The organism is Aeromonas sp. Y311-2 (genome assembly GCF_027706025.1).
GTDB lineage: Bacteria > Pseudomonadota > Gammaproteobacteria > Enterobacterales > Aeromonadaceae > Aeromonas > Aeromonas veronii.
This window is the reverse complement of sequence record NZ_JAPDCL010000005.1, coordinates 146737-187440: the sequence shown is the minus strand read 5'-3', so window position 1 is coordinate 187440 and position 40704 is coordinate 146737. Positions and strand designations below refer to the sequence as shown.

At 58.7% G+C, this 40704-nt stretch carries 36 protein-coding genes and 2 tRNA genes (1 of these 38 only partly in view); 12 read left to right on the top strand and 26 right to left on the bottom strand.

Features of this window, described 5'->3' with window-relative positions:
- Positions 1-76 (top strand) — tRNA-Met (locus OKC42_RS07310).
- An 8-nt stretch (positions 77-84) separates the two neighbouring features.
- Positions 85-168 (top strand) — tRNA-Leu (locus tag OKC42_RS07305).
- Positions 169-386: 218 nt separating this feature from the next.
- Here OKC42_RS07305 and OKC42_RS07300 read toward each other — a convergent pair.
- Positions 387-2219, bottom strand: a complete 1833-nt coding sequence (locus OKC42_RS07300) for an SLC13 family permease (protein ID WP_194495434.1) — start codon at positions 2217-2219, stop codon at positions 387-389.
- 263 nt (positions 2220-2482) lie between these two features.
- Between OKC42_RS07300 and pnuC the strand changes: the two genes are divergently transcribed.
- The 7 genes from pnuC to nifJ all read left to right on the top strand — a co-directional run bounded on the left by pnuC (position 2483) and on the right by nifJ (position 11155).
- Positions 2483-3199 (top strand): nicotinamide riboside transporter PnuC, encoded by a 717-nt coding sequence (gene pnuC, locus OKC42_RS07295; RefSeq protein WP_005353925.1) that lies wholly within the window; start codon positions 2483-2485, stop codon positions 3197-3199.
- Positions 3200-3202: 3 nt separating this feature from the next.
- The gene (locus tag OKC42_RS07290) at positions 3203-3928 is read left to right on the top strand and encodes a nucleoside phosphorylase (protein WP_123172547.1); all 726 of its coding nucleotides are present in this window, start codon (positions 3203-3205) and stop codon (positions 3926-3928) included.
- 105 nt (positions 3929-4033) lie between these two features.
- Complete coding sequence (locus OKC42_RS07285; protein ID WP_258721208.1) at positions 4034-4705, top strand: Crp/Fnr family transcriptional regulator; 672 nt, start codon at positions 4034-4036, stop codon at positions 4703-4705.
- A gap of 42 nt (positions 4706-4747) precedes the next feature.
- Positions 4748-5071, top strand: a complete 324-nt coding sequence (gene yqfB / locus OKC42_RS07280) for a N(4)-acetylcytidine aminohydrolase (RefSeq protein ID WP_201907167.1) — start codon at positions 4748-4750, stop codon at positions 5069-5071.
- 67 nt (positions 5072-5138) lie between these two features.
- Positions 5139-5540, top strand: coding sequence for a DUF1622 domain-containing protein (locus OKC42_RS07275; RefSeq protein WP_162508010.1), 402 nt, complete (start codon positions 5139-5141; stop codon positions 5538-5540).
- Between the two features lie 200 nt (positions 5541-5740).
- Positions 5741-7381: an alpha-glucosidase gene (locus OKC42_RS07270; RefSeq protein WP_270819353.1), complete on the top strand. Its 1641-nt coding sequence runs from the start codon at positions 5741-5743 to the stop codon at positions 7379-7381.
- Positions 7382-7609: 228 nt separating this feature from the next.
- The gene (gene nifJ, locus OKC42_RS07265; protein WP_270819351.1) at positions 7610-11155 is read left to right on the top strand and encodes a pyruvate:ferredoxin (flavodoxin) oxidoreductase; all 3546 of its coding nucleotides are present in this window, start codon (positions 7610-7612) and stop codon (positions 11153-11155) included.
- Between the two features lie 111 nt (positions 11156-11266).
- Here the strand turns inward: nifJ and OKC42_RS07260 are convergent, their stop codons facing one another.
- Complete coding sequence (locus tag OKC42_RS07260) at positions 11267-12643, bottom strand: MDR family MFS transporter (RefSeq protein WP_270819349.1); 1377 nt, start codon at positions 12641-12643, stop codon at positions 11267-11269.
- A gap of 173 nt (positions 12644-12816) precedes the next feature.
- Between OKC42_RS07260 and OKC42_RS07255 the strand changes: the two genes are divergently transcribed.
- On the top strand, positions 12817-13419 hold the full coding sequence (locus tag OKC42_RS07255; protein WP_270819348.1) for an HAD family hydrolase: 603 nt from the start codon (positions 12817-12819) through the stop codon (positions 13417-13419).
- An 84-nt stretch (positions 13420-13503) separates the two neighbouring features.
- On the opposite strand, the gene OKC42_RS07250 is transcribed toward OKC42_RS07255, so the two are convergent.
- From OKC42_RS07250 to tapM, 19 genes are all read right to left on the bottom strand, one after another.
- Positions 13504-13758 (bottom strand): hypothetical protein, encoded by a 255-nt coding sequence (locus OKC42_RS07250; protein ID WP_129503486.1) that lies wholly within the window; start codon positions 13756-13758, stop codon positions 13504-13506.
- 234 nt (positions 13759-13992) lie between these two features.
- The gene (locus OKC42_RS07245) at positions 13993-14790 is read right to left on the bottom strand and encodes a DUF1338 domain-containing protein (RefSeq protein WP_129503485.1); all 798 of its coding nucleotides are present in this window, start codon (positions 14788-14790) and stop codon (positions 13993-13995) included.
- A 59-nt stretch (positions 14791-14849) separates the two neighbouring features.
- Positions 14850-16319: a succinylglutamate-semialdehyde dehydrogenase gene (gene astD, locus OKC42_RS07240; protein ID WP_270819346.1), complete on the bottom strand. Its 1470-nt coding sequence runs from the start codon at positions 16317-16319 to the stop codon at positions 14850-14852.
- A gap of 72 nt (positions 16320-16391) precedes the next feature.
- A complete protein-coding gene (gene astA / locus OKC42_RS07235) occupies positions 16392-17411 on the bottom strand; it encodes an arginine N-succinyltransferase (protein ID WP_005334994.1) in 1020 nt (339 codons plus the stop codon).
- A gap of 76 nt (positions 17412-17487) precedes the next feature.
- Positions 17488-18705, bottom strand: coding sequence for an aspartate aminotransferase family protein (locus OKC42_RS07230; RefSeq protein ID WP_199427302.1), 1218 nt, complete (start codon positions 18703-18705; stop codon positions 17488-17490).
- 276 nt (positions 18706-18981) lie between these two features.
- The gene (locus OKC42_RS07225; RefSeq protein WP_058055648.1) at positions 18982-19563 is read right to left on the bottom strand and encodes an aminodeoxychorismate synthase component II; all 582 of its coding nucleotides are present in this window, start codon (positions 19561-19563) and stop codon (positions 18982-18984) included.
- Positions 19564-19584: 21 nt separating this feature from the next.
- Complete coding sequence (locus tag OKC42_RS07220) at positions 19585-19800, bottom strand: hypothetical protein (protein WP_005334997.1); 216 nt, start codon at positions 19798-19800, stop codon at positions 19585-19587.
- Positions 19801-19918: 118 nt separating this feature from the next.
- Positions 19919-20923, bottom strand: coding sequence for a tryptophan--tRNA ligase (gene trpS, locus OKC42_RS07215; RefSeq protein ID WP_005334999.1), 1005 nt, complete (start codon positions 20921-20923; stop codon positions 19919-19921).
- Positions 20924-20965: 42 nt separating this feature from the next.
- Entirely contained in the window at positions 20966-21634 is a 669-nt protein-coding gene (locus tag OKC42_RS07210; RefSeq protein ID WP_167573456.1) for a phosphoglycolate phosphatase, read from the bottom strand.
- Entirely contained in the window at positions 21621-22295 is a 675-nt protein-coding gene (gene rpe / locus OKC42_RS07205) for a ribulose-phosphate 3-epimerase (RefSeq protein WP_005335006.1), read from the bottom strand. The genes OKC42_RS07210 and rpe overlap by 14 nt, the downstream gene beginning before the upstream one ends.
- A gap of 190 nt (positions 22296-22485) precedes the next feature.
- Positions 22486-23358, bottom strand: coding sequence for a Dam family site-specific DNA-(adenine-N6)-methyltransferase (locus tag OKC42_RS07200; protein WP_005335008.1), 873 nt, complete (start codon positions 23356-23358; stop codon positions 22486-22488).
- A 70-nt stretch (positions 23359-23428) separates the two neighbouring features.
- Positions 23429-25009 carry an SPOR domain-containing protein gene (locus OKC42_RS07195; protein ID WP_270819345.1) on the bottom strand — a complete coding sequence of 527 codons (1581 nt, stop codon included), beginning with the start codon at positions 25007-25009 and terminating at the stop codon, positions 23429-23431.
- Positions 24999-26081 carry a 3-dehydroquinate synthase gene (aroB, locus tag OKC42_RS07190; RefSeq protein WP_270819344.1) on the bottom strand — a complete coding sequence of 361 codons (1083 nt, stop codon included), beginning with the start codon at positions 26079-26081 and terminating at the stop codon, positions 24999-25001. Before aroB ends, OKC42_RS07195 begins: the two co-directional genes overlap by 11 nt.
- 14 nt (positions 26082-26095) lie before the next feature.
- The gene (gene aroK, locus OKC42_RS07185) at positions 26096-26614 is read right to left on the bottom strand and encodes a shikimate kinase AroK (RefSeq protein WP_005335014.1); all 519 of its coding nucleotides are present in this window, start codon (positions 26612-26614) and stop codon (positions 26096-26098) included.
- Between the two features lie 191 nt (positions 26615-26805).
- A complete protein-coding gene (pilQ, locus tag OKC42_RS07180; RefSeq protein ID WP_270819343.1) occupies positions 26806-29040 on the bottom strand; it encodes a type IV pilus secretin PilQ family protein in 2235 nt (744 codons plus the stop codon).
- A 16-nt stretch (positions 29041-29056) separates the two neighbouring features.
- A complete protein-coding gene (locus OKC42_RS07175; protein ID WP_270819342.1) occupies positions 29057-29590 on the bottom strand; it encodes a pilus assembly protein PilP in 534 nt (177 codons plus the stop codon).
- Complete coding sequence (tapO, locus tag OKC42_RS07170) at positions 29587-30186, bottom strand: PilO family type IV pilus biogenesis protein TapO (RefSeq protein WP_167556910.1); 600 nt, start codon at positions 30184-30186, stop codon at positions 29587-29589. Before tapO ends, OKC42_RS07175 begins: the two co-directional genes overlap by 4 nt.
- Complete coding sequence (tapN, locus tag OKC42_RS07165) at positions 30183-30761, bottom strand: PilN family type IV pilus biogenesis protein TapN (RefSeq protein ID WP_236353844.1); 579 nt, start codon at positions 30759-30761, stop codon at positions 30183-30185. The genes tapO and tapN overlap by 4 nt, the downstream gene beginning before the upstream one ends.
- Complete coding sequence (tapM, locus tag OKC42_RS07160; RefSeq protein ID WP_270819338.1) at positions 30749-31810, bottom strand: PilM family type IVa pilus assembly protein TapM; 1062 nt, start codon at positions 31808-31810, stop codon at positions 30749-30751. The genes tapN and tapM overlap by 13 nt, the downstream gene beginning before the upstream one ends.
- A 300-nt stretch (positions 31811-32110) precedes the next feature.
- Here tapM and OKC42_RS07155 point away from each other — a divergent pair, with 300 nt between their 5' ends.
- Complete coding sequence (locus OKC42_RS07155) at positions 32111-34582, top strand: penicillin-binding protein 1A (RefSeq protein ID WP_227095108.1); 2472 nt, start codon at positions 32111-32113, stop codon at positions 34580-34582.
- Positions 34583-34633: 51 nt separating this feature from the next.
- Here the strand turns inward: OKC42_RS07155 and oxyR are convergent, their stop codons facing one another.
- The 4 genes from oxyR to OKC42_RS07135 form a co-directional block, all read right to left on the bottom strand.
- Complete coding sequence (gene oxyR, locus OKC42_RS07150; protein WP_139428906.1) at positions 34634-35530, bottom strand: DNA-binding transcriptional regulator OxyR; 897 nt, start codon at positions 35528-35530, stop codon at positions 34634-34636.
- A 156-nt stretch (positions 35531-35686) separates the two neighbouring features.
- Entirely contained in the window at positions 35687-37324 is a 1638-nt protein-coding gene (locus OKC42_RS07145) for a methyl-accepting chemotaxis protein (protein ID WP_021229786.1), read from the bottom strand.
- A gap of 176 nt (positions 37325-37500) precedes the next feature.
- Positions 37501-38145 (bottom strand): DsbA family protein, encoded by a 645-nt coding sequence (locus tag OKC42_RS07140; protein WP_227095110.1) that lies wholly within the window; start codon positions 38143-38145, stop codon positions 37501-37503.
- Positions 38146-38219: 74 nt separating this feature from the next.
- On the bottom strand, positions 38220-39080 hold the full coding sequence (locus tag OKC42_RS07135; protein WP_227096657.1) for a Vmh family MBL fold metallo-hydrolase: 861 nt from the start codon (positions 39078-39080) through the stop codon (positions 38220-38222).
- 126 nt (positions 39081-39206) lie between these two features.
- On the opposite strand from OKC42_RS07135, the gene OKC42_RS07130 reads away from it, so the two are divergent.
- Positions 39207-40106, top strand: a complete 900-nt coding sequence (locus tag OKC42_RS07130; protein WP_005362277.1) for a LysR family transcriptional regulator — start codon at positions 39207-39209, stop codon at positions 40104-40106.
- A 66-nt stretch (positions 40107-40172) separates the two neighbouring features.
- Here OKC42_RS07130 and OKC42_RS07125 read toward each other — a convergent pair whose 3' ends face one another.
- A protein-coding gene (locus OKC42_RS07125; protein ID WP_042054576.1) for a BPSS1780 family membrane protein crosses the window boundary here: on the bottom strand, positions 40173-40704 show its 3' portion. It continues 248 nt past the right edge of the window; only the last 532 of its 780 coding nucleotides appear in the window; its start codon lies beyond the right edge, outside the window — the gene reads right to left on this strand; it ends in the stop codon at positions 40173-40175.

Sequence of the window (40704 nt, the reverse complement as noted above, 5' to 3'; positions counted from 1 at the left end):
GCTATGTAGCTCAGTTGGTTAGAGCATCGCACTCATAATGCGGGGGTCACAGGTTCGAATCCCGTCATAGCCACCATTAATATTGCGGAAGTGGCGAAATTGGTAGACGCACCAGATTTAGGTTCTGGCGCCCTAGGCGTGAGAGTTCGAGTCTCTCCTTCCGCACCATTAATAGCAGTACCAAACAGACCAGCTCACGCTGGTTTTTTTGTATCTGAAATTTGCCTCTCCCCTGTTTTTCTCTCGCGCCTCTATTAACCCAGCGCCACGTTAGTTCACGTTCACGTCCCTCTTCATTTATTCCGAGCACGCCTTGCCACTCTTGTCTCCCGGCCACCAAAAAGCGGCCCGCAGGCCGCTGGTGCACACATTCATCATCCCGGTTATCAGAACGGGAAGAACCAGGGGATCGCTACCACGCTGACCGCCATCACCAACAGGGTGAATGGCACCCCGATACGGATAAAATCGGCAAACTTGTAGTTGCCCGGCCCCAATACCAGGGTATTCACCGGTGACGAGACCGGCGTCATAAAAGCGGCCGAGGCGGCGATGGCAATGGTCATGGCAAACGGATAGGGCGATACCCCCATCTGCTGGGCCGTGCCCAGCGCAATGGGCGCCATCAGCACTGCGGTGGCGGTGTTGGAGATAAAGAGCCCGATCACGGCGCAGAGGGCAAACAGGCTGGCCAGCATGACCCGCGGCCCCATCTCCCCCACCGCATTGATCAGGCCACCGACGATCAGATCCACCCCGCCGGTTTTTTGCAGCGCCAGCGCGAAGGGGAGCATGCCGACGATGAGGATCAGGGTCGGCCAGTGGATCGACTTGTAGGCACTCTCCATATCGATGCAGCGAAACTTGCCCATCAGCAGACAGGCGATCAGCGCGGCAATCACGTTGGGCACCGGATCGGTCACCATCAGCAGGATCATCACTCCAAGACAGAAGAGGGCATGAATGGCCTGACTGCGGGCGGGGGCCATCTCGTCCACCTCGGCGGGCAGCCCCATCAGCAGAAAGTCGCGGCTATGGGTCTGCAACTGTCTGATGTGGCTCCAATTCCCTACCACCAGCAGGGTATCCCCCATCTGCAGCGGCTCGTCTACCAGCTTGCCTGCCAGTGCCTCACCGTCGCGGCGCAGCCCCACCACGCTCAGGCCATAGCTGGAGCGGAAGGTCACCTCACGCACGCTTTTACCCAGCAGCTTGGACTCGGGGATCAGCGACACCTCGGCCATCCCCACCTCCCGCGCCTGATCGGAGAAGTATTCCCCGCGCAGGATCATGGGTTCGAGCCGCGCCTCGGTGCAAAACGCCCGCACATCCACCTCGGGATCTGACATGTCGATCAGCAGCACATCCTTGGCCTGAAATTCACTGATCCCCGACACCGGCACCATCACCCGGCGAAACTTGCGCCAGCGCTCCACCCCGATGACGTGGGCACCATAACGGGCGCGTAGTTGCAGCTCGTCCAGGGTGTGACCAATCAGCGGGGAGTCAGGCCGCAGCGCCAGACGACGGGCCCGACCGGCCAATCGGTAATCTCGGATGAGATCGCGCAGGGTGCGGCGCCCGGTCGGCTTGCCCTTGCCCTCTTCCCCCTCGCCCACCAGGGAGCCGCGCACCAGCAGCATGTAGAGGATGCCCAGCCCCAGGATCAGCAGGCCCATGGGGGTGAAATCGAAGAAGCCGAAGCCGTGAATGCCGTGGCGCATCAGCTCGCTGTTGACCACCATGTTGGGGGGCGTGGCCACCAGCGTCATCATGCCGCTGATCAGCCCGGCAAAACCGAGGGGCATCATCAGGCGACCGGCCGGGATCCCCATCCGGTTCGCCACGCTCAGTACCACCGGGATAAAGATGGCCACCACTCCGGTGCTGCTCATCACAGCCCCCAGACTCGCCACCGCGACCATCAGCAACACCAGCAGCTTGGTCTCGCTGCTGCCCGCCACCTTCACCAGCGCATCCCCCACCTGATAAGCGATACCGGTGCGCACCAACCCCTCCCCGACAACAAACAGGGCGGCTATCAGAATGACGTTGGGATCGCTAAAGCCCGCCAGTGCCTCCGGCAGGGTGAGGGTGCCGCTCAGCACAAACAAGATGACCACGCCCAGGGCGACCACGTCCATGCGCACCTTGTTGGTCATAAAGAGATAGATGGCGCCAGCCAGCAGACAGAGCACCCAGACAAGCTCGGAATTCAATACAACCTCCTTTTATCACGTGATTCTCCTCCCGGAGAGTGGACTCTATCAGACCACAGCCACGGCGCTATCATCTTGCTACATATCAATAAAGTCCGACCCGCTGGGGCCCCATAACCCATCACTGCTGGAATAACCGGGCACCAGCAGCGATTTCTTTGATATGGGCCAAGCCCGGGGCGGACAAAAGTCCTGCCCCTCCTCCCCCTCACCCCTTAGAATGGCGCCCTCGCATACTAACCCTCATGCCCAAGGATCAGAAAATGAGCATATTCGAGCTGTTCAGCATCAATAACACGCTAGTGACCATACCGCTGGGTGGCGGCTATGCCATGTCATGGATTGAAGCCATCGGCACCCTGTTCGGGCTGGCCTGCATCTGGTTCGCCAGTCAGGAGAAAACCATCAACTACCTGTTTGGCCTGATCAACGTCAGCCTGTTTGCCATCATCTTCTTCCAGATCCAGCTCTACGGACTGTTGATGCTGCAGCTGTTCTTCTTCTGCGCCAACGTCTACGGCTGGTACGCCTGGACCCGCCCCGCCAACGATCAGGGGGATACCCTGCAGATCCGCTGGCTCAGCAGATCCAAACTGATGGTGACCGCCGCCGTGAGCGTGCTGGCCATCGCTCTGCTGACCCGCTATATCGACCCGGTCTTCGCCACCCTGGCGCGCACCTCGGTCTCCCTGCTCAACCTGTTTGGTGCCAACCTTGCCATCCCCGAGCCCTCTCCCGATGCCTTCCCGTTCTGGGATGCCAGCATGACGGTGCTCTCGGTGGTCGCCCAGATCCTGATGACCCGCAAATACGTGGAGAACTGGATCCTCTGGGTCGTCATCAACATCATCAGCATCGGTGTCTATGCCGCGCAGGGCGTCTACGCCATGTCGCTCGAATACCTGATCCTGCTGTTTATCGCCGCCAACGGCACTCGCCTCTGGGTGATTGCCGCCAAGCGCCAGCCACAAGGTCTGTAAGCCATGAGTCTGTTACCCCATCTCCAGTGCCGCCCCGACCAGATTGCCGAGCGGGTGGTACTGTGCGGCGACCCGGCCCGGGTCGATCGCATCGCCAGCCAGCTTGAAGAGTGTGAGGTGCTGGGGCAAAACCGGGAGTTTCGCCTCATCAACGGCCGCTATCAGGGGCTGCCCATCACAGTTTGCAGCACCGGCATTGGCGGTGCCTCGGCCATCATAGCGCTGGAGGAGCTGGTGCAAGCCGGCGCCCGCTCGCTTATTCGGGTCGGCTCCGCCGGTGCCCTGCAGCACGACATCGGGCTCGGCGACCTTATCGTGGTGGAAGGGGCGGTTCGCAATGAGGGGGCCTCACAGGCCTATCTGCCCGCCGAGTACCCCGCCTGCGCCGACATCTGGCTGCAAGCGGCCCTGCTCAACCATGTGGCCACTAGCAGCCAGCCTCATTGGCACGGGCTGGTACGCTCCCACGACAGCTTCTATCGAGATGACGAGCAGGAGGTGTGCCGCTACTGGCATGCCCGTGGCGTACTGGGCGCTGACATGGAGACCGCCTCCCTGCTGACCGTGGGTCGCCTGCGCAAGGTACGGGTCGCCGCCGTGCTCTGCAACGTAGTGCTGTTCGAGCAGGATGTGCAGCAAGGGGTAGCGGATTACGCCAGCGCCGAACAGGCGATGATGGCCGGTGAGCAGCACGCCATCGCGGCTGCCCTCTACGCCCTGGTGCAATAAACCGTAAACCGTTAACTGCGGCACATCCGCTACCGTGCGGGCTGGTATCCGGCCCGCACTCTTGCTAGCCTCATGGCCCTCGTCATCCGGTGCGACAGGCAAGTCATGCAGCAACAGCCCTACCCCCTCGGCCGTTTTCACGCCGAACTCCAGCAGCTTGAACCCCGCTTTGCCGCGGCGCTCGACGCCTGCACCCTGTTTCTGCGCCGTTACCTGCCGGGCGAATTGATCATGCGGCAGGGGGAGCAGAGCGAGCAGCTCTATCTGGTCGAACATGGTCGGGTCTCCCTCAATAGCGCCGTCCACTCGGGCCGCATCTTCCAGCTCGGCGAGATTGAGTGTCACAGCCAGATCTTCGGCGAGATGGAGTTCTTCAGCGCCACCCCGGTGCAGTGGAACGTGGTGGCCGAGACCGAGCTGGATGCCAGGGTCATCTGCGCCGACAAGCTGGCCCAGCGGCTGCTGGCAGAACCCGAGTTGACCCTCTTTTTCGCCGCCGCACTCGCCAGCGACTATCTCGATACGCTGGAGATCACCACCAGCCGACTGCTCCACCCCATCGCCTACAACATCGCCTATGAGCTATGGCGTGAGCGCCAGCGCACTCCGATGCTGGGATCGCGCAAGCGGGCCCACGAGGCGGCCCGCTTCGGCACAACAGAGCGGGTCTACCGCCGCGCCCTCAAGGAGCTGGTCGAACAGGGCATAGTTGCCGACGGCAGCGATGGCCCTGTTATCGCCGATCTGGCCAGGCTGCGCGCCTATCTCGATCTTTGATTTCCATTCACCTCATTTCGATTCACCCAGTCAGGAGTCACCATGTCTGCTCATTCCTATCCCGAATTCACCTTCTTCAGCCGCTTCGTTGCCGACATCCAGGCGGGCCGCAAGACCATCACCATCCGCGACGAGAGCGAGGCCAACTGGCAACCCGGCCAGCGGCTGGCCCTCTTTACCAACCCGGAGCACCAGCCCTTTGGCACCATTGAGGTGCTCTCGGTCAAGGCGGTCGCCTTCGATGAGCTCAATAACGAGCATGCCCGTCAGGAGAACATGACCCTCCCCGAGCTCAAACAGGTGATCCGCGATATCTACCCCGATCTGCCGCCGCTCTATGTGATTGAATTCAAACTGATTGCCTGAGCCGGATTTGGCCTTTGCCGAGCGATGTGTTAATAGTGTCCTCTTTTGAATCAGGGAGGTGACCCGAGTGTTTGAGATAGCGAGCCTGAAAGAGGGGATGATGCACGGGGTCGAGCTGTTCCAGCTGCTGCTGGAGATCATCTCCATCGCCTGTGTGGTGATAGGGCTTGGCAAAACCCTCTGGCTGGCGGCACGGATGGAGGATCACGAACCGGGCTTTCCGCGCATTCGCCTCTGTTTTGGCAGCTGGCTCATTCTGGCGCTGGAGTTCCAGCTCGCCGCTGACATCCTGGCCACCACGGTCGCGCCGAGCAAGGAGGAGCTGATCCGCCTAGCCATCATCGCGGTGATCCGCACCTTCCTGAACTACTTCCTCGGCAAGGAGCTGGAGGCACAAGCGGAACGCCAACAAGAGAAGGCAGAGCGCCAGCAGGAGCAGCGCAGCGAGCAGGCCAAGGCTGCTCAATAACCTGTATTCCTGCAGAGTATCAGCGCTAAGTGCCGTGCCATCCCGACCACAGCCGTGGCCCGGGATAGCACCTTTGTGACCCTTCCCGCACTTTTGGAAATCAGCCAACTATGGAACCCTTTTCAAGGTTTCCTCAGCCCTGTTGACTGCCCGTTCATCTGCGTAAGATAGAAAATCTCTTCCCCCAACCGGCCACGCTGATGAATACGCACTCCCTTCACACGCCCGATATCGACCTCGATAGCTGCGTCATCTACCAGATCTACCCCATGAGCTTTCAGGACAGCGATGGCGACGGCATGGGCGACATCAACGGCATTCGTCAGCGCCTCGACTATCTGGCCACCCTCGGGGTCGATATGCTCTGGCTCACCCCCATCTATCGCTCCCCCAAACGGGACAACGGCTACGATGTGGCGGACTACCGCACCATCGACCCCGCCTTCGGCACCCTGACCGAGATGGAGCAACTGATAGCCGAAGCGGCCGCTCACGGCATCGGCATCATGATGGATATCGTCGCCAACCACACCTCCACCGAGCACGAGTGGTTTATGCAGGCGCTGGCCGGGGATCCCCGTTATCAGGGTTATTACGTATTTCGGGATCAAGCCTTTGTCGATGCTCACCCCATTACCTCGATTTTTGGCGGCAGCGGCTGGCAGTACGTGCCGGAGCTTGATCGCTACTACCTGCACAACTTCGATCCCAGTCAGGCCGATCTGGACTGGGACAACCCGGCGGTGCGGACCGAAATGGCGGCGGTGATCAACTTCTGGCTGGGCAAAGGGATCAAGGGATTTCGCTTCGATGTGATAGACATGGTGAGTAAGGAGTGGGACCGACTGGCCATGAGCAATGGCCCGCGCCTGCACGACTATATCCGCGAGCTCAATGCTGCGAGCTTCGGCGGCAAGGGGATCATTACGGTGGGGGAGACCTGGGGGGCCGATCTCGCCCATATGCAGAACTATTCGAACCACGATGGCAGCGAGTTCAGCATGGTGTTCAACTTCGAGCATCTGGGGCTCGGCAGTGACAAGTGGACCTCCCGCTTTGCTCCCCTCGCCTTCAAGCGAGCCATGACCCGCCACCAGCAAGGGCTACATGGGCAGGGCTGGAACAGCCTGTTTCTGAATAACCACGACCTGCCCCGCGCCGTCTCCCACTTTGGCGATGACAGGCCAGAATGGCGTGAAACCAGCGCCAAGCAGTGGGCCATGGTGCTGCATATGATGCAGGGCACTCCCTTTATCTATCAGGGGGAGGAGCTCGCCATGACCAACCGCCACTGGCAGCCGGGCGAGCTGCGCGATGTGGAGGCGCTCAACTACCGCGCCAGCCAGTCAGGGCTGGATCCTGCCGAGCTGAGTCGGCGGCTCGATGCCATCGGCCGCGACAACGCCCGTACCCCGATGCAGTGGGACGCCAGCCCCCACGCTGGTTTCAGCGCCACCACACCCTGGATTGCCCTCAACGCCAATCACATCGAGATTAATGCCGCCGAGCAGCTGGCCCGCCCCGACTCGCCGTTTCACTGCTATCGCCAGCTTATCGCCCTGCGCAAGGCCCACCCTGTCGTTCGCCACGGCAATTTCGAGCTGCTGGATGGGGATGATCCCGAGCGCATCAGCTATCGCCGCCACTGGCAGGATCCGGCCAGCGGAGAGCAGCACACCCTGCTGCTGCTCGCCAATCTCACGGCGAACCCCTTGCCGATGCCCCACTTCGACAAGGTGACAGACGAGATGCGGTTGCTGCTGGCCAATTACCCAAGCGAACCGATGCAGCTCTTCGCCCCTTATCAGTGCGCCATCTGGCTGCAAGTGGAGCAGGGTTAACCCAGTATTGACGGGCCATGTTAATGGCCCGTCAGCCACCTCCCGTTTGCTGTCAGCAGAAAATCACGCACCCACGCGGTGGGATTAAATTAACCACTATTACTGACTTATTAATTGATTATTTATCCCGTTTGATACGCTCTTATTGCCCCTCTTACTATGCCAGCGACCTATCCATTGCCGATGTAACTATCGGCCTTCAAACTGGCATAGCAAAGTGGAAAACAGATGATCACCACAGACGGGAATAACGCAGTCGCCTCGGTGGCGTACCGCACCAGCGAAGTCATCGCCATCTACCCCATCACCCCCAGCTCGGCCATGGCTGAGCAGTCGTCGGCCTGGTCGAGCGAGCGGGGCAAGAACCTCTGGGGGGATGTGCCCCGGGTTGTCGAGATGCAGTCGGAAGGGGGCGCCATTGCCGCCGTCCACGGCGCCCTGCAGACCGGCGCGCTGGCGACCTCGTTTACCTCGTCGCAGGGTTTGCTGCTGATGATCCCCAACCTCTACAAGCTGGCGGGTCAGCTCATCCCCTTTGTGCTGCATGTGGCGGCGCGTACCGTGGCGACCCACGCGCTATCGATCTTTGGCGATCACTCGGACGTGATGGCGGTGCGCCAGACCGGCTGCGCCATGCTCTGTGCCAGCAATGTGCAGGAGGCGCAGGATTTCGCCCTGATCTCCCAGATAGCGAGCCTCAACAGCCGCCTCCCCTTTATCCACTTCTTCGATGGCTTTCGTACCTCTCACGAGATCGCCAAGATAGCGCCGCTCGCTGACGACACCTTGCGTGCCCTGCTGCCCGCAGATGCCATCCGTGCTCATCGTGACCGGGCGCTCACCCCCGACAAACCGGTCATTCGCGGCACCGCTGCCAACCCGGACACCTACTTCCAGTGCCGGGAGGCGAGCAATCCCTGGTATGACGCCGCCTATGGCCATGTGAGCGAAGCGATGCAGGCCTTTGGCGAGCAGACCGGCCGCTACTACCGGCCGTTTGAATATGTCGGCCACCCGCAGGCGGAGCGGATAGTGGTGCTGATGGGCTCGGCCATCGGCACCTGTGAAGAGGTGATCGAACGCCTGTTTGCCCAAGGGGAGAAGGTGGGGCTGGTGAAGGTGCGGCTGTTCCGTCCCTTCTCAGCCGGGCACCTGTTGGCCGCGATTCCCGAGAGTGCCCGCACCATCGCCGTGCTGGATCGCACCAAGGAGCCGGGCGCACAGGCCGAGCCCCTCTATCTCGACGTGATGACGGCGCTTGCCGAAGCGGTCAGCCGGGGCGAGCGGGCAAGCCTGCCGCGGGTGATCGGCGGTCGCTATGGCCTCTCCTCCAAAGAGTTCGGCCCCGCCTGCGCGCTGGCAGTGTTTGCCGAACTGGCGCAGGAGAACCCGCGTCCGCGCTTTACCGTCGGCATCTTCGATGACATCACAGGTCTCTCACTGCCGCTGCCCGCGCTGAATTCGCAAAGCCCCATCCACGGCCAGCAGCACAAGCTGGAGGCGCTCTTTTACGGCCTTGGCAGCGATGGCACCGTCTCGGCGGCCAAGAACAGCATCAAGATCCTCGGCAACCACACCGACCTCTATCCGCAGGGCTATTTCGTCTACGACTCCAAGAAGGCGGGCGGCCTCACCGTCTCTCACCTGCGGGTGGGCGAGCGGCCGCTGCAGTCGGCCTATCTGGTGGAAGAGGCGGACTTTATCGGCTGCCATCAGTGGCAGTTTGTCGACAAGTACCGGATGGCGGAACGCTTGAAAGCGGGCGGCATCTTCCTGCTCAACTCCCCCTACAGCGAAGCGGAGATCTGGCAACGGCTACCCAGCGAGGTACAGCACGCCCTGCGCGAGAAAGAGGCGCGCTTCTACATCATCAACGCCGCCAAAATTGCCCGCGACTGCCAGCTCGGCAACCGCATCAATACCGTGATGCAGATGGCCTTCTTCCAGCTCAGCGCCATCATTCCCCCCGCAGAGGCGACCAGCCTGCTGAAGCAGGCCATCGCCACCAGCTATGGCAGCAAGGGGCAGACACTGGTCGAGCGCAACTGGATGGCACTGGAGGCAACCTGCGCCGCCCTGACCCGGGTGCCGCTTGGCGAGCTGGATCCCGCCAGCCACCCCCGCCCGCCGGTGGTTTCGGCCAAGGCCCCCGATTTTGTCCAGACCGTCACCGCCGCCATGCTGGCGGGGCTGGGTGACAGCCTGCCGGTCTCCGCCTTCCCGCCGGATGGCACCTGGCCGGTCGGCACCACCCGCTGGGAGAAGCGCAACATCGCCAAGGAGATCCCCATCTGGGAGGCGGAGCTCTGTACCCAGTGCAACTACTGCGTCGCCGCCTGTCCCCACTCGGCCATTCGCGCCAAGGTGGTAGAACCGGATGCGCTGGCCGCGGCCCCCGCCACTCTCGATGCGCTGGATGTGAAATCCCGTGACATGCGCGGCCAGCAGTACGTGCTGCAGGTGGCGCCGGAGGATTGCACCGGCTGCAATCTCTGCGTCGAGGTGTGCCCGGCCAAGGATCGCAGCAACCCGGATCGCAAGGCGATCAATATGGCTTCACGGCTCGATCACCTCGACGAGCAGAAGGCCAACTACGACTTCTTCCTCGACCTGCCAGAGCGCAGCGCCGCGCAGCTGGAGCGCATCGACATTCGCACCTCCCAGCTCATCTCGCCGCTGTTTGAATACTCGGGCGCCTGCTCCGGCTGTGGCGAGACTCCCTATATCAAGTTGCTGACCCAGCTCTATGGCGATCGGCTGCTGATTGCCAACGCCACCGGCTGCTCGTCCATTTATGGCGGCAACCTGCCTACCACCCCCTACACCACCAACGCCGACGGGCGCGGGCCGGCATGGGCCAACTCGCTGTTTGAAGACAACGCCGAGTTCGGACTGGGCTTCCGCCTCACCGTCGATCAGCACAGGGAGCGGGTGCGCCGTCTGCTGGCGAGCCTGGGCGACACCATCCCGGCAGCGCTGCGCGAGGCGCTCGGCGATGCCACCCTGCCGGTTTCCGAGCAGCGGGCCCATATCCAGCAGTTACGAGTGCTGCTGCAGGAGAGCCAGATCCCGGCAGCCCAAGAGCTGGCTCGCGATGCGGACTATCTGGTGGAAAAATCGGTCTGGCTCATCGGCGGCGATGGATGGGCCTACGACATCGGCTTTGGCGGGCTCGACCATGTGCTGAGTCTGGGGGAGAACATCAATGTGCTGGTGCTCGACACCCAGTGCTACTCCAACACCGGCGGCCAGCAGTCGAAGGCAACCCCGCTTGGTGCCATTACCAAGTTTGGCGAGCAGGGCAAACGCAAGGGGCGCAAGGATCTCGGGGCCAGCGTGATGATGTATGGTCACGTCTATGTGGCGCAGATCTCCCTCGGCGCCCAGATGAACCAGACAGTGAAGGCGATTCAGGAGGCGGAAGCCTATCCGGGGCCGTCGCTCATCATCGCCTACAGCCCATGCGAGGAGCATGGCTACGACATGGCCGAGAGCCATGAGCAGATGAAGCAGCTGACCGCAACCGGCTTCTGGCCGCTCTACCGCTTCGATCCGCGCCGCGCTGACGAGGGCAAACTGCCGCTGGCGCTCGACTCGCGGGCCCCCAATGCCTCGCTGGCCGAGACCTTGCGCCACGAGCCCCGCTTCCAGCGGCTGGAGCGCCAGCTGCCGGAGGTGGCCAGTCTGCTCTATGAAGAGGCGGAGCAGGAGGCCAATCGCCGCTTCGCCTGGCTGAGCCAGCTGGCGGGCAAGGAGAGTCCGGCGCAGGAGTAACTCGCGCATGGCTTGATGGCAACAGCCACGCTATTCGCCAAATAATGATCAGGGCTCCCCGCGGGGAGCCCTGATGCTAGCTATGGTGAGCCAATATCGGCGCAGGCCAAATCAGGCGCTGATGGAGGCCAGCTCGTGGCGTTTAAGAGCGAGCAGTGTGATGAGCAGCGCCAGCGTGGCGATCAATGCCATGCCGATATAGGTCGCGCTGAAGCCCGGGGCCAGCAGATCGGGGGCGAGCCGGCTCAGATCGCCACCGCTGCCGGCTGGCAGGCGGAAGTGGAACAGCATGGAGCAGATAGCCACGCCGACGGCACCGCCAAGCTCCCGCCCGAAGTTGAACAGCGACATACCGATGCCGCGATCTTCCCGTGGCAGGGCATTCTGTACCACCACCGAGAGGGCGGGCAGCACCAGACCGAGACCAATACCGGCAAACCCGAGGGCCAGCTTGACCCAGGCATCGAAGTGGATCTGCCAGAGCGCCACCGCCGCGAGGCCAAAGCCCACCGCGACAAAGCTCTTGTAGTGACCGGTACGGCCTATCAACTTGCCGCCGACAAAGGCGCCGGCGGTGATGCAAATCATGAAGATGACCATGATGGCGCCGCTCTCGCTGGCGCTCATCCCCTTCTGCCACTGCATCTGCAACGGCAGATAGACCAGCACGGCAAACATCAGCAACTGGGAGAGCATCACCAGCAGCACGCTCACCAGATAGCCGGGCAGCCGTGCCAGATGGGCAGGCAGAATGGGGTCGTGGGCACGCCGCTCAATCAGAATCAGCAGCAGCAATGCAACGCCCAGCGCCGCCGAAAGCCAGACGGCGGGCAGCGCCGCTTCCGGCGAGAGCAGCAACAGGGTGAGCGTGGTGACGGTAATCAGCAGACCCGCTCCCTTCCAGTCGAAGCGACTGTGGCGACGCACGTTGAGCTGTTTGAGGTTACGGTTGATGAGAAAGACTGCCAGCGCCCCGAGCGGCAGATTGATCCAAAAGATCCAGCGCCAGCTGAGTTGCTCGGTGAAATAGCCACCAAGCAAGGGGCCGGCGATGCTGGAGACCGCATAGACCGCCGAGATGTAGCCCTGATACTTGCCCACCTCCCGCGGTGGAATGGTGTCGGCAATCACGGTAAACGCGAGGGCAATCAGGCCGCCGCCTCCCAGCCCTTGCAGCACCCGGGCTGCCAGCAAGGTCGGCAGATCCTGGGAGAGCGCACAGGCCACCGAGCCCGCCAGAAACAGGCCGATACCGATATTGAGCATCCGCACCCGGCCAAAGAGATCGCTCAGCTTGCCGTAGAGGGGCAGCACGGCGGTGGCCGCCAGCAGATAGGCGGTGACCACCCAGGTGAGGGCGGCACCGGCGTGCAGCTCGGCGCCAATCATGGGCAGCGGGGTGGTGACTATGCTCTTTTCCAGTGAACCGAGCGCGATCACCAGCGCCACACTGGAGAAGATGGTTTTAGGGGATATTTTCGAGGTCATAAGCGGACTCGCAGATCTGATATGCCAAAGTATCCGGCAATGAACGGATTATTGTCTCACAAATCAGCAAGAGATAGAAAAAACGGCGGCCACAATCTGCCCAACCATGAGGCCGATCCCACAAAATGCCGACCGTTTCTGCTAGCCTGCTCTATTTGATTCGAGGAGCCCCCATGAGCAAGCGTGAGCAGTACGGGTTTGATCACTACGATGCCCTGATTTTCGATATGGATGGCACTTTGGTAGATTCCATGCCCCTTCATCTGGATGCTTGGGAGCTCACCTGCGCCGAGTTCGGCATCCCCTTCGAGCGGGAACAGCTCTATCAGTACGGCGGCATTCCCACCCGCAAGATCATCGCCATGCTGGCCGAGCAGCAGGGGCTGACGGTGGATATCGAGGCTTTTACCCGTCGCAAGATTGCCCTCTATATGGAACATATCGACAAGGTCAGCGTCTTTCCCAAGATGTGGGAGCTGGTCAGGCACTATCACGGCAAGGTCAAGATGGGGATTGGCACCGGCTCACCGCGCAATCAGGCGGACTCCATCCTCAAAAGCACCGGACTCGACGCCTATATCTCGGTGGTGGTCAGCGCCGATGATGTCACCAACCACAAACCGCACCCTGATACCTTCTTGCAGGTGGCCGAACTGCTCGGTGCCAATCCGGCCAACTGTCTGGTATTTGAAGATACCCGGATCGGGCTTGAGGCTGGCAAGGCGGCGGGGATGGATACCGTGCTGGTTATCGAAGGTGATCTGCACCAGCGCTAAACGGCTCAGGGCAAGCAGGCAAACCGATAAGATGGTGCCATCACAGTGGCACCATTTTTTATTCAGGTGAGCATAGCGGCAGCGTCAGTGCCCGGACAGAGTTGCGATCGCAGCCGGAATAGCGGCCACCGTCAAACAAAGGGCGTTGGCCTCGTCCTGTAGTGCCTGATGAGTGCGAAGCAACTCAAGGGCTTCGGCCGGAGTATCTGCAAAGGTGGGGGCGGCGATGGCGGCAAATCCCTGTTCGACTAGTTGACGACGCTCATCGCTATAGCTGGGTGCATTGGCATCTAGATAGGTAAGCGCCTGACCCTGCTTGAAAAAGTGATAGTTAGGCATCGATTGGCCCCGCAAAAATAAAGCGCCATTCTACTCCTTTTTGCTCCGCCGCCAGCGTCAATCTGTGTCGTCTCAAGTGATCTAGTTCACATTTTTATCAACAAATTTTCACCTATTAGGCGCCGTCCAAATCCCCTCTTCACGCGGCGTCAGACAACACCCGATACCGTCACTCGGCGCCAAACAAAACGCCTCCACAGAGGAGGCGTTGCGACTGAAACAGGGTGGCTCCCGTTACATGGCATTCGTCGATTCGAAGATCTTGTCCGCCGAGGCCTCGACGAAGCCCGGATAGAGCACGCCATCGGCCTGCGGATAGCGCAGGGCAAACTCGTAGAAGCAGCTCGGGATGGTACGCACCCCATCGCTGAACGGCACCTCGGCTTTGTCCGCCATGGTGGAGGATTGCTCCAGCATCACCTGCGGATCCCCCTTCACCTCGCCACCCACACTGTTGAGGACAAAACCCGCAGCCTTGAGCGCAGCATTGACCTGATGGATGGTGTCGAAATCCTTCAACTTGTTGATATTGACCGTGAAGTGGTTGGCACGATAGCCCCATGCTGCCATCCATGCCGCGTACTCGCTCTCCGCCAGCAGAGTCTGATAATCGGCATAGGAGACCTGCCAGGGGGCACCGGTGTAGAGAAATGCCGGGGTATCGGTCAGATGATCGGGCACCTGACCCGCCAGCTTGTGGATGATGGCCTGGGCAGCCGGAGAGAGCTCTTCGACCTTCAGCTCGCTGATAAACACCTTGGGAGCGTCCGGATCCTGATGCTCGAAGTGCTTGGCATAGAGCTTCTTGGCCTTGAAAACGTACTCGCCCTTCTGCTCATAACCGAGCGCCAGGAAGTGGGCAGCCAGCTTCTCCAGCCCCAGCTTGGGCAGGTTGTAGGTACGAAACGCCACGTGATCGTTGACGATGGGCTCGCCGCCACCCAGCAGGGTGTGCACCTTGAGGGCGCTCGGGGTCACCTTGATGTAGTTGTCCCACAGATGGCTGAATAGGGTGTCGATATCCTTTTGCATCTCTCTTTCCTTTGATTGCGGGTACAGATGGGGGCACCGCTGGATGCCCCGTGTCGTTATTAGAAGCGCAGGCCGGGCGACAGTTGATCCGGCATGGCTGCTTTGCTGTCTTCAACAGAGGCAACTGGGTAAGCACAGTAGTCAGCAGCGTAGTAGGCGCTTGCTCTGTGGTTGCCGGAGGCGCCGATGCCACCAAACGGCGCGGCACTGGATGCACCGGTAATGGGCTTGTTCCAGTTGACGATGCCGGCACGGATCCGCTTGAAGAAGTGATTCCAGTCCGCCTCCTTGTCACCCAGCAGACCGGCCGAGAGACCATAACGGGTAGCATTGCCCTGATCGATGGCGGCATCGAAATCGTCATAGCGAATGAGCTGCAGCAGCGGACCGAAGTACTCTTCATCCGGCAGCGAGCTGACCGCAGTCACGTCGATAATACCCGGGGAGACAAAGCCTGTGCCCGCTTCCAGGTGCTTGAGGGTAAGCAGGCTCTCGCCACCGAGGCGCTGCAGGTTGGCTTGCGCCTCGACCATGCCCTGTGCTGCCTTCTCGCTTATCATCGAACCCATGAAAGGCTGCTCGGCTGCATCATAGAGGCCGACCTTGATCTGGCCGACCACCTCGATCAGTCGCTTGACCAGCACATCGCCCCGCTCGCCGCGCTCGACAAACAGGCGGCGGGAGCAGGTGCAGCGCTGACCGGAAGTGATGAACGCCGACTGGACGATGGCATGGACGGCGCCGTCGATGTCGCTCACGTCTTTCACGATCAGCGGGTTGTTGCCGCCCATCTCCAGCGCCAAAATTTTTCCCGGCTGACCGGCAAACTGCTGATGGAGGAAATGACCGGTGCGGGAAGAACCAGTAAAGAAGAGGCCGTCGATATCGGGGTTGCCCGCCAGCGCCTTGCCGGTCTCGACCTCCCCTTGCACCAGATTGAGCACTCCCTTGGGCAATCCGGCCTCCTGCCACACCTTGACCATGGTCTCGGCCACCATGGGGGTCAGCTCGGAGGGTTTGAACACCACAGCGTTACCCGCGATCAGTGCAGGTACGATATGGCCGTTGGGCAGATGGCCCGGGAAGTTGTAAGGGCCGAACACCGCCACCACACCGTGGGGCTTGTGACGGACAAACGCCTTGGCGCCCGGCATGGCATTTTCAACGGTGCCGGTGCGCTCGTCGTGCGCACGAATGGAGATGGCAATCTTGCCCTGCATGGCGGCTACTTCGGTGCGGGTCTCCCACAGCGGTTTGCCTGTTTCGCGGGCGATGGTCAAGGCCAGTGCCTCTTTCTGCTCGCCGAGCAGGTCGGCATAACGACGCACTATGGCCAGACGGTCCTCAAGGCTCATGTCCGCCCAGTGGTAAAAGGCGGCACGGGCGGCCTTGACGGCGGCATCCACTTGCGCCGCGCTGGCGGCAGCCCCCTGCCAGATCACCTCGTTCTTGGCCGGATCGGTTGACTCGAACGGCTTGCCTTCACCGGCAAGCCACTGACCGTCGATAAATTGCACTAACTGGCTCATCCATTCACTCCCTGTCGCTGGCAGGCAGCCTCGGCTGCCTGTCTGATAATCGGTTTGCTTGTCCTGTTTACCTCAGTCGAGGTCAACCACCCGCACCATGTCGCCATCCTGCACCTTGAGTGCCGCCGCCATCTTGGGCGGAATGATGGCTTCATGCTTGTCGAGATCGACCCGGATATTGCCGTAGCAGGCGCGGTAATGTTCGAAACGGCTGTTGCAGATAAGGTGGGTCTTGCCACCGATAGGCTCACCCACCAGCACCCGCAGTTTCTTGCTGCGGCGCACGCTGCGGATATTCTTCACGTCGCACTCGACGGTGGGGCCCGCATCGAAAATATCGACGTAGCCACGGTTCACGAAGCCCTCGTCCTGCAGCATCTTGATGGCCGGGCGGGTCTTCTCGTGGGTCTGGCCGATAACGGCCCGCGCCTCTTTGCTCAGCAAATTGACGTAGATGGGGTACTTGGGCATCAGTTCGGCGATAAAACGCTTCTTGCCGATGCCGGTCAGATAGTCGACGGTAGGAAAATCCATCGAGAAGAAGTGGGTTTGCAGCCACTCGTAGAAGGGGCTGTGACCGTTGGCGTCGGAAACACCGCGCATCTCGGCGAAGACGGTCTCGTCAAACAGCTCGGGGTGCTCGGCCATAAACAGAAAGCGGTGCTTGGAGAGCAGGCGGCCGTTGAGCCCCTCGCGGGCACATTCGCGCAAGAACAGGGTGCAGAGCTCGGAGTTGCCGGTGTAGTCGTTGGAGAGGGTCAGGGTTTCAACGACGTTGTAGATGCCGAGCTTGGGGGAAGAGTGCACCACCTTGCCGATGTGGTAGTTGTAAAACGGCTGGGAGAGGCCAACCGCGGCATCGATGGCACAGGTGCCGACCATCTCGCCGGTCTCCAGATCCTCGGCCACGAAGAAGTAGAGGCAGTCCCCCTTGCCGGCAGGCTTGTCGGAAAAAGTCTGGGTAGAGGCGTCAATCTTGCGCTGCAGCAGCTCATCGTTGACGGGCAACGAGGTCATGCCGGTGCCGGACTCGATGGCGCAGGTCTTGAGCCCGGCAAAATCTTTTTGCTCGATGGGACGGATAACCAACATAAATGACAACTCCCTTTCATTGACGACAGGTGGGGTCCCGGCTCCTGCCGGGAGAGCTCCCCACCTCAATTTGGAATCAGGCGTTAACCACCTGGGCAACCGCCTTCTCGAAGCGGGCCAACCCTTCCTTGATGTCCGCTTCCGGGATCACCAGTGAAGGGGCAAAACGAACCACGTTGGTACCGGCCACCAGTGCCATCAGCCCCTGATCGATGGAGGCCAGCAGGAAGTCGCGGGAGCGACCCTTGTAGGCTTCGCTCAGGGCAGCTCCCAGCAGCAGACCCTTGCCGCGGATCTCGCTAAAGCAGTGGTATTTGGCATTGATGGCCTCAAGTCCATCACGGAACAGCTGCTCGCGCTGCTTGATGCCCGCCAGCACCTCCGGGGTATTGATCACATCGATCACCGCCTCGGCGACCGCACAGGCCAGCGGGTTGCCGCCGTAAGTAGAGCCGTGAGTGCCCACTTTCAAGTAAGAGGCGATTTCGTTGGTGGTCAGCATGGCGCCGATGGGGAAACCGCCCCCCAGCGCCTTGGCGCTGGTGAGGATGTCCGGCGTGACGCCAAGCCCCATATAGGCATAGAGATCACCGGTCCGGCCGACGCCGGACTGTACTTCGTCATACACCAGCAGGGCATTGTGTTTGTCGCACAGCTCGCGCACCCCTTTGGCAAACTCGTCGGTAGGACGAATGATGCCCCCCTCCCCCTGCAGCGGCTCCATCACCACGGCGCAGGTGTTGTCGGAGATCACCTCGGCCAGCGCCGCCAGATCGTTGTAGGGAACATGGGTAATGTCACCGGGCTTGGGACCGAAGCCATCTGAGTAGGCTGCCTGACCGCCGACGCTGACGGTAAAGAAGGTACGACCGTGGAAGCCCTGATTAAAGGCGATGATCTGGGTCTTCTGCTCGCCAAACTTCTCGATGGCGTAGCGGCGAGCCAACTTGAGAGCGGCTTCGTTCGCTTCGGCGCCGGAGTTGCAGAAGTAGACCTTGTCGGCGAAGGTGGCGGCAACCAGCTTCTTGGCCAGACGCAGGGCCGGCTCGTTGGTCATGACGTTGGAGAGGTGCCACAGCTTCTCGCCCTGGGTTTTCAGGGCCTCGACCAGCTTGGGATGACAGTGACCCAAACCGTTGACGGCGATGCCACCGGCGAAGTCGACATACTCGCGCCCTTCCTGATCCCAGACACGTGACCCTTCACCACGCACCGGGATGATCTTGGCGGGCGCATAGTTGGGAACCATCACTTCATCAAACACTTCACGTGTCACTGCCAACAACTCTGACATATAGCTCTCCTTCGATTCGGCGACAGAATAATCCACCGCCCAAAAGTTAAATCCGTGTAAACGTGACGGGATTATCACAGAAATAAAGTAAAAAGTCTGTAACAAGACGGCCTATAAGGAACAATGTTCGATTGCTCTTGAGATTTTAGGCAACCGCATTGCATAACGACTCAGGGGGGCTTGGCAAGAGATAATTTGGGCAGGAGAGGGGGTGAATAAAGTGTCAGGGAAATTTTTTTTGCCTTCTCTCGAACTTGAGAAGGCGATCACAACTTTTTATGAACGCGCCAGAAAGTTGGCCAGCAACTGATGGCCCTGCTCGCTCAAAATACTCTCCGGATGGAACTGAACACCCTCGATGGGGAGCGTCTTGTGGCGCAGCCCCATGATCTCGTCAAACGAGCCATCGGCATGCTCGCTCCAGGCGGTGATGTCGAAGCAGTCGGGCAGCGTGTCGCGCTCCACCACCAGCGAGTGGTAACGGGTCACCCGCAGCGGGTTGTTGAGCCCCTTGAACACCCCCTCATTGCGATGGCGGATGAGCGAGGTTTTGCCGTGCATTACCTGACGGGCACGCACTACGCGGGCGCCGAAGGCCTGCGCCAGCGACTGATGACCGAGACAGACGCCGAGAATGGGCAGCTTGCCAGCGAAGTGGCTGATAGCGTCGAGAGAGATCCCCGCCTCATTGGGCGTACAGGGACCGGGAGAGATCACCAGAAAACGGGGGGAGAGCTGCGCTATGGTATCAAGCGTCAGTTCATCATTGCGCTTGACCACAACCTCTTGTCCCAGGGCGCCGAAATATTGCACCAGGTTCCAGGTAAAAGAGTCGTAGTTATCGATCAACAACAGCATGAGATAACCAACAGCGGAGAATTAACGATCGAGATAACGACCCTGTTCCATTTCCCGTTCACGCTGACACTCGGCCAGATAGATGGCGGCAGCAACGGCAGGGGTTTTATGGTGCTTGTCGATGGCATTGGAGACCATCAACTGCAGGGTATTGAGGTTTTTCGCCTTGCGAAATTTACGTAGCCAGTGACCTTTGTCACTCAGCTCTTCAGCAGAAATAGTTGGTTGAACAGGCATGCTTTCTCTTGGGGATATTACCCAGGTTGAAATAAAGAAATTAAACAAAATAGCCGGGCAGAAAATAAAGAAAGCCAGGCAAATACCCAGCTCTCTTCTACTACACCTTCCCAGTATGTCAGGCTCGAGGAACGAAGCCGACTACATCATATACGCTGGTCAGGGTTTTTTCAGCTCTTTCGCGCGCCTTTTGTGCGCCTTCTGCCAGAATCGCGATCAGATGGGCCTCATCCTGACGCAACTCGTGGAAACGAGCCTGGATCGGTTCCAGCAGCGCAACCACGGCTTCGGCGGTTTCGGTCTTGAGGTGACCGTACATCTTGCCTTCGAAGTGCTGCTCCAGCTCGGGGATGGAGCGACCCGTCACCCCGGACATCAGGGTCAGCAGGTTGGAGACACCCGGTTTGTTTTCCGGGTCGAACCGCACCACCGCCGGCTCGTCGGAATCGGTCACCGCACGCTTGATCTTCTTGACGATCTGCTTGGGATCTTCCAGCAGGCCGATGAAGTTGGCTTCGTTGTCATCCGACTTGGACATCTTCTTGGTCGGATCCTGCAGACTCATCACCCGCGCCCCTTCGGTCGGAATGAAGGGCTCCGGCATGGTGAACACGTCACCATAGAGGTTGTTGAAACGGGTGCAGATGTCGCGGGTCAGCTCCAGATGCTGCTTCTGGTCGTTGCCGACCGGCACCTGATTGGCCTGATAGAGCAGAATATCAGCAGCCATCAACACCGGATAACCGAACAGGCCGACGTTGACGTTGTTCTCGAAACGGGCGGACTTGTCCTTGAACTGGGTCATGCGCGACAGCTCACCCATCTGGGTGTAGCAGTTGAGGATCCAGCCCAGCTCGGCGTGCTGCGGCACGTGAGACTGGATGAAGACGGTGCTCTTCTTGGGATCGATACCGACCGCCAGATAGAGGGCGGCTGCGTCCAGACAAGCCTTGCGCAGGGCAGCCGGGTCCTGACGAGTGGTGATGGCGTGCAGATCGACGATGCAGTAGAGGCAGTCGAACTCATCCTGCATGTTGACCCACTGACGCAGGGCCCCCATGTAGTTGCCGATGGTCAGTTGACCGGAGGGTTGCGCTCCGCTCAATACGATTGGTTTAGTCATGAGAGTGTTAATCCTTGTTATTCAGCCAGCCCAGCTGCGCTATTAGACCAAAAGTGCATCGAGCTGGGCAAACTGCTCGAATACCCAGTCTGGATGGGAGTCGGCGATGGGACGGCCATAGTTGTAGCCGTATGTAAGACCCACCACCTTCATGCCAGCCGCCTTGGCCGCCAGCACGTCATTTTCGGAGTCGCCCACCATCAGGGTGCGAGCGGGGCTCACCCCCAACTCCTGGCAGGCGTGCAGCAAGGGCTCCGGGCTCGGCTTCTTGACTGGCACGCAGTTGCCACCAAGCCAGAGTTCGAAACAATCGCTGATGCCAAGGGCATCGAGGATAGGGGCCACGAAATCGCTCGGCTTGTTGGTAACAATCGCCTGCTTGTAGCCCAGGCTTTGCAGACGGCGCAGACTCTGCGCCACCCCTTCATACATCGCCAGCCCTTGCAGCAGGCAGGCGTTGTAGTGCTGGAAAAAAATCGGTCTGGCCTTGGCAAACAGCTCGGGATCGGCCTCGCGATAGGCGAGCGCCCGCTGGATCAGCTTGTCGGCACCATTGCCGACCCAGGTACGGATAACCGCTTCATCAGCTTGTTCCAGACCCAGATCAGCCAGAGTCAGATTGACCGCCAGCGCCAGCTGGGCGGCACTGTCAATGAGGGTGCCGTCCAGATCGAACAGCACCAAATCAAATGCGCGCTCAGCGTGTGACATGAGCCAGCTCCGCACGCATCTTGTCGATCACCGCTTTATAGTCAGGCTGGCTGAAAATGGCAGAGCCAGCGACAAACATGTCGGCGCCCGCTTCGGCGATCTCGCGAATGTTGTCGACCTTCACCCCGCCATCGATCTCGAGGCGGATATCGCGACCGCTCTCGTCGATCAGACGACGTACCTGACGCAGCTTGTCGAGGGTACCGGGGATAAAGCTCTGGCCACCGAAGCCCGGGTTGACCGACATCAGCAGGATCACGTCCAGCTTGTCCATCACATATTCAAGGCAGGAGAGCGAGGTAGCAGGATTCAGCACCAGACCCGCCTGGCAGCCCATCTCCTTGATGAGGCCCAAAGAGCGATCAACGTGATCAGAGGCTTCCGGATGGAAGGTGATGAGGGAAGCACCGGCCTTGGCAAAATCAGGAATGATGCGATCCACCGGCTTGACCATCAGGTGCACGTCGATGGGGGCCTCGATACCATAGTCACGCAGCGCCTGACAGACCATGGGGCCAATGGTCAGGTTGGGGACATAGTGGTTGTCCATCACGTCGAAGTGAACCACGTCGGCACCGGCAGCCAGTACCTTGGCTACATCGTCACCCAGACGGGCAAAATCGGCAGAGAGGATCGAGGGGGCAATCAGAAAGTCTTTCATCAGCATCATCCATTGGCAGCCAGGGAGAAAAAGCGGCGCAATTTTAACGTAAAAGGCAGGTGAAAACGACTCGAATGCGGGGTAAATGGGGCAATCGCCTCCCCTCCCCCAACCACCCGGGTTTTGCGGCATCGGCACGGGCCCAGGCGCGCCCATAAAAAAACGGCGCCCCTGGGCGCCGCATGGTCTGTTACGTCAGTGGCAATAGTTCACTGTCGCTGGGATAGTAGCCCTGCTCCGGTTCGATTCCGGGCGGATAGAGCGCCAACAATTCGGCCACCTTGTTGCGGGTGCCGCCGTTGCGACTGATGGTGCGCTTGACCAAGATCTCGTCGAGGCGGGCACCGCGATAAAGCTCACGAGTCAGCTCGATATCGTGGTTGCTGATCAGCACCGGCACCCCTTTGTGAGCGGCTGTGTGACGGGCCAGTCGCGCCAGGATCGCCTGATCATCCAGGGTAAACCCACCGGAGGCATAGGTGGTGAAGCTCGCCGTAGTGGAGAGCGGCGCATAGGGTGGATCACAATAGATAACCCAATCCTCTTCGGCACGCTTGATGGCATCGGCGTAGCTCTCGCAGATAAAGGTCGCCTTCTGCGCCTTTTCGGCAAAGGCCCACAGCTCTTTTTCCGGGAAATAGGGTTTCTTGTAGGAACCGAACGGCACGTTGAAGCCGCCCTTCTTGTTGTAGCGGCACAGTCCGTTGAAACCGTGACGGTTGAGAAACAGGAACAAGAGTGCCCGCTCGAAGGTGGTCTCGGTCTGATTGAACTGGGTACGCAGCCGGTAATAGGCTGCCTTGTGGTTGTGCTCTGCCACAAACAGCTTGCGCGCCTCGGCAATGAAACTGTCCGGCGTCAGCTTGAGGTGATTGTACAGGCAGATCAGATCCGGATTGATGTCATTGAGCACATACGCGTCGTAGTCGGTGTTGAGAAACACAGACCCGGCCCCGACGAAGGGCTCCAGCAACACACGCCCGGCCGGCAGGCGCTCGGCAATCTCTTCAACCAGGGAGTATTTTCCCCCGGCCCATTTTAAAAAAGCGCGTGTTTTTTTCATGGAAATCCGGTGTGTAAGAAGGCAAGACCCAAAAAGGGGGACGATTCTACCCCCTTATCCGGTATCAAGGCTATTGCTTCAGCTCTTTTTGTACCTGTGCAAACGACTTGGGCCAGGGTTGGCCTTTCAGCAAGGCTGGCGGAAGCTTGCGAATGGCACTCTTGGCCTGGGTCAAACCGGCATAATCCCCTTGCAGCACCACATACCAGGGGCTGCCACGGAATTTGGTCTGATAGACCCAGACCTTGCCCGCCAGACCATGCTCGGCGACAAATTGATCCACCGCCTTGGTGTTGCTCGCCCCCATCAGCTGAACGCTGTAGTGGTTGCGCGGCTTCTTGTTCAAGGTGGCGACCGGTGTCAGGGCCACTTTGGGTGCAGGCGCGGCAACCGGCTCGTTGCTGGCTGTTTTGGTGGTGGCCGCAGGCATTGCGGTTGTCACCGGATTCTGTGCCTTGGCGGTACTGGCTGGCGCCGTGGTTGCGATTGCACCACTGGGGGTTGCGCCACTCGGGTTCTTGCCGGTCAGCTCGTCCACCACGTCAGTAGGCAGAGCGCCGCTCACCTTGGGTTCGGTCATCAGCTTTTGCACGACCTCGTCAGAGATCACCACCCGACGCCCTTCGTAATTGGTTGATTCGGTGGTCACAGTTTCGCTCTCCACCGATTTGGGCAGCACTTTCGCCTCCGGCTGCCAATCTTTCACAACCCCATTGGGATTGCTTGCTGCATCGCTGTTTTGCACGCCTTGTGCAGCGGCATCTGTATTCGAACCGCCTGCGGTGAGGGGATCGCCTCCCGTTACCGGGATCGGCAATGCCGTGTTCTGCGCAGGATCCTGCAGTGCCGGTTTGCTTTCATTGTCAAACAGCGCAGGCAGCAGGTAGCTCAGCGCCAGCAGGCCGCCAGCGACTAGCGCGATAGCGGTGGCAATCTTCTTGACAGGCAACTCCGCCTGACGCTTCTTGGGCCTTCTGTCGGTCATGATATCCTCCAGTAACTGCATGATGGTGGACGGATGTCCGTTCGCCGTTTTCAGGATCTCCTCCACTTGCGGCTTGGGCAAGAGGGTCGCCGGGATCTTGAGCTCTTTGGCTTTCTCATACAAGAAGATGCGCTGCTCGGGCGGGCTCAGTGGCGACACTTCCAGCTCAAGGGCTGGCATGGCACGCCCTTTGAGCTGCGGTCGTTGGGTACGACACCAGACGTCACTGCCCGAGACGATAATGGCCAGCTGATGGGGCGCCGCCAGGGTATCGTTATGACGGATGATCGCCCACAACTCTCCCAGCAATTCGGCTGGCAACTGATCGGCCCGCTCTATCAGCAGCAGCAGGGTGGCAGGCTTGCTCCCCTCCAGCATGCGAAAGAAGCTCTCCGCCAGCGCATCCTGTGGATTGAACAGCGGGCGCGCCACCACCTGTGGCAGCAACAGCTGGCGTACATCCACCATCTTCATGGCAGGCGTACCAATCAGGCTTACCACCCGCACTTTTTCCGGCAACACGCCGAGCAGGGATTCGCACAGGGTACCGCGACCACAACCGGGTTTACCGGAGAGAAAAATGAAAGGGTGATTGAATTCAATCAGATGCAGCAGCCGGTCAACCAGCTGCCGCTGGGAAGGAAGTTTTAGCAGTTTATTCGTCACGACCAGACTCGATCACCGCCAGCAACTCGGCATCGGACACATCCCCCACCACCTGCGCATGGCCGATGCCAACCGGCAACACCAGACGCAGCTTGCCTTCCAGCACCTTCTTGTCACGGCGCATATGGCGAATAAAGGCGGCGAAATCCATCTCGGCAGGCGCATGAATGGGCAGATTGGCGGCCAGCAGCAGAGTGCGCACACGCGCAACGTCCGCTTCGCTCATATCGCCACGGGCCTGCGCAGTCCAGGCTGCCAGCATAGTGCCGGCGGATACTGCTTCACCGTGCAGCCAGTTGCCATACCCCTGCTCAGCCTCGATGGCATGACCAAAGGTGTGACCCAGATTGAGCAGCGCACGGACGCCGTGCTCGGTCTCATCTTGACCGACCACATCGGCTTTGATCTCGCAGCAGCGTTTGATGGCGTAGGCCAGCGCGGCAGGTTCCAGCTGTTGCAGACGCACCATGTTCTGCTCCAGCCAGCTGAAGAAATCAGCATCCCAAATGATGCCGTACTTGATCACCTCGGCCATCCCTGCGGCAAATTCGCGGGCTGGCAAGGTACTCAGACATTCGGTATCGATAACAACTTGTTTAGGCTGATAAAAAGCCCCAATCATGTTCTTGCCGAGGGGGTGGTTGACAGCGGTTTTACCGCCGACAGAGGAGTCAACCTGGGAGAGCAGAGTGGTCGGGATCTGGATAAAAGGAATGCCACGTTGATAGCTTGCTGCCGCAAAGCCCACCAGATCCCCGATCACGCCGCCCCCCAGAGCGATCAGTGTCGTATCGCGCCCATGGTTGGTTTCAAGCAGAGCAGACATGATCTGCTCAAAGGTCGCCAGGCTCTTGTACGCCTCACCGTCAGGCAGGATCAGGTGTTCAACCTGAAAACCCGACAGCAGAGCGGTTACCCGTGCAAGATAAAGCGGAGCAACGACCGTGTTGGTCACTATCATCACCCGCTTGCCCTTGATGGTCGATACCAGCGCCTCGGGGCGCTGCAACAACCCTGCAGCTATCTCGATGGGATAGCTGCGTTCACCCAGTTCGACCTTCAACCGTTCCATGGACGTCCTCTAGATTACATACCGATCAGCTTTACAATTTGATTGGCAACGATTTTTGCGCTCTGGTCATCGGTGTGCACAACAAAGTCGGCAACCTCTTCATACAGGGCATTGCGCTCTTGTGCCAGACGTTCCAGCACTTCGCGTGCCGGTTCTTCGGTCTGTAGCAGAGGGCGGCGTTTGTCTCGCTGTGTGCGCGCCAGCTGCTTTTCAATAGTGGTTTCGAGGTAGACCACGATGCCACGAGCAGACAACTTGTTGCGGGTTTCACGACTCTTGATGGCACCGCCACCCGTCGCCAGCACGATACCCTGCTGCTCTGACAATTCGCCGATCACCTTCTCTTCGCGAATCCGGAAACCTTCTTCGCCTTCAACATCGAACACCCAGCCGATATCAGCACCACTGCGGCGCTCAATCTCATGATCTGAGTCGAAAAACTCCATATGCAGTTGTTCTGCCAGATGTCTACCTATGGTGCTCTTGCCCGCACCCATGGGACCTATCAGGAAAATATTGCGTTTCTCAGCCATGTCTTTTCGTTAGTAATTACAAACTGTACGACCCCGATGAATACTGGATCGGGGTACCTATGAACCTTATCTTGCGATGGATCAGGAGGGGGATTATCTCAATAGATATCGGGACTGGCAACCGCAGCCCTTACGCCCCAGCCTCATTGGGGCGTAAGGTTATATGTGTTTTACCCTCACATGTAAAGCATTCAGAAGGCGTCGGTGACTATCTTGGGCGTCACGAAAATTAGCAACTCCCGCTTTTTGTTCTCGCTGGTGGTCTTACGGAACAGGGCCCCCAATCCGGGGATATCGCCAAGTAGCGGCACCTTGGTTACATCGCTCTTGATGGTCTGCTGATAGATGCCGCCCAGCACCAAGGTCTCGCCATTGTTCACCAGCACCTGAGTGGTGATGGACTGGGCATTGATGGAAACCGCATCACCGGTACCGGTCGGTACCGTTTCACCCTTGGTATCCTGGGTCACGGTCAGGTCGAGAATCACCCGATTGTCAGGGGTGATCTGCGGGGTAACCTTCAGGCTCAATACCGCCTTCTTGAAGGTAACCGAGGTAGCTCCACTGGAAGAGGACTCCACATAGGGGATCTCGGTACCCTGCTCGATCAGCGCCGGTTTCTGGTTCGCCGTGGTCACCCGCGGACTGGCGATAATCTCGGCTTTGCTCTCTTTTTCCAGCGCCGACAACTCGAGATCCAACAAGGTGCCATCAGCCAAACGGGCAACCTGGAAGGCCAAAGTACCGGCCGCATTGGTCACCGGCAGATTGACGTTCAACCGATCGTCTGCTGATGGCCGAGGGCTGGGATTAATCGCAGAACTGCCGTTGTTGTTACCAGAGCCATCATTCCCCTCGATGGAACCGGACGTACTGTTGCCATGACCATCATTCTTGGTCACCCCCCACCGCACCCCGAGCGCTTCATCAAAACCGTCATCAATGGTCACCATCCGCGCCTCGATAACCACCTGCTTGACCGGAATATCGAGAATATCGAGCATCCGTTTGATGCTGCTGATGACATCGGCGGTATCCTTGACCACCAGCACGTTGGTTCGCTCGTCCACGCTGACCGCACCACGGGGTGACAGCAACTTGGTACTTTCGGAAGAGAGCAGGGCAGCCACTTCCGAGGCCTTGGCATAGTTTATCTGCAGATATTCGGTATAGAGCGGAGCCAAATCGGCAACCTGATTTCGGCTCTCCAGCTGTTGCTTCTCGCGTGTTGCGATCTCTTCCGCCGGTGCCACCAGCAGAATGTTGTTGTCCAGCCGTTTATCCAGACCCCGCACCTTCAAAATAATGTCGAGCGCCTGCTCCCACGGCACCCCATCCAGACGCAGGGTAATATTGCCCGCCACCGAATCAGTAGTTACCAGGTTAAGATTGTTGAAATCGGCGATCAGCTGTAGCACGGTACGGACTGGAATATCCTGGAAGTTCAATGAGATGGGTTTGCCCTGATACTGCTTGGATGCCGTGGCCGTCGTCCGCTTTTTCACCTCGATAATGAAGAGCTTGTCTGCCTGATCGTAACGGTAATCAAACTGACCATTGATCGACAATTCAAACAGGGTATCGCTCCCCTGCCGGGAGACTTCAACCTGAGAGACCGGCGTTGCAAAATCCTGCACGTTGATCAGATTAAGCAAACCATCCGGTACCCGAGTGCCATGAAACTTGGCCAGTACGGTCTGACCGCGGCTGCTCACATCAACAGCGGCCGAGCTGTTATCCAGCGTGACCAGGAACTCCCCCTGGCCATCTTTGCCACGACGAAAATCCACACCGGTAACCGAGTTGAAATAGGCGCCGCCCCCACTACTTTGATAGTTGTTGAGCACCGGCTTGCTGGCAGGCTGTGTGGCTACCGGCGTTGTCACGGGCGCAACAGGCATAGACCGGGCAACGACCTGAGGATTGAGCAGCGCCGAAGGAGGGGGTGTGGCCACCATAGCAGAGGGCGCTGGCACAGGAGTAGCCGAGGTTGCGGGTGCAATCAGGGCGCTCTCACCATTGATGAGCCCGGAAGAGGCCCCCTCGCCCAATGACACCAGTAATTTGTTCCCCTGTTGCTGAACCTGATAGGGGGCCAGCTGATCGAGTGCGATCTTGATATCCAGACCTGCGCCCTTACCCTCAACCTTGATATTATCAACCCCCAGGCGCTGGATCGGCAGCGGGTTCACTTTCAGCGCCCCTGCCGCACCGGGAACATGCAACAACAGCTGATTGGGTTGGTAAGAGAGACGATCGGTAAAGCCCGTGACCGGCTCACTAAAACTGAGCTCGACCAGCAATTGATCGGCCAGCAGCGGATTGACCTTGATCTCCTGCAGGGTTGCCACTGCCCACGCCTGACTGAGGGCGCTGGCGCAAAACAGCAAAGCCACTTTGGATACACTCTCTATTGTTGTTCTCATTGCTGTTCGTCCCTGATTATTGTTTTTCTTGCACATTGGCCATCGCCAACTGGGTTTCTCTTGTTACCCAGCACCCCTTCCCGTCCGGAATGGTTTCCAGCAAATCCACGGCAGTGTCAGTGATCTTGATGACCCGGCCCTGATCAAGCCCCATATACTGGTTGAGCCCGACCCGCATCGATTTGCCATCCGGGGTGCTGATCAAGGCCCACAACTGACCCGCCTTACCTAAAGAACCATGCATCGACAGACTGGCCAGCGAATAATTTTCCAGCACCTCTTTTTCACGATCCATCAGGGTCTGTGCACAATCCGGCTGGGCCTTGGCAGTACTTGTACTTCCGACCGTCGCCTCAGGCTGGGGAACCATGAAGGGGCTGCGCAACTCGCGTTGCTGGTAGTGCATAGGGGCAAAAGGCTTCAGCTCGGGCAAGGGCTCGATAGGTATGGGTGGCCTTGCTTTGGTCTGGGCGACATAGCTATCCATGTCCTCTTGACCACCACAGGCCGCCAGCAAGAAGGCAGGCAATAACCAGCAGATGCGTCTCATTGTTTCGGCTCCACTGTTTTACCGTTGTACTTGTAGGTCTTGGCCAACATCGACATCGAAATCCGCTCCCCTTCATCCTTGCTCTGACCCAGAGTGAAGGAGTCAAGGATGACGATACGGGGCAAGGCGGCCATGTCAGCGGTGAACTTGCCAATTTCATGGTAAGTGCCCACAACCTCGATACGCATTGGTAGCTCGGTTGAAAACTCGTGCTTTACCTCTGGCTCCCAGTTGATCCGGTTCAATTTCAGACCGTTGTCGGTAGCAATAAAGCTGATATCGTCCAGCAGACCGGCGACCTCATGGGTATTGGGCAACTGCTTGAGCTGGGTATCAACCAGTTGCTCAAGCTGAACCATTTGCGCCTTGTATGCCCCCAGGTTGGCAGCCAGCATCGCCTTGCTTTCAAACTGGGCTTTCAGTTCGGTCTCTTTCCCCGCTTCCTGAGTCAAACTGGTCAGTGAGTTGGCAATCACGTAGTAGTAGATGGCGCCGCCGGTCAACACGCAGCAGAAAAAGATGAAGACCCCTTTTGCCCATTTTGGCCAGCTTGCTATGTCATTGATATCCAGCTCGTTGAGTTGCTGAAGGTTCATTGTTGCTCCTTGGCCACATTCCCTGCAGCCGCAGCATTGTTGGCGATCAGGAACATCATGGAAAACTGGCTCAATGACACTGGCGCAACATCAGCCGCAAAAATAGTGCTTATCTTTGCCTGACCCAACCAACCGGAACCATCAATCCGCCGCATCATGCTGGCCACCCGACCATAGGCTTCGGTCTTGCCATTTACATCAATAATATTGTTCTGCATTGAGAGGGTGTTCAGGTAAACCCCGTTGGGCACCAGTGAAGGCAGCTGATTGAAGAGGCGGACGGGCACATTACGGCGCATCTGCAACTGTTCGATGAGTTGCATCCGATCGATCAGCTCCTTGCGACGCTCTTTGAGCAGACGGATCTCCCCCAGCTGGGCATCGAGAATAGTCATCTCCTGAACCAGCCGCTGGTTGCGTTGCTGCTGGGCGACGATCTGGCGATCAACCAGCCAGTTGGCAAAAAATCCCAGCGCGACCGTGGCCAGCACAAAAATCCCCAGCAAGGCCCCAAACTGTTTCTTTTGGCGCTGGGTCCGGGCTTCACGCCAAGGTAGAAGGTTTATATTTGACATGGTGTGAAACTCCTCAGAGCCAACCCGAATGCCGTCATATATTTAGCACCATGTACCAGTTCGGCCTCCCCTTTTGGTTTGCCAAACAGAGCGAACAGATCTGGGTGCAACACCTCGCAATTGACCTCATCTTTTACCTGCACCAACAAACCGGGCAGTAGACTGCCTCCCCCCGTCAGCACCAGTTTTGCGATGTCGCGATAACCGGATGAACTGCAAAACAGCTGGATATTGCGCCGCACTTGCTGCAACAGCGAGTTGATGTGGGGCATCAGCACATCCAGCTCATGGTCAACAGGCAAGGTACCTTTGGTTTTAGCTTGCTCAGCCTCATCCAGCGTCATGCCATAAAAGGAGGAGAGCGCCTGGCTGTACTGATCGCCGCCGAAGTTTTGCAAGCGGGAGTAGATCACCTCTCCCTTGACCAGCGCCGCAAAGGTCATGGCACTGGCACCGATATCTATCACCCCGATCGGCCGTTCACTCTCCTGCAATTCGGGCAGACAGGCCACCACGGCACGGCCCAGCGCATGGGCGCCCACATCCACCACCTTGACGGCAATACCGGCTTCGGCAAGGGCGCTGACCCGGCCGTTGACACTCTCGGTGCGGGCTGCGCTCAGCAGCACATCCTGACGATCTTCACTGTTGTTGGTGCTCAGCACCTCAAAATCGAGACTCACTTCATCGAGGGGGAAGGGAATGATCTGCTCGGCCTCCAGTTGCACCTGACTCTCCAGCTCCTTGTCGCTGAGGCGGGCATCAATCTGGATCACCTTGGTAATCACGTTGGAACCGGTCACCGCAGTGGCGGCATAGTCGCTGTGAGTTGGAATAAGACGCTTGAGGGTCTTGAGAGATTGGCTGACGCGCTCGATATCCTGCAATTGATAGTCAACAAGCGTCCCTTTCGGGGTGGCAATATCGGCGACAGATTCGAGATGAAGCTTGCCGGGTCGGCCACTGAGGGTAACGGCCTTGATGGTCTGGCTGCCAAAATCAATGCCCACCAGAGGGAGGAGGGATCCCTTGTTAAAAAGCCCAAACATATACACATCCATGCGTTATTTGGTTTTATTCCTGAACAGAGTGTAGGACACCCGATCAGAGGAGTGCTTCACTCATCCTAAATGCTCTAACTATCAATGTCATAAAGTTTATGCCGAAAAGTGACCCATCTCGCTTTCTTCATGGCAAGTGGCCCTCCTTGGTTATTGCTCCCCGTAGTGCTAACCTCTCGCATCCTTTTGAGGTGGGTGGCTCGCCACAGGAAAACCTCGAATTCCCGATGGCAAAAGGGCTATACTCTGCGCCCGTTGGCTAATTTTAAGACGATTGGTAGTTCTTCCATGCTGAAATGGCTCGTTCGCCTGTTTATTGTCATGATGCTGGGTGCAGTGCTGGGTGTTGCCAGCCTCATCGGTATCTACTTCTATATCAAACCCCAACTGCCCGATGTCACCGCACTGCGTGACGTCAAGCTGGCAACCCCGATGCGGGTTTACAGCCGGGATGGGGAGTTGATCGCCCAATATGGCGAAATTCGTCGCATTCCGCTGCGTCTGGACGAAATTCCGCAACCCATGATCGATGCCGTACTGGCGACCGAAGATGCACGTTTTTATGAGCACCCGGGCATTGACCCGATTGGTATCATTCGAGCTGCATCCGTCTGGGCTGTCTCCGGCCATGCCCGTCAGGGTGCCAGTACCATCACCCAGCAGGTTGCCCGCAACTTCTTCCTGAGCAATGAGAAGACCATCATCCGCAAGATCAAGGAGGTCTTCCTGGCCTGGCGGATCGAGCAGAATCTCTCAAAAGATGAGATCCTCGAACTCTACCTCAACAAGATCCCCCTCGGTTATCGCTCCTTCGGGATCGGTGCTGCGGCACAGGTTTACTTTGGCAAAGAGGTCAAGGATCTGGGACTGGACGAGATCGCCATTATTGCCGGTCTGCCGAAAGCCCCCTCCATGCTCAACCCCATCCGCTCCCCCGAGCGCGCCTTTGCGCGCCGCAACGTGGTGCTGGGCCGGATGCTGGAAACCGGCAAGATCACCCAGGCCCAGTTTGACGAAGCGTCCAAAATGCCGATCAAGGCCCGTTTTCACGGCGCCGAAGTGACCCTGCACGCCCCCTATCTGGGTGAAATGGTGCGCCAGAAGATGGTCGAGCAGTTCGGTGAAGATGCTTATACCATGGGCCTGCACGTCTACACTACCGTCTCTGCCGAGCGTCAGCGGGCAGCCAGACAGGCGCTGCTGGATGGCGTTTTTGCCTATGATATGCGCCACGGCTATCGCGGCCCGACGGCTCAGTTGTGGAAGGCTGGCGAGACAGCCTGGGATTACGAGCAGATCGTCGCTCACCTTGGCAAGCAGCCCACTTATGATCCGCTGATGGCGGCGGTCGTGACCAAGCTCGGTGATCGCAGCGCCACGCTGGTACTGAAAAATGGCAAGGAAGCAGAGCTCGGCTGGAATGGCATCAAATGGGCTCGCTCCTTTATTACCGACGACCGTCAGAGCTATGCCCCGAAATCGGCGCGCGATGTGCTGAAAGTCGGCGCCCAAATCTGGGTGCGGGAAGAGGGCGAAGAGTTGCTGCTGGCCCAAATCCCGGATGTGAACGCCGCGCTGGTCGCCATGAACCCGAAAAATGGGGCTCTGGAAGCACTGGTCGGTGGTTTCAGCTTCGAACTCTCCAAATTCAATCGGGTCGATCAGGCGCGTCGCCAGATCGGCTCCAATATCAAGCCTTTCCTCTATGCGACCGCGCTGGAACATGGCTATACCCTGGCGTCGCTCATCAACGATGCGCCGATCAACCAGTGGGATCCGTCAAAAGGGCCCATGTGGCAGCCCAAGAACTCCCCAGCCGTTTATGATGGCCCCACCCCGCTGCGTCTGGGACTGGCCAAGTCCAAGAACGTGATGTCGGTTCGACTGATGCGCGCCATCGGTCTAGATACCTATATCGACGGTCTGACCCGCTTTGGCTTCCCCCGCGACTTCATCTCTCCCCATGAGTCGCTGGCGCTGGGCGCTGCCGAATTCACCCCCCTCGAAGTGGTACGTGGTTACTCGGTACTGGCCAACGGTGGCTTCCTGGTGACCCCATACTTCATCGACAAAGTGACCGACAGCCTGGAGAACACCCTCTATCAGGCCAATCCAGCTATTGCTTGCACCACCTGCGAACAGCAGGCCGCACCCGAGCAGAGCACACTGCCGCAGCCAACTGTTGATGGAGCCGCACAAGATGGCACGCAGACCCCTCTCGCGCCAACCATCGCCCCGCATACCATAAGTGCCCAGAGTGCGTTCCTGATCACCGACACCCTGAGCACGGCCATCTGGGGTGGCAACGGCTGGCGTGGTACCGGCTGGCGTGCAGCCCGCGACCTGAAACGTCACGACATCTCCGGCAAAACCGGTACCACTAACGAATCGCGGGATGCCTGGTTCTCCGGCTACACCCCGGAGATCGTTGCTACTTCCTGGATCGGTTTTGACAACCACCAGCGTGGCCTTGGTCGTGCCGAGTTTGGTGGTGGTGCCGCGCAGCCTATCTGGATCGACTTCATGAAAGTCGCCCTCAAAAAGCTGCCGGAGCACAAGATGCCGGTTCCCGAGGGGATCATGACGGTGAAGATTGATAGCGAAACCGGCCTGCTGGCGACCAGTGGCGGCACCGACGAATACTTCAAGGAAGGGACCGAGCCGACCCGCTACGCAGCACCGAGCTCGGATGGCAATCAGGTCTATGGTGGTGACAACCCCGATGTGGAAGGGCCTGTCTCAACCGACGATATCTTCTAAGCTGCTCTTGCGGCAGAAGCAAAACCGGCAGCCTTGGCTGCCGGTTTTTTATTACGCCAGCTGCTTGCTCATCAGCGTGGCGATCGAGGCGGCCAACTCATTGAAGCAGGGGCGACGCACCGAGTAGTGGCGATAGAGCAGCGAGATGGTACGCCCCGGCACAGGGTCAACCACGGGACGATAACTGACCCCTCCTTCATCATGATCAGCAGGTACGGCCAACTTTGGCACCAAAGTCATGCCACTACCGGCGGCCACCATGTTACGCAGCGTCTCCAGACTGGTGCCCTTGAAGCGTTGATCCTCACCTATCCCGCCAGCGAAACAAAATCCCATCGCCTGATCCCGCAAACAGTGGCCATCGGCCAGCATCAGCAATTTCTTGCCCTTGAGATTGCCAAGCGGCACCTGTCTAGCCTGTGCTTCGGGGTGATGGCAAGGCACCGCCAGCCACATCGGCTCATGATAGAGCTGGATTGAACCAAACCCCTCCATCCCCGGCATCTCGGCCAGTATGACGCAATCCAGCTCCCCCTCTTCCAACCGCTTGAGCAGGGTTTGGGTCTGCTCCTCATAGAGGTAGAACTCCAGCTGGGGAAAACGCTCACGCAGGGTCTGGATAATGCGGGGCAACAGGTAGGGGCCCACGGTCGGAATAAAACCGATATGGATCTCCCCGGACATCGGCTCGGAGAAATGCTGACCGATGCTCTTAAGCTCGCGCACCTCCTTGAGCACCCGACGCGCCTGATGGGCCATGGCATCGCCAGCCGGAGTAAACAGCACCTTGCGCGAGGTACGTTCGATCAGAATGACCCCGAGTTCATCCTCCAGCTTGCGCAGCTGGCCGCTCAGGGTGGGTTGACTGACAAAACAGCGTTCAGCAGCTTTGCGAAAATGTTTTTCCTCATCCAGCGCCACCAGATATTCGAGATCGCGAAGATTCATACAGCAAGAGTCCTGCCTGGAAAATGGGCCATCAGCATGCACAATATCGTCCGGCGGGACAAGTCATCCACTTGCAGTGAGCCTCTCTGGCTCCCCCTCCAAAACAGAAAAGCCCGATCACCTTGCGGTAATCGGGCTGTTTGGCTCGCCGAGGGATTACACCCTGAAACGGCGCACCATATCCTGCAACTGGGTGGCCAAATGGTTCAGCTCGTTGCACGCCTGAGCCATCTGGGTGGCACCAGCGGCCACCTCTTCGGAAGCATGGCTGATATTGACCACGTTGCGGTTGAGCTCCTCACTCACCGCTCCCTGCTCTTCGGTGGCCGTTGCAATCTGGATGTTCATGTGGGAGATACTGCTGACCGAGCCACTGATCTGGGAGATGGACTCGCCCGCTTCCCGCGCGGTAGCAACCGTGGTGTTCATCAGCTCCTGACTCTGTTGCATGGTACTGCCGGCCTGTTCGGCACGCTGTTGCAACTCGGCAATGATGGTATTGATCTGGGAGGTGGAGTCCTGAGTGCGCTTTGCCAGAGTACGCACCTCATCGGCCACCACCGCAAACCCCCGCCCCTGCTCACCGGCACGGGCCGCTTCAATGGCGGCGTTCAATGCCAGCAGGTTGGTCTGTTCGGCAATGCCGCGGATCACCTCCAGCACCATGCCGATATTGCGGCTGTCATCGCCCAGTTGGCGGATCACCACCGCGGTACTCTCGATGGCACCGGCGACCCGTTCAATACGTTGAATAGAGTCATTCACCGTTTGCGCACCAAGTTCGGCCGTTTCACTGGCCGAGGTGGCAGCACTGGCAGCATCGCTGGTGTTGCGAGAGACCTCCTGCACCGTAGCCTGCATCTCGTTCATCGCCGTTGCCAGCTGATTCAACTCATGTTGCTGAGCATTCATGTTGTTGGCTGACTGCCTTGCTACGGCACTGATCTCTTCTACCGCAGAGCTCATCTGTACAACAGAACCGGATACCTCCCCAACCAGTTTGCGCAAGTTTTCTTGCATTTGCGCAAAGCCTTTCGCCAGTTGTCCTAATTCATCCTGATTAAACGCATTCAACTCCACACGATGAGTCAAATCACCAGCCGCGACGCTACCAACAAGTTCCAGCAAGCGATTAACGGGTCGTTTGATTTGCTGACTCAAATACCATGCAATCAACACCACGAAAATGAGAGTCGCTGCGCCAGTCAAGATACTGAGGAATTTGGAGCTGGTGTATGCCTCTTCACCTTGGGCATCCATCTCCTTGCCAATACGCTCATTTATCTCACGCAAATCCATCGTTAATTTTGTTGCCTGCTCCAGCGTGGTTCTGAGATTCCCTTGCAAAATCTCTCTTGTCTTGTCACTACTCTGTTTCACCGCCTGATATAGCGGGTCATGCGCTGTAAAAAAGGCATTTCCGGCAGTCTTCAACGCGTTAAAGGTTTGCTCTTCATCAGCAGCATTAAAAGCCAATCCGCCGTAATTAGCCGCAGCCTGCTCAAAACGTGCCTTTGAATCCATCACACCTTGTTGGGTTCGTTCAATATCCGCACTGTCGTTGTAGCCCATCGCGATCACCATAGATAATTGGAAACGCCGAGCATCAAGCAGTGCAATATGCATCTGACTTGCATAGCGAACAGAAGGGATAAGGTTCTCTGCCAATACAGTGTTTTGTTGATTGAGATACGACAGTCGTGAGACGCCATACCCGGCAAGCAGGCATACGCAAAGTGCCAGCACCGCAAAGCCAGTACTCAACTTCTGACCTATGGACATATTCTGGAGCATAGATTCATCCTTAACTGCGTGTCATCGTTTAATGTCGGTTTTGTTAGGAGCTATGTGTTCATGTTTTTGTAATTGAGCATAGCCGTAGAGCTGTGCTTTTGTAGTTTGCATAAGCACCATATATCGCTATCGACACGCAGGGAGGGCCACTTTAACTACCGCAGACTATTAACGGTTTACTCTATTGCCCGCAACAGTCGTGGGATCAGCAACTCCGGCTCTCCCAGATACTGGTTGACCTCTATCCTTTCGAGTTTTCCCCCTCGCTCTATACCCAAAGTAGGATAACCCTGACCGCCCAGCCGTTTCATCCAGCCCTGGCTATCTGCCAGATGTTGCAGCAAGGGGGCCTGCAGATAAGCTTGCTGGAATGCCTCGGCTGAAATCCCCTGCTCTGCCGCCAGCGTGGCTAGAAATGCCGGCTCACCAATCCAGATCCCGTCCCGATAGTGGGATTGCTGAATCCGGTGCAACATGACCAGCCCATCGCCCCCCAACGCCGTGACGGCCAAAACCGCACGGATCGGCGGCTCGGAGTCCAGCAGACAGCCCTCCCGCAGCAGCAGTTCGTTAAAGTAGCGTTCGCCAAAATGCTGGCCGGTCAGCGCTTCGATCCGCTGATCATGGGGGCGCACATAATCACGCAATGCCTCGCCCATCGGCTGACGGCGACTACCCATCCAGAGACCGCCCGCATGCAGCTCGATCTTGAGTCCGGCAATGGTGGCTGCCGCCTGCAACAGGGGGGCGGCACCGTAGCACCAGCCACAGAGCGGGTCATAGACATAATGGAGGGTGGTTTGTTGTTCGCTCATCTTCATTCTCACTTCAATCTCGGATAAAAAACCGGGCCCTTAGGCCCGGTAAAAAACACAGGGAAAGCAGGCTCAGTGGCTTACCACTTCATCTCGCCGGTATTGACCTTGGCACCGATGGCCAGACCATCGTCAACCGGCAGTGCTGGATAGGCTTTCTTCAGAGCCTCAATCAGCTCACCGGAGTTTTTCGCCTTGGCCAGCTCCTGTTCGAAACGCTCTACATAGTCACGGGTAAAGGTCACAGCAGCAGTGCCTTTGGGAGCAGTCCCCAGGAAGTGGCCCGGTACCACGCGCTCGGGTTTCAGGGCCAGCAGGTTGTCCAGCGCCTTGACCCAGTTACTGCGGGCCGCCTTGGTCTGGCTGTCCGCCATCCAGACATGCACCCCGTGGTAGACCGGCACACCGCCAAAAGCAGTCTTGATGGAAGGGGCCCAGAGGTAGGCATTCGGGGTATTCATCTCTTTGATTTCAATCTTCTCGCCATCCAGCGTCAGGTGGCTGGCGGTCATCACTTGCGGCACGGTCAGGCTCTTCGGTGCACCCTTGCCAAGGATCGGGCTCCAGTAGCTCAGCTTGGCATCCTTGGTCTCGTTGATATGGTCAACCACATGCTGGTCGGCCAGCACTTTGACATCCGGGAACGCCGCCATGACCGGCTCCAGACCGAAGTAGAAGTCGGGGTCACCGGCACTGATATAGACAGTGGTCAGCTTCTTGCCACTCTTCTTGATCATGTCGACCAGCGCCTGGCCATTCTGCACGTCAAACTGGGCATCGATCAGGATGGCCTCTTTGTCACCGGTCACCAGTGAGGAGGAGACCGGGAAGATCGCCTTCTCGCCAGGGTTGTAGACGGTCACGCTCAGGGGGGCGGCCAGTGCGGCGCCACTCAGCAGAGTGGTCGCCAGAGTCAGGTTGCGGATCAGGGTGTTGTTCATCATCTATTCCTCATTAAGTATTCGGGGGTTCATTTGATGGACACAGTGTATTGGATCACTTAAGGTGCAAATACAGCATAAAAAGCGCATCACTGTTGCACATATCGAACATATAGAGAGCCGTACATGGATCGACTGACCGCCTTGCGGGTCTTTGTCAGCGTAGTCGAACAAGGGAGCCTGAGCGGCGCCGGAGAGAAACTGGATATGTCGCGCGCCATGGTGTCTCGCTATCTGGCCGAGCTGGAGAGCTGGATGGGCGCCCGACTGCTGCACCGTACCACCCGTCGTCTGAGTCTGACCGGACCGGGAGAGGAGGCGCTGAACCGGGCCCGCGCCATGCTGGCGCTCGGCGAAGAGATGGAGCAGATCGCCGTGAAGGGAGATGACGCCCCCAAGGGGCAACTGCGGATCACCAGCAGCTACTCCCTGTCAGAAGCCTTGCTGGTCGGGGCTGCCAACGACTATCTGGCTCAATACCCGGGGACGGCCATCGACATTCTGCTGCTCGACAGAACCGTCAATCTGGTGGAGGAGCGGATCGATCTGGCGGTGCGCATCACCAACGACCTCGACCCCAATCTGGTGGCGCGCCGTCTCGGCACCTGCCACTCGGTAGTCTGTGCCAGCCCGGCCTATCTGGCCCGTCATCCGATGCCACACAAGGTGCAGGATTTGGCGCTGCACAACTGCCTCACTTACACCTACTTCGGCAAGAGCCTGTGGGAGTTCAATGGACCGGACGGTCCCGAGTCAGTGCCGGTCAGCGGTAACCTGAGCGCCAATATCTCCAACCTGCTGCTGGAAGCAACGCTGGAAGGCGCAGGGATCAGCCTGCAACCCCGCTACTCGGCACAACCCTATCTGGAGCGCGGAGAACTGGTGCCCCTGCTGACCGACTGGCAACCCAAGCGCCTCGGCGTCTACGGGGTGTATGCCACCCGCAAGCAGATGTCGCCACTGCTGCGCAGCTTCCTCGATTTTCTGCTAGCTCGCATGGCGGCGGATCCCATCTGGCAGGAGTAAGCACTCCGCACACCCAAACATAACGAAGGGGCCGCTGCGGGCCCCTTCTTCACTCTGATCCCTTGATCAGGCTTCAAATCCGAATGGTTCTGAGTGCGGCGCTTCCGGCTGCGCACTCTCGTCCAGGAAAATATCCCGATAAGCCACATAGATGGAGTAGTTGAGCGCCGGGATCACCACCAGCAGACCTACCAGTAACAGCACAGCGCCAAACAGCAACAAAATGGCTGAGAGCAGCCCCCACCAGAAGAAGGGAAAAATATTGCGCCAGCAGCCGAAGAAGCTCAGCCGTACCGCCTGGATGATGCCGATATCGTGGTGGTAGATCAGCGCCGGAGCAAAGGTGACCCCCATCAGCACGGGAATGATGAGCAGCATCCCCACCAGCAATACCAGCAGTAGTTGCTGCAACTGGCTCGCAGAGACCACCATGCTCTCGGGATCCTGCGTCAGCAGCGGGAGCAGCCCCCACATGGAGAGCAGACCGAGACAGACGAGGCCCACCAGGCTAAACAGCAGCAACACCAGCAGACCGCCTAGCATCAGCGGGGTCAACTTGTGGCGAAAACCGGCGAAGAGATCGGCAAACTGCAGCGGC

What these genes read in the sequence shown, in the direction of transcription:
- astA (WP_005334994.1), bottom strand. Translation starts at nt 17,411, where the DNA reads ATGTTGGTTATCCGTCCCATCGAGCAAAAAGATTTTGCCGGGCTCAAG.
- OKC42_RS07130 (WP_005362277.1), top strand. Translation starts at nt 39,207, where the DNA reads ATGGATCGACTGACCGCCTTGCGGGTCTTTGTCAGCGTAGTCGAACAA.
- OKC42_RS07210 (WP_167573456.1), bottom strand. Translation starts at nt 21,634, where the DNA reads ATGTCACACGCTGAGCGCGCATTTGATTTGGTGCTGTTCGATCTGGAC.
- oxyR (WP_139428906.1), bottom strand. Translation starts at nt 35,530, where the DNA reads ATGAATCTTCGCGATCTCGAATATCTGGTGGCGCTGGATGAGGAAAAA.
- aroK (WP_005335014.1), bottom strand. Translation starts at nt 26,614, where the DNA reads ATGGCTGAGAAACGCAATATTTTCCTGATAGGTCCCATGGGTGCGGGC.
- pnuC (WP_005353925.1), top strand. Translation starts at nt 2,483, where the DNA reads ATGAGCATATTCGAGCTGTTCAGCATCAATAACACGCTAGTGACCATA.
- OKC42_RS07225 (WP_058055648.1), bottom strand. Translation starts at nt 19,563, where the DNA reads ATGCTGTTGTTGATCGATAACTACGACTCTTTTACCTGGAACCTGGTG.
- OKC42_RS07250 (WP_129503486.1), bottom strand. Translation starts at nt 13,758, where the DNA reads ATGCCTAACTATCACTTTTTCAAGCAGGGTCAGGCGCTTACCTATCTA.
- OKC42_RS07155 (WP_227095108.1), top strand. Translation starts at nt 32,111, where the DNA reads ATGCTGAAATGGCTCGTTCGCCTGTTTATTGTCATGATGCTGGGTGCA.
- OKC42_RS07245 (WP_129503485.1), bottom strand. Translation starts at nt 14,790, where the DNA reads ATGCAAAAGGATATCGACACCCTATTCAGCCATCTGTGGGACAACTAC.
- OKC42_RS07230 (WP_199427302.1), bottom strand. Translation starts at nt 18,705, where the DNA reads ATGTCAGAGTTGTTGGCAGTGACACGTGAAGTGTTTGATGAAGTGATG.
- rpe (WP_005335006.1), bottom strand. Translation starts at nt 22,295, where the DNA reads ATGAAAGACTTTCTGATTGCCCCCTCGATCCTCTCTGCCGATTTTGCC.
- OKC42_RS07290 (WP_123172547.1), top strand. Translation starts at nt 3,203, where the DNA reads ATGAGTCTGTTACCCCATCTCCAGTGCCGCCCCGACCAGATTGCCGAG.
- OKC42_RS07145 (WP_021229786.1), bottom strand. Translation starts at nt 37,324, where the DNA reads ATGCTCCAGAATATGTCCATAGGTCAGAAGTTGAGTACTGGCTTTGCG.
- OKC42_RS07135 (WP_227096657.1), bottom strand. Translation starts at nt 39,080, where the DNA reads ATGAACAACACCCTGATCCGCAACCTGACTCTGGCGACCACTCTGCTG.
- tapN (WP_236353844.1), bottom strand. Translation starts at nt 30,761, where the DNA reads ATGTCAAATATAAACCTTCTACCTTGGCGTGAAGCCCGGACCCAGCGC.
- OKC42_RS07260 (WP_270819349.1), bottom strand. Translation starts at nt 12,643, where the DNA reads ATGACCTCGAAAATATCCCCTAAAACCATCTTCTCCAGTGTGGCGCTG.
- OKC42_RS07270 (WP_270819353.1), top strand. Translation starts at nt 5,741, where the DNA reads ATGAATACGCACTCCCTTCACACGCCCGATATCGACCTCGATAGCTGC.
- OKC42_RS07140 (WP_227095110.1), bottom strand. Translation starts at nt 38,145, where the DNA reads ATGAAGATGAGCGAACAACAAACCACCCTCCATTATGTCTATGACCCG.
- trpS (WP_005334999.1), bottom strand. Translation starts at nt 20,923, where the DNA reads ATGACTAAACCAATCGTATTGAGCGGAGCGCAACCCTCCGGTCAACTG.
- aroB (WP_270819344.1), bottom strand. Translation starts at nt 26,081, where the DNA reads ATGGAACGGTTGAAGGTCGAACTGGGTGAACGCAGCTATCCCATCGAG.
- OKC42_RS07200 (WP_005335008.1), bottom strand. Translation starts at nt 23,358, where the DNA reads ATGAAAAAAACACGCGCTTTTTTAAAATGGGCCGGGGGAAAATACTCC.
- nifJ (WP_270819351.1), top strand. Translation starts at nt 7,610, where the DNA reads ATGATCACCACAGACGGGAATAACGCAGTCGCCTCGGTGGCGTACCGC.
- OKC42_RS07175 (WP_270819342.1), bottom strand. Translation starts at nt 29,590, where the DNA reads ATGAGACGCATCTGCTGGTTATTGCCTGCCTTCTTGCTGGCGGCCTGT.
- tapO (WP_167556910.1), bottom strand. Translation starts at nt 30,186, where the DNA reads ATGAACCTTCAGCAACTCAACGAGCTGGATATCAATGACATAGCAAGC.
- OKC42_RS07285 (WP_258721208.1), top strand. Translation starts at nt 4,034, where the DNA reads ATGCAGCAACAGCCCTACCCCCTCGGCCGTTTTCACGCCGAACTCCAG.
- OKC42_RS07255 (WP_270819348.1), top strand. Translation starts at nt 12,817, where the DNA reads ATGAGCAAGCGTGAGCAGTACGGGTTTGATCACTACGATGCCCTGATT.
- astD (WP_270819346.1), bottom strand. Translation starts at nt 16,319, where the DNA reads ATGAGCCAGTTAGTGCAATTTATCGACGGTCAGTGGCTTGCCGGTGAA.
- tapM (WP_270819338.1), bottom strand. Translation starts at nt 31,810, where the DNA reads ATGTTTGGGCTTTTTAACAAGGGATCCCTCCTCCCTCTGGTGGGCATT.
- OKC42_RS07220 (WP_005334997.1), bottom strand. Translation starts at nt 19,800, where the DNA reads ATGCCTGTTCAACCAACTATTTCTGCTGAAGAGCTGAGTGACAAAGGT.
- yqfB (WP_201907167.1), top strand. Translation starts at nt 4,748, where the DNA reads ATGTCTGCTCATTCCTATCCCGAATTCACCTTCTTCAGCCGCTTCGTT.
- pilQ (WP_270819343.1), bottom strand. Translation starts at nt 29,040, where the DNA reads ATGAGAACAACAATAGAGAGTGTATCCAAAGTGGCTTTGCTGTTTTGC.